General features: G+C 49.9%; 51 protein-coding genes and 2 pseudogenes. 11 read left to right on the top strand and 42 right to left on the bottom strand.

Annotated elements, in window-relative coordinates; genetic code table 11:
* From Q0R17_RS12325 to bioH, 4 genes are all read left to right on the top strand, one after another.
* A partial coding sequence (locus Q0R17_RS12325; RefSeq protein WP_293935597.1) for an HD-GYP domain-containing protein occupies positions 1-1,594 on the top strand: 1,594 nt, incomplete at its 5' end.
* Between the two features lie 41 nt (positions 1,595-1,635).
* Positions 1,636-2,124 carry a molybdopterin-dependent oxidoreductase gene (locus Q0R17_RS12320; protein ID WP_293935596.1) on the top strand — a complete coding sequence of 163 codons (489 nt, stop codon included), beginning with the start codon at positions 1,636-1,638 and terminating at the stop codon, positions 2,122-2,124.
* Between the two features lie 100 nt (positions 2,125-2,224).
* Complete coding sequence (bioF, locus tag Q0R17_RS12315) at positions 2,225-3,370, top strand: 8-amino-7-oxononanoate synthase (protein ID WP_293935595.1); 1,146 nt, start codon at positions 2,225-2,227, stop codon at positions 3,368-3,370.
* 118 nt (positions 3,371-3,488) lie between these two features.
* Positions 3,489-4,262: a pimeloyl-ACP methyl ester esterase BioH gene (gene bioH, locus Q0R17_RS12310; RefSeq protein WP_293935594.1), complete on the top strand. Its 774-nt coding sequence runs from the start codon at positions 3,489-3,491 to the stop codon at positions 4,260-4,262.
* Between the two features lie 115 nt (positions 4,263-4,377).
* Here bioH and Q0R17_RS12305 read toward each other — a convergent pair whose 3' ends face one another.
* A complete protein-coding gene (locus Q0R17_RS12305; protein WP_293935593.1) occupies positions 4,378-6,384 on the bottom strand; it encodes an exotoxin A binding domain-containing protein in 2,007 nt (668 codons plus the stop codon).
* 737 nt (positions 6,385-7,121) lie between these two features.
* Here Q0R17_RS12305 and Q0R17_RS12300 point away from each other — a divergent pair.
* Complete coding sequence (locus Q0R17_RS12300) at positions 7,122-7,358, top strand: hypothetical protein (RefSeq protein WP_293935592.1); 237 nt, start codon at positions 7,122-7,124, stop codon at positions 7,356-7,358.
* Positions 7,359-8,222: 864 nt separating this feature from the next.
* Here the strand turns inward: Q0R17_RS12300 and Q0R17_RS12295 are convergent.
* Positions 8,223-8,915 carry an alpha/beta hydrolase gene (locus Q0R17_RS12295; RefSeq protein ID WP_293935591.1) on the bottom strand — a complete coding sequence of 231 codons (693 nt, stop codon included), beginning with the start codon at positions 8,913-8,915 and terminating at the stop codon, positions 8,223-8,225.
* Complete coding sequence (locus Q0R17_RS12290; protein ID WP_293935590.1) at positions 8,915-9,448, bottom strand: PAAR domain-containing protein; 534 nt, start codon at positions 9,446-9,448, stop codon at positions 8,915-8,917. The genes Q0R17_RS12295 and Q0R17_RS12290 overlap by 1 nt, the downstream gene beginning before the upstream one ends.
* Before the next feature lie 515 nt (positions 9,449-9,963).
* Between Q0R17_RS12290 and Q0R17_RS12285 the strand changes: the two genes are divergently transcribed.
* Complete coding sequence (locus Q0R17_RS12285) at positions 9,964-10,371, top strand: hypothetical protein (protein WP_293935589.1); 408 nt, start codon at positions 9,964-9,966, stop codon at positions 10,369-10,371.
* A gap of 59 nt (positions 10,372-10,430) precedes the next feature.
* Here the strand turns inward: Q0R17_RS12285 and Q0R17_RS12280 are convergent, their stop codons facing one another.
* From Q0R17_RS12280 to Q0R17_RS12250, 7 genes are all read right to left on the bottom strand, one after another.
* Positions 10,431-11,582: a site-specific integrase gene (locus tag Q0R17_RS12280; RefSeq protein ID WP_293935588.1), complete on the bottom strand. Its 1,152-nt coding sequence runs from the start codon at positions 11,580-11,582 to the stop codon at positions 10,431-10,433.
* A 179-nt stretch (positions 11,583-11,761) separates the two neighbouring features.
* The gene (locus Q0R17_RS12275) at positions 11,762-12,001 is read right to left on the bottom strand and encodes a hypothetical protein (protein WP_293935587.1); all 240 of its coding nucleotides are present in this window, start codon (positions 11,999-12,001) and stop codon (positions 11,762-11,764) included.
* 19 nt (positions 12,002-12,020) lie between these two features.
* On the bottom strand, positions 12,021-12,170 hold the full coding sequence (locus tag Q0R17_RS12270; RefSeq protein ID WP_293935586.1) for a hypothetical protein: 150 nt from the start codon (positions 12,168-12,170) through the stop codon (positions 12,021-12,023).
* An 8-nt stretch (positions 12,171-12,178) separates the two neighbouring features.
* Positions 12,179-12,406 (bottom strand): hypothetical protein, encoded by a 228-nt coding sequence (locus Q0R17_RS12265; RefSeq protein ID WP_293935585.1) that lies wholly within the window; start codon positions 12,404-12,406, stop codon positions 12,179-12,181.
* A 19-nt stretch (positions 12,407-12,425) separates the two neighbouring features.
* Complete coding sequence (locus tag Q0R17_RS12260; protein WP_293935584.1) at positions 12,426-14,336, bottom strand: replication endonuclease; 1,911 nt, start codon at positions 14,334-14,336, stop codon at positions 12,426-12,428.
* Complete coding sequence (locus Q0R17_RS12255; RefSeq protein WP_293935583.1) at positions 14,336-14,827, bottom strand: hypothetical protein; 492 nt, start codon at positions 14,825-14,827, stop codon at positions 14,336-14,338. The genes Q0R17_RS12260 and Q0R17_RS12255 overlap by 1 nt, the downstream gene beginning before the upstream one ends.
* A 432-nt stretch (positions 14,828-15,259) precedes the next feature.
* Positions 15,260-15,532 carry a hypothetical protein gene (locus tag Q0R17_RS12250; RefSeq protein WP_293935582.1) on the bottom strand — a complete coding sequence of 91 codons (273 nt, stop codon included), beginning with the start codon at positions 15,530-15,532 and terminating at the stop codon, positions 15,260-15,262.
* Between the two features lie 55 nt (positions 15,533-15,587).
* On the opposite strand from Q0R17_RS12250, the gene Q0R17_RS12245 reads away from it, so the two are divergent.
* Positions 15,588-16,031, top strand: a complete 444-nt coding sequence (locus tag Q0R17_RS12245; protein ID WP_293935581.1) for a helix-turn-helix domain-containing protein — start codon at positions 15,588-15,590, stop codon at positions 16,029-16,031.
* 112 nt (positions 16,032-16,143) lie between these two features.
* On the opposite strand, the gene Q0R17_RS12240 is transcribed toward Q0R17_RS12245, so the two are convergent.
* Entirely contained in the window at positions 16,144-16,296 is a 153-nt protein-coding gene (locus Q0R17_RS12240) for a hypothetical protein (protein WP_293935580.1), read from the bottom strand.
* Positions 16,297-16,344: 48 nt separating this feature from the next.
* Between Q0R17_RS12240 and Q0R17_RS12235 the strand changes: the two genes are divergently transcribed.
* Both Q0R17_RS12235 and Q0R17_RS12230 read left to right on the top strand, forming a co-directional pair.
* The gene (locus Q0R17_RS12235) at positions 16,345-16,716 is read left to right on the top strand and encodes a hypothetical protein (RefSeq protein ID WP_293935579.1); all 372 of its coding nucleotides are present in this window, start codon (positions 16,345-16,347) and stop codon (positions 16,714-16,716) included.
* 119 nt (positions 16,717-16,835) lie between these two features.
* The gene (locus Q0R17_RS12230; protein ID WP_293935578.1) at positions 16,836-17,123 is read left to right on the top strand and encodes a hypothetical protein; all 288 of its coding nucleotides are present in this window, start codon (positions 16,836-16,838) and stop codon (positions 17,121-17,123) included.
* A 43-nt stretch (positions 17,124-17,166) separates the two neighbouring features.
* Here the strand turns inward: Q0R17_RS12230 and Q0R17_RS12225 are convergent, their stop codons facing one another.
* The 28 genes and pseudogenes from Q0R17_RS12225 to Q0R17_RS12100 form a co-directional block, all read right to left on the bottom strand.
* Complete coding sequence (locus Q0R17_RS12225) at positions 17,167-17,436, bottom strand: type II toxin-antitoxin system RelE/ParE family toxin (protein ID WP_046352216.1); 270 nt, start codon at positions 17,434-17,436, stop codon at positions 17,167-17,169.
* Positions 17,420-17,644 (bottom strand): DUF6290 family protein, encoded by a 225-nt coding sequence (locus tag Q0R17_RS12220; protein WP_293935577.1) that lies wholly within the window; start codon positions 17,642-17,644, stop codon positions 17,420-17,422. The genes Q0R17_RS12225 and Q0R17_RS12220 overlap by 17 nt, the downstream gene beginning before the upstream one ends.
* A gap of 67 nt (positions 17,645-17,711) precedes the next feature.
* Positions 17,712-18,773: a phage late control D family protein gene (locus Q0R17_RS12215; protein ID WP_293935576.1), complete on the bottom strand. Its 1,062-nt coding sequence runs from the start codon at positions 18,771-18,773 to the stop codon at positions 17,712-17,714.
* Positions 18,770-19,180, bottom strand: a complete 411-nt coding sequence (locus tag Q0R17_RS12210) for a phage tail protein (RefSeq protein WP_293935575.1) — start codon at positions 19,178-19,180, stop codon at positions 18,770-18,772. Before Q0R17_RS12210 ends, Q0R17_RS12215 begins: the two co-directional genes overlap by 4 nt.
* Positions 19,180-22,209, bottom strand: a complete 3,030-nt coding sequence (locus tag Q0R17_RS12205) for a phage tail tape measure protein (RefSeq protein WP_293935574.1) — start codon at positions 22,207-22,209, stop codon at positions 19,180-19,182. The genes Q0R17_RS12210 and Q0R17_RS12205 overlap by 1 nt, the downstream gene beginning before the upstream one ends.
* The gene (locus Q0R17_RS12200; protein WP_293935573.1) at positions 22,209-22,931 is read right to left on the bottom strand and encodes a site-specific DNA-methyltransferase; all 723 of its coding nucleotides are present in this window, start codon (positions 22,929-22,931) and stop codon (positions 22,209-22,211) included. Before Q0R17_RS12200 ends, Q0R17_RS12205 begins: the two co-directional genes overlap by 1 nt.
* Positions 22,928-23,044 carry a GpE family phage tail protein gene (locus tag Q0R17_RS12195; RefSeq protein WP_293935572.1) on the bottom strand — a complete coding sequence of 39 codons (117 nt, stop codon included), beginning with the start codon at positions 23,042-23,044 and terminating at the stop codon, positions 22,928-22,930. Before Q0R17_RS12195 ends, Q0R17_RS12200 begins: the two co-directional genes overlap by 4 nt.
* Before the next feature lie 8 nt (positions 23,045-23,052).
* Positions 23,053-23,598: a phage tail assembly protein gene (locus tag Q0R17_RS12190; protein WP_293935571.1), complete on the bottom strand. Its 546-nt coding sequence runs from the start codon at positions 23,596-23,598 to the stop codon at positions 23,053-23,055.
* Between the two features lie 16 nt (positions 23,599-23,614).
* A complete protein-coding gene (locus tag Q0R17_RS12185) occupies positions 23,615-24,124 on the bottom strand; it encodes a phage major tail tube protein (RefSeq protein WP_293935570.1) in 510 nt (169 codons plus the stop codon).
* A gap of 12 nt (positions 24,125-24,136) precedes the next feature.
* The gene (locus tag Q0R17_RS12180; RefSeq protein WP_374759872.1) at positions 24,137-25,312 is read right to left on the bottom strand and encodes a phage tail sheath protein; all 1,176 of its coding nucleotides are present in this window, start codon (positions 25,310-25,312) and stop codon (positions 24,137-24,139) included.
* A gap of 91 nt (positions 25,313-25,403) precedes the next feature.
* Positions 25,404-25,964: a hypothetical protein gene (locus Q0R17_RS12175; RefSeq protein ID WP_293935568.1), complete on the bottom strand. Its 561-nt coding sequence runs from the start codon at positions 25,962-25,964 to the stop codon at positions 25,404-25,406.
* A 4-nt stretch (positions 25,965-25,968) separates the two neighbouring features.
* Entirely contained in the window at positions 25,969-27,792 is a 1,824-nt protein-coding gene (locus Q0R17_RS12170; RefSeq protein WP_293935567.1) for a phage tail protein, read from the bottom strand.
* Positions 27,789-28,337, bottom strand: a complete 549-nt coding sequence (locus Q0R17_RS12165; RefSeq protein WP_293935566.1) for a phage tail protein I — start codon at positions 28,335-28,337, stop codon at positions 27,789-27,791. The genes Q0R17_RS12170 and Q0R17_RS12165 overlap by 4 nt, the downstream gene beginning before the upstream one ends.
* Positions 28,330-29,229: a baseplate assembly protein gene (locus tag Q0R17_RS12160; RefSeq protein ID WP_293935565.1), complete on the bottom strand. Its 900-nt coding sequence runs from the start codon at positions 29,227-29,229 to the stop codon at positions 28,330-28,332. Before Q0R17_RS12160 ends, Q0R17_RS12165 begins: the two co-directional genes overlap by 8 nt.
* 3 nt (positions 29,230-29,232) lie before the next feature.
* On the bottom strand, positions 29,233-29,583 hold the full coding sequence (locus Q0R17_RS12155) for a GPW/gp25 family protein (RefSeq protein WP_293935564.1): 351 nt from the start codon (positions 29,581-29,583) through the stop codon (positions 29,233-29,235).
* A complete protein-coding gene (locus Q0R17_RS12150; RefSeq protein ID WP_293935563.1) occupies positions 29,583-30,266 on the bottom strand; it encodes a phage baseplate assembly protein V in 684 nt (227 codons plus the stop codon). Before Q0R17_RS12150 ends, Q0R17_RS12155 begins: the two co-directional genes overlap by 1 nt.
* A 65-nt stretch (positions 30,267-30,331) precedes the next feature.
* Entirely contained in the window at positions 30,332-30,784 is a 453-nt protein-coding gene (locus tag Q0R17_RS12145) for a phage virion morphogenesis protein (RefSeq protein ID WP_293935562.1), read from the bottom strand.
* A complete protein-coding gene (locus tag Q0R17_RS12140) occupies positions 30,781-31,242 on the bottom strand; it encodes a phage tail protein (RefSeq protein ID WP_293935561.1) in 462 nt (153 codons plus the stop codon). The genes Q0R17_RS12145 and Q0R17_RS12140 overlap by 4 nt, the downstream gene beginning before the upstream one ends.
* The gene (lysC, locus tag Q0R17_RS20090) at positions 31,239-31,457 is read right to left on the bottom strand and encodes an Rz1-like lysis system protein LysC (RefSeq protein WP_374759871.1); all 219 of its coding nucleotides are present in this window, start codon (positions 31,455-31,457) and stop codon (positions 31,239-31,241) included. The genes Q0R17_RS12140 and lysC overlap by 4 nt, the downstream gene beginning before the upstream one ends.
* Positions 31,381-31,773: pseudogene (locus Q0R17_RS12135) on the bottom strand (hypothetical protein); the annotation flags it as partial. The pseudogene Q0R17_RS12135 and the gene lysC, both read right to left, overlap by 77 nt.
* Positions 31,770-32,237 (bottom strand): D-Ala-D-Ala carboxypeptidase family metallohydrolase, encoded by a 468-nt coding sequence (locus Q0R17_RS12130; RefSeq protein WP_293935559.1) that lies wholly within the window; start codon positions 32,235-32,237, stop codon positions 31,770-31,772. The pseudogene Q0R17_RS12135 and the gene Q0R17_RS12130, both read right to left, overlap by 4 nt.
* A gap of 70 nt (positions 32,238-32,307) precedes the next feature.
* Positions 32,308-32,544, bottom strand: a pseudogene (locus Q0R17_RS20085) (phage holin family protein); the annotation flags it as partial.
* Positions 32,541-32,909: a putative holin gene (locus tag Q0R17_RS12125; protein ID WP_293935558.1), complete on the bottom strand. Its 369-nt coding sequence runs from the start codon at positions 32,907-32,909 to the stop codon at positions 32,541-32,543. The pseudogene Q0R17_RS20085 and the gene Q0R17_RS12125, both read right to left, overlap by 4 nt.
* 3 nt (positions 32,910-32,912) lie before the next feature.
* Positions 32,913-33,119 (bottom strand): tail protein X, encoded by a 207-nt coding sequence (locus Q0R17_RS12120; RefSeq protein WP_293935557.1) that lies wholly within the window; start codon positions 33,117-33,119, stop codon positions 32,913-32,915.
* Positions 33,119-33,586 (bottom strand): head completion/stabilization protein, encoded by a 468-nt coding sequence (locus Q0R17_RS12115; RefSeq protein ID WP_293935556.1) that lies wholly within the window; start codon positions 33,584-33,586, stop codon positions 33,119-33,121. The genes Q0R17_RS12120 and Q0R17_RS12115 overlap by 1 nt, the downstream gene beginning before the upstream one ends.
* A 90-nt stretch (positions 33,587-33,676) precedes the next feature.
* Positions 33,677-34,336 carry a phage terminase small subunit gene (gene gpM / locus Q0R17_RS12110; RefSeq protein ID WP_293935555.1) on the bottom strand — a complete coding sequence of 220 codons (660 nt, stop codon included), beginning with the start codon at positions 34,334-34,336 and terminating at the stop codon, positions 33,677-33,679.
* Positions 34,333-35,424, bottom strand: a complete 1,092-nt coding sequence (locus Q0R17_RS12105; protein ID WP_293935554.1) for a phage major capsid protein, P2 family — start codon at positions 35,422-35,424, stop codon at positions 34,333-34,335. Before Q0R17_RS12105 ends, gpM begins: the two co-directional genes overlap by 4 nt.
* Before the next feature lie 57 nt (positions 35,425-35,481).
* Positions 35,482-36,270, bottom strand: coding sequence for a GPO family capsid scaffolding protein (locus Q0R17_RS12100; RefSeq protein ID WP_293935553.1), 789 nt, complete (start codon positions 36,268-36,270; stop codon positions 35,482-35,484).
* Positions 36,271-36,426: 156 nt separating this feature from the next.
* On the opposite strand from Q0R17_RS12100, the gene Q0R17_RS12095 reads away from it, so the two are divergent.
* Together Q0R17_RS12095 and Q0R17_RS12090 are read left to right on the top strand one after the other, a co-directional pair.
* Entirely contained in the window at positions 36,427-38,178 is a 1,752-nt protein-coding gene (locus Q0R17_RS12095; RefSeq protein ID WP_293935552.1) for a terminase ATPase subunit family protein, read from the top strand.
* Positions 38,179-39,204 carry a phage portal protein gene (locus Q0R17_RS12090; RefSeq protein ID WP_293935551.1) on the top strand — a complete coding sequence of 342 codons (1,026 nt, stop codon included), beginning with the start codon at positions 38,179-38,181 and terminating at the stop codon, positions 39,202-39,204.
* Positions 39,205-39,469: 265 nt separating this feature from the next.
* On the opposite strand, the gene Q0R17_RS12085 is transcribed toward Q0R17_RS12090, so the two are convergent.
* From Q0R17_RS12085 to Q0R17_RS12075, 3 genes are all read right to left on the bottom strand, one after another.
* Entirely contained in the window at positions 39,470-39,853 is a 384-nt protein-coding gene (locus tag Q0R17_RS12085; protein WP_293935550.1) for a hypothetical protein, read from the bottom strand.
* 1 nt (position 39,854) lies between these two features.
* A complete protein-coding gene (locus Q0R17_RS12080) occupies positions 39,855-40,841 on the bottom strand; it encodes a T6SS immunity protein Tli4 family protein (protein WP_293935549.1) in 987 nt (328 codons plus the stop codon).
* Positions 40,838-42,498: triacylglycerol lipase (locus tag Q0R17_RS12075; RefSeq protein ID WP_293935548.1), on the bottom strand; the 1,661-nt coding region annotated here is incomplete at its 5' end. The genes Q0R17_RS12080 and Q0R17_RS12075, both read right to left, overlap by 4 nt.

Genomic DNA, 42,498 nt, shown 5'->3' with positions numbered 1-42,498 from the left:
CATGCTGGACAATGTCCTTAAGCAGCTGGTGAAGGCAACGCGCTGCCAGGCGGGAGTCGTTTATTTACTGAATCACAGTCATGCCAAAATGGAGCGTGCTGTGGCCGTGGGCCCATTATTGGGCCATACGGATACGGGCTTTGTGTATATCGACCGGCAGCAGGGCCCGCCGGTGATTCATAAAGTGGCAGAAGGAATGCTTGAGATGCAGATTGAGCTGCGTGGCCGCAGCGGGCAGCCAGAAGGCTTGCTTATTTTGCAGTATCAGGACGATATCAGGCATTCCGATAGCTCGTTTATGGAGTTTGTACATAAGCTGTCGGGCATGTTGGCCGTATCAATAGAAACGCGTCAGCTGATTGATGCGCAGAAAAAACTACTGGATGCCGTTATCCGGCTGATGGCGGATGCCATTGATGCCAAAAGCCCCTATACCGGTGGCCATTGCGAGCGTGTTCCAGAGCTGGCCGGCATGCTGGTCGATCAAATGGGCCAAGAAGAAAGCGGGCCTTATACTAGCTTTAAAATGAGCGAAGATCAGCGCTATGAGTTTCACCTAGGTGCGTGGCTACATGATTGCGGCAAGGTGATCAGCCCTGAGCATATTATTGATAAAGCCACCAAGCTTGAAACCATTTACAACCGCATCCATGAAGTACGGATGCGCTTTGAAGTGATGTGGCGTGATGCCGAGTTGGATCACTGGCGGGCGGTGGCTTTTGGTGCAGATGAAAGCACATCAATGGCGGCGCTAAAACAGCGCCAGCAAGCCTTACAAGATGATTTTATTTTTGTTGCCCGCTGTAATGTAGGCGGCGAATTTATGGCCGATGCAGATATAGAGCGCCTAAAGCAAATTGGCGGGCAAACATGGCTGCGCAATTTTGATAAACAACTTGGCTTATCTGCTGACGAAAACCGCAGGCTAGGTGAATATGTTCCTGAAAGGCTGCCTGTGGCGGAGCAGCTGCTGGCAGACCGTGGCGATCATATTGTGCCTTGGGGGGAGCGTAAGCCTGCGGTAGAAAAAAATGATCCAAATAATCATCATGGCTTTGATATGGATTTGCCAAAGCATGCGCAAAATATGGGCGAGCTCTACAACCTATCTATTCGGCGTGGCACATTAACGGAAGAAGACCGCTTTAAAATTAACGACCATATTGTGCAAACACTGATCATGTTGCGCGGCCTGCCATGGCCTGCTCAGCTTGCTAAAGTGCCGGATATCGCAGCAACACATCATGAAAAACTGGACGGCAAAGGTTACCCACGGCGTTTATCTGCCGATAAGTTGAGTACCGCTGATCGAGTTATGGCGTTGGCCGATGTATTTGAAGCACTAACCGCTGCTGATCGCCCATATAAATCGCCCAAAACACTGACCGAATCGCTGCGGATTATGGCGTTTATGGCCAAAGATCAGCATATAGATGCAGAGCTGTTTCGATATTTCTTGCACAGTAAGCTGTGGCTGGTGTTTGCAGAAAAATTTATGCAGCAAGATCAGATCGATGAGGTGGATGTTGCTGCAATCGAAAAACTATTACCCGCCCCTGCCTGCAGTGATTTAGCCGCTGCAGCACTGGTATAGGGCGATTTTAGGTTTAAAACTGGCTAAAAAAAGGCCCATCCATGAATGTATTTCGCTTACTAATGATGATGCTTTTATTTCTACCTGCTGCAGCGCTGGAGCCAGCCAGTGGCAAGATTATTTTGACTATTAATGGCAAAGTCGGCGAAAAAAACACGGCCACGGCGGCGGTGTTTGATCTGGCGATGCTGGAAAAACTGCCGCAGCAAAGTTTCAGTACTAAAACCCCTTGGGATGCGCTACCCATTAAATTTACCGGCCCCTTATTGCGCGATGTATTACGGGCAGCCAAAGCCAGCGGCCAGCAAATTAAAGCCGTTGCGCTGAATGATTATAAAACCGAGATTCCTTTTGACGATGTGAATCAATTTAATATGCTGCTGGCGCATAAAATGAATGGCCAGGCTATTCCCGCACGAACCAAAGGACCACTGTTTATTGTTTACCCTTACGACAGCAAGCCAGAGCTGCAAACTAAACCTTATTACGAGCGATCTGCGTGGCAAGTAAAAACTTTAAGCATCGAGTAGGCCACCTCTTTAACGACATTTATCCCTGCGGCTTAGCCTGAGCCGGTCTTTGCTGCTGGCGCTAATGTTAGAATTGAGGTTTTCCCCTGCTGGACCTCCCATGCCATTTTCCCAGTTTGCCACCAAGCTTGCCGAGCGTGAGCAAGCAGGCTTGCTGCGCTCCCGTCGTCAGATTGATAGCCCACAGGGCGCACATGTGGTGATTGCGGGGCGCGAGCTGATTAATTTTTGCAGCAACGATTATCTAGGCCTTGCCAATCACCCCGAGCTGGTAAACGCCGCTCAACAGGGGGCGGCAGAATGGGGGGTGGGCAGTGGTGCTGCGCATTTATTGGCCGGGCATTTTGGCCCGCACCAAGCGCTTGAAGACAGGCTGGCAGCCTTTGTTGGCATGCCTGCGGCGCTAGGATTTTCTACTGGCTATATGGCTAATTTAGCGGTGATTACCGCAATGGTTGGGCGCGGTGATACGGTATTTGCCGATAAACTGAACCACGCCTCTTTAAACGATGCCGTGGCGCTTTCTAAGGCAGATTTTAAACGCTACCCGCATCAAGATTTAGCCGCTCTAGAGAGCCTGCTGGCCGCCAGCAGCGCCAAGCGTAAGCTAATTGTGGCCGATGCCGTGTTTAGTATGGATGGCGATATTGCGCCGATTAAGGCCTTGCTGGCATTGGCCGAGCAATACGATGCTTGGCTATTTTTGGACGACGCACACGGCTTTGGCGTGCTGGGGCAGGGGCGAGGCAGTTTGGCCGAGTTTGGCGTGGCATCTCCGCGCATTATTTATATGGCCACTTTAGGCAAGGCGGCGGGTGTAGCGGGGGCCTTTGTTGCAGGTGAGCAAGTCTTGTGCGATTGGCTGCTAAACACTGCACATAGTTATGTTTATACCACCGCCATGCCGCCGCTTTTATCTTGCGCCATGCTTAAAAGCTTGGAATTAATCGAGTTGGAAAGCTGGCGGCGTGAGCGCTTGGCCGCGCATATCGCTACTTTCAGAGCCGGTTTAAAAACGCACGGCAATCTGCTTGATTCCTCTACCGCCATCCAGATTGTGCTGCTGCCAGATAACCAAACCGCGCTGCGCATCGCCAAAGCGCTGTTTGAGCGTGGCATTTGGGTTGGCGCAATCCGTCCGCCTACCGTGCCCACCCCCCGTTTACGCATCACCCTTTCGGCCGCGCATTCGGCTGAGGATATCGCAGTGTTGATTAGGCATTTGCAAGAATTGCTGGCAGGGTGAAGGGACTGTAGGTGTGCCCACGCAAAGCAGCGCATGGGCAGTCTGCGCGGGCATGTTGCCGATACGCGTGGGCACAGATGCCCACCCTACAGAATTTTTTAAAAACACCTGGAAATCAATGAATTCTTTACATATTGAATCAATCGGCCGTGGGCCGGATGTGGTTTTGCTGCATGGTTGGGCAATGAATAGCACGGTTTGGCGTAGCGTGGCGGCGGCACTGAGCGATGATTTTTGCCTACATTTGGTCGATTTACCCGGCCACGGCAAAAGCCATAGCGATCAGCTTTTATCGCTGGAGCAGATGGTGGCGGCGCTAGATGCCGCTTTCCCTCGGCCGGTGCAAGTGGTGGGTTGGTCTTTAGGCGGCGCGGTAGCTAGCCGCTGGGCTTTGGCGCAGCCAGATAAAATTCGCTCGCTTAGCTTGATTGCCTCAACGCCATGTTTTATGCAGCGGGATGATTGGCAGCCAGCGATGGCCGCATCCACCATGAGCCAATTTGCCGCCAGCCTAGCCGCAGATTGGCAAGGCACTTTAAAGCGCTTTATTAGTTTACAAGTGCAAGGGGGAGAGGCGGCAAGGGCACTGGCTAAAACATTGAGTCAGGAATTATTCTTACACGGCGAGCCTAGCCTTGCCGCCTTGCAGCAGGGGCTGGCGATTTTGCGCGATACCGATCTGCGCGGTCAAATGGCCACGCTCAGCTGCCCTGTATTACTGCAATTTGGCAACCGTGATACGCTTACCCCGCTGGGCGCGGCTGAGTGGCTGGCGCAAACCCTGCCGCATGCCGAGCTGGTGGTGCACGCGGGGGCAGCGCACGTGCCATTTGCTTCACATTTAGATGATTTTGTTGCGGTGCAGCGCCGGTTTTTGGCGAGCGGCATGTAATAGACATACCCTGTTAAGCCACAGAGCGCACAGCCTTTCACCATGAAAAGCCGTGCGCCGTGGTTTAGTGCTTACTGGTTATTATTTCTTTTGCAGCGTGAGCGAGCCATCCTCGCTATTTTAGCTCAGTCTTGTCATTGGTGACGTAGTTGGGCAGCGTGCTGATATTTTTCTCATAGTCCGGTAGATTGAGTTGTGAGCCGTTATTGCCCCGGATCATGGACGGAATCACTACTGCATGTTCCGCCAGATCCCAACCCAAGATGGTTTCATCCGGATCGCCTGGGTCTTGCGGCCCAGTGATCGATTCATATCCCAAGGTATCTGCAAGCGTAATGTTTCGGCCGAGTAAGCGACCAATTTCCCTGAGCGCTGCGGCCTCGTCGCTCAGTGCTTGGTTGGTGCGGAACAACTGGGAGAGGGCGGTTCTGGGTACATAGACGCGCATCATGGTGCCCGTTGCGCCGCTATCGTTATCTAGGGCGTAGCCGTAGGCGACTTCTGGGTTACCGGCGATGTAGAGGCCGCGCCAGATTGGCTGTAGCTCCTGAGACCGGCGAGTGATGCCGCCGGTTACGATACTTCTGGCGGCAGCGATCGAACCACCGTGATAGCCCGCGAAGACATAGCCCAGATCTAATAATCGCTGATGGGTAGCCAGCAGGCGCTCTTGGTTCCAGTTGTGGGTAGTGCCGTTGGTGAGGAATTCCACTGGCTCGCCCGGTGCAAAATAGTCTGCGCCGGGGTGGTACTCGCGGTTGACGTGCGCGCCGGTGGCATCGGGCACGTTGCAAGGCGCGCTGTCGGCTGGGCAAGTTAAGGACAACACGTCCGCTCTTTGCGCGTCATCGGCGCTGCTGCCCGGATGGTTGGCGCGGTAGGCGTTCAAGCGGGCTTCTGCCTCGGCTAGCCCTTCGCGGGCCAGTTCTGGCGTTTCGCGCACTGCGCTTCCCAATTGCTCCAGTGCCTCTGGGTTTTCAGCACCGCTGACTGGACGGGAGTGGATCAAATCCTCGACTACCAAGCGGAAGCGGTCGAAAGACAGCCGAGTGGCGATATACAGAGCGACGATGTTTTCCACCCGGAAGCCGCAGGCAGATAGCTCTTCCCAGTTCCTAGGTTGACGAGTGCGGGCTAGTGATTCCAGCGGGATGCCGCAAACACGGTGCGCGGATAGCGCGCCGAGCGCGTTTTCCTTGCTGAAGTGCACCCGGTGCTGGATCGGAGCTTTGGCTATCGGTTTGAATTCATTGATCTGAGGCTTGCCGGCTACCACTTTGTACAGCGAGCCCTCCCAAGTGTTCTTCAGTTGGCAGCGGTTTTGGGTGACGTAGTTGTAGATGGCATCCAGCGGGTCCAGCCAGCACAGCACGATGCCGCTATGCCATTCGCTCCAGCGCTTTTGCCGGTTGTGCTGCATCGGCGCGGCGGTATAGCCCACGCCTGGCCAAGACAGGATGATGTCGTTCCTGGCATTGGCAGAGCTGAACGCCAGCGTAGCCTTGGCTGGCCAGCGCGCCAAGTCGGCATCGTTCAAGTCCACGCTGTATAGCGGTGAGTGATCGACAATCTTTTTATTGCTGTCGATGTCCATGATAAATAGCTTGATGCTGGTGGGCGCGTCTTTGCCAATCGGCACGGCCCAATTCAGGGTGAACCATTCGGTGCGGCGTTTATGAGTAAATTTTTTGACCTGGCCATCGGGCGTGGCCAATTCGATGATTAAACTGCCCGGCGCGGAGCCAGTATCGTAACCATTGTTGATCCGAATCTTGGCGAAGTTGTCAATTTTGATGGTGGCGCTATTATTGGCGGCGGAGGCGAAACGGTCTTGCACAAACATCGAATAATATAAAACCCCCTCTTCCGGTGATGGGGTAATTTGCACCGGTAGCGAGGTGCTGATGAACTTGCCGGGTTCCGGAGGGGAGAGCATGCAGCTATCGGTGCATTGCTTGAATATTTCGAAATCGGTTTTGATGATGGAGCTTGCGGCCTGTTTGAAACTAGCTTCAGCCACCGTAGTCACCGCATCAGAAGGGCGGGCCTCCTCGGTTACGCAGCCGGACAATAATGGAATGAGCCCTGCAGCAATGGCAAATCCTTTATAAAATCTCATCATATCGTACTCCTTGTGATTGAAAGAAAATCAAGTGCTTTGGCTGTAAACCTCCATTTGTTTACTAGATTCGAGGCAGCAGGGGGTACATGGTGAGAAGAGAGCGTTCGCTCATCCCCTGCGGCACCAAAGGTTGCTACTGGATGGCTGCTGTTATATGGCTCAGCAGTAAGAATGGGGCGGTCGATATCGCCTTAGATAAAGTCGATCAGCACCGCTTGCCCAATACGCGGAATAAATGACTAGCCCCAGCTTGCGCCAGCCGATGCGTGGGCTAGGCCTTATTGATGCCTTTACTAGCTGTTACGCGTTGCGGTAACTGCTGTTTGCCTCATGCTGTGCCGTCAGCCTAGCTGAAGAGATGTAAGGCGCTGATGCTGATTAAAAGCTGCAGAGAGAATCAGGCGAATAGATCAAATGTCATAAAAACCAATGACTTACAAGACGAAATATATATTACATGAAGCTTCGTATTTCCCGCGATAGGTTTTCAGTGTTTGTATGGTGTAATTATGAACAAAATAAGTATTTGTAAGGTAAGTGCTGTAGGGGGAAGCATTAATACAGCTTTTAGTAGGGAGTGTAGGGAGCCTTTTCAACTCTTAATTAAGGTATTGATTCGCTGTTTTCTTAAAATAAGCAGTGGGTGATTTCAGCAAGAATGAGACAAAAGCGATACTCAATGATTTGCGCTCACCGATTTATAAGGCAGAGAAGGCTCTGGCAATTTCAAAAATCTGATGGTGTATGCGCCTGACGGCAAGAAAGACGGCATGCAGATCTTGCCGATCTGGGAAGTGGCGGCGAAGGATGACTTCTGGAATATCAAAAACGTAACCCGTGACGACCAACTCAGCGCTCATCGCGTACCCGCACAACTGATGGGCATCATTCCCAACAACACCGGCGGCTTGGGTAAAGCCTACACTCAGCCCCCAGCGCGCACCCTCATGACCCCACCCCGCCTGCTCACTTAGGGAGTAACTGAGTCCAGAGCAAATTTAAATCCCGTTATTTGCTCTTACCCCAGTTATTTCTACTTAAGAATGAGCTGGTTTTGTGGGGGGATTACCGCACAGCCTGACGTATTTGCATCACTATATTACATTAAATTTACTTGAAGATTGTGCTTTGTTCGTGGTGTTGGATTAGGTTTGCGATCTGCTGTAGAGGGGGCGGGAACAACGAGGGGAGGCTGTTAAGCTACCTTACTTAATATTCTTTCTGCGGGGGTGCGGTGCGGGGCAGGGTAATCATTTGTTGCGATTTGTGGTGACGGCCTTAAATGTGACTTGATTCTAAGTGCTTGATTGTATTGGCTAGGTTTAAACCCTTTACGCATGGGGTGCAAGACTGGATATGCACACTGGTATTTCGTAGTTTTTTAAAAAAATTATGTATATGTTTGTTTTATTGTTTGTTGTGGTGGTGTTTTTGTGGGATAGATCGGTAAAAGACCTGCCCCCACACATATACTATAATTAATTTAGACGCGCATGGATGAGTAATGCTGTACCGATTGTTCCGACAATGAATAGGGCATGAGCGCTAAGCCATATCTTCCATGTCCTCATGCGTTCCGTTGAGCCTTTGGGGGCGCGTATTCTCACTCCTATAGCCAGTGCTGTAGATAGTGCACTCAGAGAAAAGCCACACACAAAAAAGAGTGCCCCCATTGCGCCTACTGGCCCTGTATAGAATGACCCCTTGTCTATTTTCGCGCCAGTTAAGTAGTAGACGTACCAGCAAACTAACAGCATTAGAAGGATGCTTGATAGGGCGCTAAGCCACGATAAGATAGAGCCTGCACGAAGAGGTGCATTTCTGGGATTATTCATACTTTATCTCAAACCTTCTGCATATAAGCGGTTGGCTAATGCCTCCCACCGTTTTGGACTATCTGCGACGACATGAGCGTAATAAAAATGCCCCTCTGCTTTATTGTTTTTCATTTGATCACCTAATGTTTTAGCACCCATAATAAGTTCTGTCTGAGTAATTCCAGCATAAATTGGGTCGCCATATTGAATTAAATCAATCACGATAATCTTTTTAATATTCTTATTTGCCTTAAGCTCTTTTAGAAAGTCTGCATCAATTGGGCTTCCTAGTAAAACTAGGTGATTAACAATATTGCCATTCTTTGCATAGTAGTTGGCTGTTTGTGCTGCTAATAATGAGCCATAAGAATAACCAATCAAGTTAAATTGCTCTGATGGTTTGTCCATTCCAGCTAATCGCCATTCCCCACTGTTATCAATATATCTAATGTTGATGCCTGCTTGTAGGGCATCTATAAACATTCCGTAATCACCTATTGATTGTGTTGCAGAGTTGGTTTTCCCTACATAACAATGCTGTATTCCTGCTTTCATAAACATATCTAATTGTGGCTTAACATAAGGGCCATCAAGACCCGCGCCGCCCCAATAGAGAGTTCCGCGTGGTTTATTCACTTTTACAGGCACAGGTTTAGTATCAGATTTTAAGGTCAAGGATGCGGCAATAACGACTATAGGAACTAATGGACCCATTATGGATTCTCCGCGAATACTTCAATGGTGATTTCTTCCGGCTTGGTACCATTGATCTTTTGTGTGTGGCCCTGAGCGTCTGTGCGACCTTCAACAATTCCACCGCTCCAATTAATCCGATACATTCGATTTGCTAATGGTTTTCCGGTTAAATCATCGGTGAGAGCAAAGTGTTGGTCGTAATCTGCTGCCGCCACTATAGCCGCCGCAGCTGTCATAGTTTTTTTTGCGCTGTTAGATGCACCAGATGAGGCTGCACCGCTTCCTTCATACGAGCGCCCGACCTCTGGCATGGATGAGATTAGAACCGCTCCACATGAAGTCTTATGACCTTCTAATGCAACGGACTTACCGCCAACATTCCACGAGGGGTCACCTTCAATAATTGGACAAACGCCGTGGCCAGGGATTGGACAACTGACTTTATCCCCAAGGAGAGCAACAGGCTTGCCAAACATATTGCTCGTTGATGCAGCACTTATTACAACTCCGCCGTGGCTGGTTTGGTCGCCTAAGCGTATTACTCTTTTCATGCTTGCTACCTATAAGAGACCAAGATTAGTACACTAATCTTAATCTTTGCTTACTAGGCTCACAATAAGAGGTAGGGTGTATTGGCTAGGTAAGCTGATGTAATTAATACACACAGGACTTGCATTGCTGATGCAATGTTTTTTTGTTGAACTGTGTTTTTTGTAAGGAATGTTGCTATTAATGTTGCTATTGTTGGGCCTAAAAGAGCCTTTTTAGGCATAAAAAAAGCCACTTAGATTTCTCTAAGTGGCTGATTTCATTGCTTTATACTGGTGGAGCCGGCGGGAGTCGAACCCGAATCATGGCATGATAAGTTATTGATTTTATTGGGCATATAAAATATAGCTGTTATTAAGTTGTTATTGCTTATTTATACTGTTTTCTTATTCGTAAGCTTTTTAGTATTCTAATTATTTTAATAACGATGTTTTTTTGTTTTAAATAAAAAAATTTGGAGTGCAAAGTGTTTTTTAAACTTACATATGGGGGATAATCTAACACTAGGCAAAAAAATATGTTTTATATTTGTCGTTTTTACTTACAAAGCGTATATATATTTTTGCTAATCCACAGCTTAGTGGTTGTTGTTTTTTATAAAATTGTGATTAGTTCACCACTATTTAAATATATATATGGATGTGATGAAATGGCATATTTTGAAATAGGTATGGTTTCTTTTGTGTGTGCAGTGGCTCTTCCGTCAGTTTATTTTTGTGGTTATCAGCTCCGCCGTCTTGGAGCGTGGACTAAACGCGGGGACAAGCCGAAAGATCGTGTAGGTTTTTTTCTTGTGACTGCTGCTATTGTTGGTTTTATTATAGGTAGTTTTATCCAGCCATCTTGGAATAAAGCTGCTGAGTGTAGAGCGGCTGCAGGCCAAACAGGGCAATCTGTTATGGTATGTACGTTTCTCCAAAAGTAATTTGTTTGAATGATAAACAAAAAGGGCTCGCTGTCGTGCGGCCCTTTTTTATGCAAGTCTTATTTCCCGAATAAAGATACCGCTTTATTACCTGCCTCTCTATTAGCTTCTGGCATCCATTTTCCATAAATTCGAGCAATCATTGTCCAGTCACTATGGCCCATTTGTTGGGCTACCCACATCGGATGCTCTCCTGCTGACAGCATCATCGAGGCGTAGGTGTGGCGGGTTTGATAGGGGCGGCGGTATCGGACTTTTGCCCGCTTTATAGTAGGAATCCAAAGCGTTTTTCTAATAGCTTGATCTCCTTGCCATGGTTCACCTGAACGAGGGTTTAGCCAAATTCTGCCGGATTCATGAGTTAATGAATGGGCTTTTTGCTCATTAATAGCAGCTAGGGCAGGGGCTAGTAATTTGATGCTGCGTATTCCTGATTTTGTTTTGGTGGTCTCGGCTTCATCGCTATGCTGAGTAATTGCCTTATTGATGCGTACAGTTCCGCGTTTCCAATCAATATCACCCCATTCCAGCGCCACCAGTTCTGATGGTCGGATGCCTGTCCAGAAAGAGAATTGTACTTGATTGTAGGACGTCCCCTTTAGTACACCTAAGATGCTGGCTTGTTCTGAGGTGGTGAATGGGTCAACATCATCTACAGGTTTTGGGGCATCTTTACGGCGATAGTTCCAGCCGTAAAGCGGGTTGTTTTCAATCATTTCATCATGGGTTGCATCTTGCAGCGCTACACGTAGCGGGCTGAGAATATTTGCAATTCGTTTATTTCCTACCTTGGTCATTGAGTCGCACCATTCACGCAGATGATTGCGCTTTAAGTCTGCTAGCTTCAGTTGGCCAAATTGAGGAATGATGGTGTTGTTAATGATTCGCTGATAATCCACAAATGTGCTGGTTTTTAAGCTTGTTTTTTGTCGTTCGAGCCAGCGTGTTAGGTAGGACTCTAGAATCTCTGTTTTGCCTGGTGTTTTGGAAAACCGTTCAGCAAGCTTTGATTGTGGAAAGGTGACTAGGTAATCAAAGGTGCCATTGTCTATCGCTTGTAAAATGGCGTCTCTGTGCCGTTGGGCTGCGGCTAAGTTAGCGGTCGTGGGCTTGAGCTGGACACGTTCACGGCATTGCATACCTTGATAGCTGAAGCTGATTTGAATTGATGTTGCACTGGCTGCTTTAACTCCTTCGCCATCTCTACCCATCTTTCGTATTCCTCTAAATCAATAAGTGTTTTCATACCGCTGAGTGTTAAAACTTCTCTGCCTTTGAGCCAGTAGCCGTTTTTTATTCGAGACCAAACAGCCTGCGGTGTATCACCGGTGATCTCGCAATATTTATCAATGACTACATAGCGTGTTGAGTGCTGCATATATTCCCTTCATTAGTAGCCTTGGATGCGCTGGATTTTTATTTTCCGAGTGTTTTGTTCTTGCCAGTCTTGGGCGCACTCTTCGCAGCAAAATACTGTGTCGTTTACGGCTATTGCCTCACACCAGCGGCACTCTCCGTTAGGCGTTGGGGTTTTGTCCTTGCTAAGCTTGGCCGTCTCAAAATGATGGCTAATGGCGTTAATGCGTTGCATTTCTGCAAGCTCACATGCACGGTCGATGGAATCACTCACCGGTTTACTCCTTAGTTAATTACTCAACACCATCAGCGGCTAGTGCATCAAGAAAACCCTCAATGTGGCTTTGTAGGTCTTCCAGATTTTCTTTTGTTTTTTCGGGACTAACGCTGGTGTCACTAAAAACGGTTTCAACTGCTTGCATTGCTATATCTACGTTATTCATTAGTTTTCCTATTCTTCTTGGAACATAAATGCGGCATCGAGTAGCGTATCAACCGCGTGATCTTTTCCTGACAAGGCTTCAGATAGGTGGATCAGTGCTGTAATGCGATTACCTGAATCAAGATAGCCAGAGGCATCTTTAATAATGGCGATCGCTTTTATTACTGCTTTTACTTGTTCTGATGCGCCACAACCGGCCAATCGCTTAGCCATGCTTTCCATTGTTTCAACTTCCATTTTTTATTCCATTAACGTATTAAAAAAGGTTTGTTCGATCGGTTGTGGCGCCACAATCAGCGCCCCAATCTTCATCAAATATGGGAGGAAGCCATGCTGTTTTGCCTTCGGCATTGATTCCCCAGCTACCGGCTGCAATCAAAGCGGGAAACTCTGTTTTAAAGTCCGCATCTTCGGCGCGGAAAACCTCAGTAAGCCTCTGAAATTCGGCTTTATGTTCAGGGGTCGAACAGTTATTTACACAAGTCCAAGTGCTCGCGGCTTCGCCGCTGCGCTGAGAATCAACGGCCAAATCAAAACCAAGGGCTGACTTTTCTATGACTTTGCTGAGTGTGTCGTCTCGGCCCCAGCTCACGTCCCATTCGTGCAACTTGGTTTTGATGCGTTCAACAATCACGCCATTCGGCGCACGCACGACCACGGCAGAGACAATCGAGCGCACTTCGCCGTATTTATTGACTGGGTCGATGAGTTCGCCGGTACTTTCATCTGGCACCAAGGCATTTTCATAACCAATTTTGTAACCGTGCTGCACACGCTTAAATGCTTTGGCGAACTTGGCCCAGTCGCCCACGTCAGCAGCGCGGTGTAAATCGCTTAAGATAATGAGGTTTTCTTGCTCGAATAAATCGGCTTTGCGCAGCTCGCGCCACATCGTGACCGGTGGCTGGCCAATAGTCTGAAATTGGCGAATACGGTTTACACTTGCCCAGGCACGTACCAGCTCTGCACCCATTGGGGCTGAGTAACCCGATTCAAAATCTAAATCCATATGTGCGCCATCGATGTTCTTGCACAGATACTTGGCGATATAACCCACAGCCGAACCCTTGCTAGGGTCGATGTTTTCAATGGTAAAGCGATGCTCATCAGCACCTGCCTCGTCGCCATCTTCTTCTAGCGCTTTGGCTTCAAACAGCGCCAGCATTAAATCGGCGCGGTCTGCTTCACACCACAGCAGCAAATGCCAATGCGGCGTGCCGTCGGCGTGTGGCTCGACAACACGAATACCAAACGGGGATAAATCGCGGTGCTTCCATAGGGCGCGTAAATTGGCCCACAATTTGCACAAATACTGATGGGTATCGCGTGGGGATGGCTCGCCAAAAGCTTTATATTTCTTGCTGCAAGCGTGGTATTTAGAGGGCGCGGTTAATGTGACAAAGAAGCCAGGCATACCCAGCTCGGTTGCTAGTTCTTCCATCCCGCGTACACGCACCATCAACTCAGTGCGGCGAATAGCAGGATTAGAAACACCACGGCGGCTTAGCTCTTCAAGCGTGGCGGTAAAGCCTTGTTCGTTGGTGGCTTCGGCCTTTTGCAGTGCTTTTTTATTGTTTTCATTACGAATGCGGATGCGTAACGCGGTGGCCGCTGTGACATAAGCATCTTGATGCTTACCCACATCGCCTAGCCTGATATGGGCATGTTCAACGGCAAATGTCACCGCACGTTTTAACCGGCCACGCCACCACGTTGGATCGCATAAGCGTTTTGTCATGGCCTCAAACTGCTCTGGCTCCATGCCGCTTAAATCTAGCTCTAGCCCATGATCGGCAGCGATGTTTACCGCCTCAAGCATAAAGTAGGGGCGTAGCAAGCTATCGTCTTTACGGCCTGCTTTCGCTTTACTCACCACGTCGCCGCATTGTTCTGCCGCCTTGCGGGCAATATCGCCCAGCTCGATGTCGTCGCACTCAATCGGCAGCAGGGTGGCCCGTAATTTATTAGCAAACTTGCGGACAAAGTCGTTGGCGTTAGGCACAGCAGCGAGACCCGCAGCTTTGCTTAATTTGCGCCACTTGCTACGCAAGCTGTGCTTGAGCTGATCGGGCATGCCAATAATCAGCTTTTCAACATTGGCGGCTTCTTGACGCGCTTGCTGCGCGTAAATCTGCTGATGCCAGCGGCTTTGTGCGGCGGCGCTCATTACGCGTCCATTGCCAGTGGTGCTCGGCGGTCTTCGCCGCGAGTGAGTGGGGAGGCGCGTAACGCCTTCATGCGTGCAGCGGTGTCTATCTCGAAACGCTGATTAATTTCAGCCAGTCCACCACCACAAGCATTCAGTAAATGGGTAAGTGGCAGCATATTTAAGCTATCAATATTTCTGAATGTAGCGCCCTGAATCAGTGGGCGTAGCTGCGCATTAAACTCGATGACTAAATTCTGTATTTGAGCGAGTAAAACGCGGTTGTCTGAGCTAAGCGGTAAGTCGGCTTGCTTCTCTGCGGTAGGAATATTTTCTGGCGGGATAGCTACCCACGCGGCCACCGGCTGGCAGTTTAGAAGCGTTTGCATTTTTGCCAGCTCAAGGCTACGCACATCAAGATTGATCTTCTTTGCATTGCAGCGCTTAGGCTCCAATGTATTAATGACTCTTGGCGTAAAGGGTTGGGCTAATTGCTCTGCGGTGGCGGCCATCGTTTTATCCAGACGTAACAAAGCCCTGATGGCTGTTTAACAGGCATCAGGAGACTTATTGAATGTGGGGTTTTACTACTGAGGTTTAGAGCGCGAGGGGTAGCTGGTCTTTATGAAACTTTGGATCGTTGGCGGGCCTAAACTCTGTCCATTTAAAGACTTCTAGATCTTCTACAAAATTTGGAATATGTGAGCGGCTAAACTGAATAGTGACCTCAAACCTAGCTGAGCACTCTCGGCATCTTACGGCCGCCGCTACTGAGGTTGGGGATGTGCGGTGGCTGTCTCGTGTATTGGTTTTAGAATTACAGTATGGGCAAAAAATTTCTACGGCCATGATGATTACTCCAAAGCTAACAAAAATTACAAAACCCAAAGGCAGAGCCACAAACGACTACCATTCGTCGGGTAAGTGGCTTATATTTCCCAGCGTTACTTAGCGTCACCCTGAGGAATTTTTGCTTGTTTTACTTCTATTGCACATTCAGCCTCAATACTTTCAGGTGCTAGGTCGATAATTTCGATCCCAAGAGAGTTGATCCCTTTCTGTACCAATATTCTGACCATTGCAGCCACAGATCGACACTCTGCTTTTGCCATTGGATTGATGATTAGGAGTTCAGCAGAGCTAAATCTTGCTTTAACGGCTTGTTGATCCAAGACGCCGCGTGGCTGCCGTGGGGTGACATGACCGGATTCATTCATTTTTCTGCTACCATTAAGAGGTCTTAGAGTGTCTTTATGTGCTGTTACAAAGCTTATGAACCAATTATCGGCAGATTTCGTTATGTTGTCAAACGTTGAAGAACGATATCTTCTTATTTCTAAGCGCTTGCGAGAAGAAAGGAAAAGACTTGGCTTGTCTCAAGTAGACCTCGCAAACTCTTTGAATATCTCAGTTCGGGCATATGGTGGCTATGAAAAGTCCCAAGTCGTTGCCCCTGTTTCGGTACTAATCCCACTTGCTGATTTAGGTGCAGATATCTTGTATATCGTCACAGGTGAACGAACAGCCGCATTATTATCCCCACAAGAACAGCAAATGATCAGCGCTTTACGTGCTGCTACGCCTTCTGTTCAAGCCGCGCTTTTGTCAATGTTGAAGGCTGGCGTTGAAACACAGACAGTTATTAATCAAAAGTACGCTGGAGGCGTAGGGCAGGTCATTGAGGGCAATCTGAAAATGAAGAAGTTTCAGTTTTAAAACTCAGGAACTAACTGGCTAGCGGCTATGTGGCATCAATAGCAAATGTATCAAACCAAATAGCACTCCTCGCCCTAAGTGGGCGTCCCCCATTTTTTACATTAGTACATGGTTATATTCTTATGAAAATGTCATTTGCTGCCATTGCTTTGCCTTTAGTTTTACTTTCTTTGTTTAGCCATGCCGCTAATACACCCTGCTCAGGTAAAAAAGGAGGAATAGACCATTGTTCTAATGGTAAGTTTATTTGCAAAGATGGCAGCATGAGTAAATCAAAGAAGGTCTGTAGTTAAATCAACTAAAAGGGTTATAAATGAAATTAGTATCTAAAGGATTTTATGCAATTCCACTAATTACGCTTTCTATCTTGTTCTCATCTTCCGCAATGGCTGCCCCAGTAAGTGAGAAACAAATAGAAAAAGAAACGCGTGCAATCTTGAAGGAGGGGCGAGCAATGAGGCGCAATGATCTTTATGCATGTGGAGATCAAATGAGACGGCTTATTCCTAGGGCAGATAAAAATAGTGCACAGGAAGATGCTTTTTTTAAAGGCAAGATGACGAATAAAAGCTTATTGCTTGGTGAGGCAACAATACGAGCACGGCAGTGTGTTACCTGTTCTCCTTCTGCGGTTGAATACTGTGATTTAGGCGATTCAGCGCTGAAAGAGTATCGAAGTAATTAATAAATAAGCATAAATAAAGATAAAATATAATTAAGTGAATTATTTAGTATGATTTTTGTTATATTTAATTAAGCCAGCCCGCATTATGCGGGCTATTTTATTTTATGGCTCATTGAATTATGAAAAATAAACCGTTTATAAAAATAGGTATTGTAGCCAATCATGATGTGAAAATAAAAGATGCTCACTTTCATAATGAAATATTTCAACTACGTATCTTGCGAATTTTAATGGTAATGAGCGTGATGATTATTGTACTTTCGTTAGCTCTTGGGTTTGTTGTTGGAAAAGAATACTTTTTACCGCGTGCATATGAAGAAATAATGAGGCATGAAGAAGCGCTACTTCCAGCATCATCTAAATCATTCGTTCTTAAGCATGTGGCTAGTGCTACAGCGGCAACATAAATAAAAAGCCCCTTTATGAAAAGGGGCTTTGTTTGATTTAAAGCTATTTGTACACTTCACGTCGATTACCTATTTTCACAACCAAGATGCGCAAGGCTCCATCTTCTATGCTGCTGATAAGTCGGTAATCCCCTACGCGGTACTTCCAGAATTCACCGAGCTTAGAGCCTTTTAAGGCTTCGCCTATGCTGCGTGGATCTTCTAGCGTTGCTACCCGCTCCCGTAAAAAAGCCGTAATTCGTCGTGCTACTTGTTTATCTAGTTTGGCTAGATCTTTCTGAGCTTCTTCATCCAGTTTAATCAGCCAAGCCAAGGTTGCGCTCCACTTCTTCTAAGCTATATGTTTTGCTTTGCCCAGAGCGGATAGCCATTAAGCGCTGTTCGGCCAGATAGAGGTCTTCTAAATCATCCAGATGCTGAAGAATGGCCTCTTTGGCGTAAAATGTTTTAGTCCTGCCGGTACTCTTCGCTAAAAAATCTAAGCGGCTTTCTATCTCGGCAGGTAGTCTGATTGCTAACATCGCTTTCGTCCTTTAGAGTTTGCTATACACATATAGCACATGTTCGGCTTATGTTCCAGCTTGGTTTTTACCCGTCCACCTCACTAGCCTTCACTTCCAGCTCTAAAGCCGTGGTATAGCCGCTATCGGTTAGGCTGTGCACGGCGCGGCTGATGATCCAGTCTTGCTTATCGATAATGGGCTTAAAGCCTGAAACGCTGGCGGGGAGTTCGGGGAAGAGTTCGGGGCGGCCATAGGCGAGGGTGATTGAGAACTGAGCCACGCCGCGCTGCAGTTTTTCCCATTCGGCTTTTGCGGCCCGTTCGGCGTTGGTTTTGCTGGCGTAAACGTGTCTTAGGGTTTTGACATTATCGTCTGCGCCCTGGATCACTTCGCCTTGTCCTGGGCCTGCTGCTTTCTTCTTTCTGGGTTTGCGTTTTACGGTGGTGGTTTCTTTCTTGGCCGTTTTGGTGTTTTGCCATGCGGCTTTTACGCCGCTATATGCGCCTCGATCCGCAATGCCGAACCGGTGACTATCCCCTGATTGGCGCGTAATCAGCACTTTACCCAAGGGCTTGCCGCTGGCCGTGGTGGCTTGGCCTGCTTTCATAAACAGCAGGCTGTTATCTTTGACTGTGGCAATGGCGTCAAACATTTTAGCCAAGCGGCTTAAAAAGCTGGCGTCGCTTTCGCTGGTTTGATCGATGTGGCGGATGGCTTGCCCGGCTAAGTCTGGCCCGATCCGGTGCAGGATTTTGTTTTGCTTGGCGATGGTTTCAACAATCGCGCCCACGGTGGTTTGGTGCCAGGAGCGCTCTTTTTTAACGGATAAGCCAGCGCGTAAATCAGCACTGCGAGCGCGGATGGTGAGCTGATCCGGTGCGCCGCTATGCTCGACTTCATCGACGGTATATTGGCCCTTATCGACTAAGCCACTATCAGACCAGCCCAGCGACACACTGACGATGGCACCGCGTGGCGGAATATCCAGCAGGCCGTCGCTATCGTCCAGCGTAATATCGAGCTGATCCGCTTCAAAGCCGCGATTGTCGGTCAGGCCAACCGATACCAGCCTATCGTTGACCAGCTTAGAAATATCCTTGCTACCCACTAGGATTTTAAACCGCGGGGATTGATGGCCTTCGTTCATTGCAATAGGCCCATGATGGTTTCGAGTGGGTCGGACGTGATCCGCTTAAGGGCTAAGTTAAATTCAATCTTGCGGGCTGAGCCGTTTTTGTAAAACAAGGTGCGGGTGGTCTTGATGGATTCGATGACGTACTCGCCATAAATCCAGCCGGTGCCTTCAATTAAAAAATATTTCTCCCCTGTGTCGGCCATATCGTCCAGCGCGAGCAAAGAAACCTCGCCTGCGTTCAGTTCTTCATACAACACGCCGCTCAGTGCGATTGTTTCCGTATCTGGCCCTAAAAACTGATTAGCAGGGCCGATGCCGATCCGTGTTTGGCTGGCGTGCCGCCATGATTTGGACTGCTCCAATGTTTGGTAAGGTGCGCTGGATAGCTCAAAAACAAACATGCCTAAGACCATCATCATTAGTCGCTATCTCCTAAGCGTGAACGGCTACGCACCTGCTTCTGGCGTTCGGCCTTGGCGATTTCTTGTGCGACCAGTTTTGCCAGTGCCTGCTCGTTCATGCCTGGCGCGGCGTTGATCGTGATTTGGAATATAGGGGCTGAAGCTGCATTGTTTGCGGGGGCGGTGCTGGCAATGGGCGGGCGTGTATCGATGGTGACACCGGCCATTGCGCCAAGGCTGGCCCCGCCAATCATCAGGCCGCTGGCCGCGTTAATAATTTGGTTGGTGATGTTCTTTATGGTGGCCAGTGGCGCATCTTTGCCATCCGTTAAGCCTTGATCCAAACCCGCGACGGTATGCCGCCCAATCTGGGCAAAGACGCGGGAAGGGGAGTGGATATCAAGCGCCTTTTGTACCGGCTCGGGCAGCATCTTGGCCAGCTCGTAGAACTTGCCTTTTAGCCAGTCCCATTTACTGGCAATGCCTTGCCATAAGCCTTCAACAATTTGCACCCCAATAGAGATAATTTTAATGGGCAAGCTAACAAAAGCGGCCAGCACTTCTGCGACAATCACAACAAGATGGGCGAGGAATTGACCAAAGCCGCTACCGCTCTGAGTCGCACCCTCTAAACTTTCCTTAGTGGATTGAATCGGGGCAAAGAGTTTACTTACCCATTCCCAGGCTATTTTAAAAGCGCCGACGATCCAATCCCATACCGGCATAAGTGGCTGTAATGCGGCCATTAATGGCGTAAAAGTTTGCACAAAGATGGCTTTTAATGGGGCGATTCCTTCTGTAAATCCTTGCCATAGGCCGGTAAAGAAGGCTTTGATGGGTTCCCAATATTTGTAAATGAGCAGCGCTGCTAAGGCAATGCCTGTCAGGACTAAGCCGATAGGGTTGGTGAGTGCCAAGCGGCCTACAAAAGCCAATGTCCGACCAAATTGCATGACGGCTTTAATGGGGAGTTTGATTAGACCTATCCCCCCATTAAGTAAGCCTTTTCCCCCTTTCACGGCAAGGTTAGCCCCACCCTTTGCCGCGTCCTTCGTCATTCCACCTAGACCGGCAGTCCGTGCGTATTGCATGGCCCCTGTGGCCTTACTGGCCGCCATGGCACCTTGTGCGCGGATGGCCCGCCAAATGGAGGCGGTATATCCTTTTACTGCGTTATTGGCTCGGCCCATCGATCCGGTCATAGACTGGAATATGGCCTTGGGGCTGGTCTGATTCAGTGCTTTTAAGGTGGCACTTAATTTTCCATAGCTTAGGGTGGCGGCTTTGACTAATTTTGTGCCTAATCCCATTTTGATATTCAGTAAGCTAAGCCCATAGCGCATCATCACCATCGGCCCCAACGCGGCAGCCATAGCTAAGGTGAAGCCGCCCATAATGAGTAATGCTGCCGAAATAATGGCAAACAGCCTGACTAGCTTCTCGGTTAACGCTGGGTTTTCTTGCGTCCATTTTTTAACCTTGCCAATCACCTCGGTAATGCTTTGGATGACGCCACGCAAAGGGCCGTCGTTTGTTTCATAAAGCTGAATATTCAGGTCTTCCCATGCCGAACTTAATTTCTTTACATCGCCATGGGCATTGTCTGCCATGATTTCGGCGACCTTCGCCGCTGTGCCCTTCGCGTTTTCTAAAACTTTGATGTAGTCGTCAAGCGCACCGATGCCTTGATTCTCGATAAGTTCGGATACGCCTGTGGCCGCTTCGGCCCCAAAGACCTCTTTTAAAATGGATAGCTGGTCAGCCGTCCCCATTTTTTTGGTGGCTTCTGCAACCTCTTTTAAAAGGCGTGGAATAGGCCGTACATTGCCCTTTGCATCTTTGTACTGCACATTCAGCGCTTTCATCGTTTCAGCCGCTTTACGGGTTGGCGCTGAAATTCTAAGCAACATGGCACGCAGTGTGGTTCCTGCTTGGCTGGCTTTAATCCCCACATTACCCAAAAGCCCCGCCATAGCCGCCGTTTCTTCCAGCCCCATACCGGCCTTTGTGGCGACCGGCCCTACGTACTTCATGGTTTCACCCAGCATCTCCAAGTTGGTGTTTGAAGTCGTGAAGGTCAGGGTTAAGACGTCGGCTACCCGCTGCATCTCTGAGGACTTGATTTTAAAGCCGCTCATAATGTCGGAGGCAATATCCGAGGTGCGGCCTAGATCCGTTCCGCCTGCCAGTGCCATATCTAAAACACTGGGCATGGCGGCTTGAATGTCTTTTGCTTTAAAACCCGCCATCGCTAAATAGCCTTGGCCTTGTGCCGCTTCTGTCGCCGTAAACTGAGTGTCTGCACCTAATTGGCGTGCTTGCTGGCGCAAGGCTTTTTGCTCTGGTGAATTCTTATCTTGCCGTGTCAGTGCCTGCACGCGTGACATTTGGGCGTCAAAATCCATACCGACACCTAATACCTTACTCATGCCATATAAAGCACCGCCACCCGCTGCGGCCATACCGGCACCGGCCCCCGCCATTTGATTACGTACATTCATGCCTTTTTCGTAGGATGCTTTGGCGGCATGCATACGCTGAGATTGCTTGCCTAAGCGTTCAAGCTGTAGCTGTTCTCTTTGTAGGGCCGCTGTTGTGCTGACTGCATCTCGTCTTAGTTCACGCTGATGTTGTGAAAGGCGCTCCATCGGCACCCCTGCGACACGTAACGCGGTGCCAAGCTGTTGCTGCTTGGTAATCAGCTGAGTGTGTTTTTCGGCTAATTGGGCGGCTTCTTTTTTTGCCCGCTCAAATTCGGCCCGCATTTTTTTAGTGGGTTTTTCCGTTGCGGCGAGACTGGCCCCCAGCAGGGTGGCGCGTTCTTGCGCGGCCTTCATCTTGCCGGAGGCCTGTGTCATATCTGTGGATAATTGTCTGAAAGATTTAATGCTGGATTGGGTTTTATCTAGCTCTTTCATTTTGTTTTTTAGTGCGCTGACTTGCTTTGATACCGCCTTGCTTTGATTCAGTACCCCTTTAAACGGCGCGGTGAATTTATCAATCGCTTTTAAAACCACTTCTAGTCGTAAATTTCGCGCCGCGCTCATTAGTGCTCCTTCAGTTGTGCTAAGCGTTCCAAGGCAATATTTTTGTATTCCTCGCTTAACTCACAGCCCAGCCAGTCGTAGCCTTCCAATTGCGCCGCAAGCAGGGTGGAGCCTGATCCGGCAAAAGGATCAAGAATGACCCCACCTGGCGCGCAGATCTTAATCAGACCGCGCATTAAGTCGGTGGGCTTGCCGGTGATATGGAACTTGTCTTTTTGCTTGACGACTTCCTTATAAACACCGCGCAAAACCCCCACATCGCGGGCCAGCGGCATATCGCCTTTGCTACCCCAGACGATGTATTCGGCTTGATTGCGATATCGGCCCATCACTGGCCGCACGCCTTCGCCTTTGTCCCAAACCGCAATGCCACGCCAAGTGAAGCCCGCCACCTGTAGCGCATCGGTAGTCAGCGGCAATTGTCGCCAGTCGGTAAATAAGCAAATGGGCGCGCCGTCTTTCATGACGCGCAGGCATTCAGTCAGCCAAAGCGTCATCCAGCGCAGGTGGGCGCGTTGGTCGCGGTGATCGCCGGTGAAGTCGGGGTACTTTCGCTTGCTGGTGCTGTTTTGGTATTTCTCGCTTGTGCTGCGGTTTTTAGAGCCGATATGTAGGCCGCCTGAGGCGTAAGGCGGGTCGGTCATCAGTGCGTCAATGGATAAGGCAGGCAAGCCCTCTAGGAAGGGCAGGCAGTCTCCGGCGTGTAATTTATTTTTAATCATGAATCTGGGCTTTGTCTTTTTCTTGCGGCTTCACGCCATTCTATTAATTCCGATACCTCCATGCTGTCCATCGCCGAAGGCGGCCAGTGGAACACCATAGCGATATCGGCCATTGCATCATTTACGCAAGCGGGTAATCCGGTTTGTTGGCCTTCTGCAATAAAAAACCAGCGGCTACCCCAGCCAGTTGCAAGAGGTCGGCGGGGTCTAGGTTGTTGACGTCTTGCGTGGTCAGAATAGGGGAACTAATGCGCGGTAATACCTTGGCCAGTGTTTCTACATCCATCTGCAATAGCTCGCCCAGCTTCACGCCGCGCAACTCACCGGCCTTGGGTTTGCGTAAAGTAATGGCGCTGATGGTTTGGTTGCCACGCGTAATGGGGGTGTCTAGCTCGACGGTGTTTTCTGGGGCTTCGATGATTTTGTTTTCTGGGGTTTTCATAGTTTTAATCCTGTTGATTAGGGTGTTGATTTTTGATTGCAAGCCGCTAAATAGCCGCTTTGCTGTTTTGCTGAGTTGATCCGTTAAGTAAGCGCTTAGCGTGGAGAAGCGATAAGTTACAAGATCTGTTTTTGATAAAACGAGCCAGCATGTGCTTCCTCTAAAAAAGACAATCAGCACGCTTTCTTTTGCCCCCGCTTTATTGAGTGGGTCACTTGCTTTCATAGCCTCTTTCCTAGGTTTACAGGCCAATAGCGGCGCGGAATTTGGCGAGACGATCCGTGCTGCCGATGTTTTCAATCATGTTGACCACATCAATTTCAATCAGCGTTTCGCCATTCATTTCGAATTTGTAATAGCTGAGTGAGCTGGAGACTTTGAACTCGGTATCGTCGCCAGGCTTTGCGCCGCCCATATCAATTTCTTTGTGACGACCGCGCACGGTGACTTCCACCGCGTCCACTTCTTCCGACTCTTCCCGCTGGTAAGCACCGGCAAAGCGCAGCAGCTCGGCGTCGTGGGTGGCCGCGCCAAAGCTGAGCAGAATCTCGCGCATCATGCCGCCGCAAGTGAACTCCATTTCGAGTTTTTCCATACCCAGATCAATATCGACCGTGCCGTTCATGCCGCCGCCTCGGTACTCTTCCATCTTGCGGCTGAGCTTGGGCAGGGTGACTTCGGTTACTTGCCCAACAAAGTTTTCGCCATTGAGAAATAAATTAAACAGTTTTAACTTACGTGGTAATGCCATGCTGTTCTCCCTTTAGCGGCCTACGTTGGCGGCAAAGTCCATAAGGTATTTGTCGGTAATGCGCTGGATAAAGGTGAGGTCTTCCAGCGGTGGCATCGGGGTGTAGTCGTAATCAATCGTCAACTTGCCCGCCTTAAGTGCTTCCTTATCGTTGGCGTCACTATCTAGCCAGGCATTGAAGCCCATCAAATAACCGCCAGACACTAAGGCGCGGCCTTTGGCGTTGAGTCCTGCCAAAATATCCTTAGCAAGGCTAGGCGTCATCGGCTTATCAACCGCCCACATATGCGCCTCGGCCATCGTGTCGGCCAGCACTTGCGCGGTGCGGGTGTAGCTTTCAAACTTGAACAGTGGGTCGGCGCTGAGGGTGTGGCTTCCCCAAAAAATAAAGCCTTTGGAGCGAACCAGCGTGGTGACGTCGGCAGCGTTCAGTAAGCCTGCATCGGTATCAGGGTCTTGCAAGTCCCAGAACACGTCTTGGCTTAAGCCGGTTACGCCGTTAATCACCACATTAGAAAGGGTTTTGTGCCAGCCGGTTTCTTTGTCGATCTTGGCGCGTAAGCCCATCGCGTAGGCCACCGCCAGATCTAAGCCTTGATCGCCTTTGCCGTCAAAGTTGGGATTGCTAAAGTCTGGCCAGATCAGCATCAACTCGCGCTGGCCAAAGTTTTCTCGATACTCAAGGGCGGTTGCTAGGCTATTGCAGCCTCGGGCGCTGATATAGGCGAAGGCGCGTAGCTTCTGGCAGATCGTTGCCAGCTCGTTGGCCACCAGCAAAGTGTCGTAGCCTGGTACGCCTAAGATGCGCGGCTTAACGTGGACCGTGCTGTTAGCTGATAGCAACGCTTGCAAGCCAGTGAAGCGGCCCTGTTCGTCGGTGCCGCCGATGATGTTTTTCTCGGTTTCTTTTTCGTCTACGCCTTCTTCTACCCGTACCATCACAATAATCGGGCTGGTTTGTTTAGAGATGGCGCGTAAGGTGCGTAGCAGTGTGCCTTTGGTTCCGGCTTTACCAATGGCTTTTTGTACGTTGGTAATCAGTACTGCTTGATTGAGCGGGAAGAAGTCTTTGTCTGCATCGGATGCCGTGCAGACCGCACCAATAACAGCGGTGCTAATGGTTTGAATGGTGCGCGTGCCTTCGTTAACTTCGATGACGCGCACACCATGATTGAATTTATCGCCCATGATTTCCTCGGTTTGAATTGACCGAACCATGATGGGCGATTCTGTTTTATTTGGCTTTCACTGGGGATTGTGAAGCCTTGAACGACAAAGCTTAGGCGGGTGTTTCATTTAAAACCTGCGCCAATAAGCTTTCAAGTCGTTCGACTTTCTCATTTAAGGCGAGTAATTGATCGTCAGCGATGGCCGCCGGTGGGTCTAAAACCAGCGGGATGGGCTGAATAGCTGGCAGCCATTTTTTACCGTTCCAGACTGCGCCTTCAAAATACGGCAGCAGGGTAAAGCCTTCGGGTATCGATCCTAATGTATCAATCAAACGCGCCGCGCCGTCGTTGGTTTGGTAAGCAATCATCTTACGGTAGTCTTCAATCTGCGCCCAGCACTGATCGGCCTTATTCCGAATCACGGTTTTATTTTTAGCGGGCCTGAGTTTAGGCCCATCTAGCACTGCACCGGCAGGCAAGCCGCAATCTTTAGACACCCACATTTCAGCCTTGCCGATATATTCGAGCGTGTGGGTATCGTGGCAAAAGCAAGCCACGATGCCGTCATGACTGGCAAAGCCGTCTTGATCAAATGAAACGGGCTTCGCGGGAAGTGTTTCTGGCTGCTGCTCTGGGCGGGTGTTGTCTGGTTTGATTGTATTTTTAAGCATTGGATTATCCCCACCGAACGATGTAATTGAAGGCAATATTGTCTGGGTGTGTTCTGCCCTGTGGGCCATCGACCGTGGCCCTCGCTCTCGCTATCACATAATTAACACCTGGTTGCCCCCCACCGCCTGAGTAAGACAACCAGCCGCCATCATCAAAGGGCACGGTGTGTTGGTGCTCGCCGACATTGGCGGCTTGATAGCTCAATACGGTTCGCCCTGGATCAATGCCGCGCCCTGCATCCCAGCCTGAGATATACATGCCGCGTAGGTCGGGAAGAGTTGCACCATATAGCGAAGCCAGAACAGGGGCTTCCGCAGGGTTAATGCCTTGGCCCTGTAAAAAGATCCAGCCAGGGGGCGGGGTATTGCTGGGCCATGGGACGGGGACGCCAACGGGTAAACCGAAAGAGCCATCGACCAGCTTATCGGCAACACGGGAGGAGTCCACCCGCATGCCGAAAGTATTTACGCCATTCCAGCCCATAAGAACAGGTTGTGCGTTGACCCATGGCATTTCTGCATCTCGGTTATTTACAGGCGAGCCGGTGGGGGATTGACTGGAACTTGCATCAAAGATAACGTGCCCACCGCCGTAATTTTTCCAACGTAGCAGCGTGGATACACCGTTAAAGTCCCAGTCAACGATATTGATTGATTGCTGTGCATCGACTACTTTGTAATATCGAGAACGAAGTGCCCCATCCTGAGAAAAGTCCCAAGTCGTCACTGCCCCCGAATCACTTGAAATACTGATACACGCAGCAGGGAATTGATTGCCTGAATAGCGAAGTGATCCAAATGAAACCAGCCCCGCCCACCCTGCATCACCGACGGTGTACTGTTTTACAATTGGCGCATATTGATTACCTACAACCATCCCTGCATCAACAAACAAGGGGGCCGATGATGTTAATTGGCTGGCAAATGCCCCCACGCCAATTTGAGAATTGGCCCTGAATGCGGTCAGACGCCCCCCAGCAATAAAATCACGCATACGCTCAAAAGTGTTGTACTGAGGATGTGGATCTTCAGCTGATTGGTGTGAGCGCATTACATCGTTTACTACCTCGTTTGTTTGCTCCTTCAGGTAATAGTGCTCACTGTGCGGGTTAGGTGCGTTGACGTGCTCTTGAATCAGCCCCCTTGTTTCGCCTTCGGTGGTGTATTGCGAGTGCGGGTCTGCGGCCTGGCTGTGTGCGGTGTCTGCTTCGTCAGCATGGTGGATGGCTTCATCGCGGGCACGGTTGGCTTCGCGCTGGGCGGTGTCGCTGAGGTCTTGCCTTAGGGCGGCGTTGGTTTTATCGGTGATTTTTTTATTGTAATAATCTTTTGAATGCGGGTCGTCATCGGCAATATGCTGCTTCATGGTTTCTTCGACCAACTCAATGCTAGCGATACCAATATCTTGGCTGACGCTGATTGTGACGGCGGCGGTGTTGCTGACCACAAACACCATGCGCAAAGTTTGCACCTTGCCCGAGCCTTCTTCTAATTGTGGCTTGTAGCTGGCTGGGCAATTGGCGACGGCGATCAGGCCGCCTTTATCGTCATAGATCCCCATTTCTCGAATCCACCAGCCGCCGACGTTCTCTTTAATGATGAGTTCGGCAATCAATGTATTCTTGTCCGCTTCGGATTTGAGCGAGTTTAAAGGGCTGCGGTAGTTCTCTTTGATCAGCTGAGTTTGGTTTTCATCGGGGGAGGTGTCTTGGCCGCCGCCATCACCTACGGCCATTGTTTCAATATGAATGGTCTTTTTTTGGGAGGTGGCTTCGGCGATTTGGGCCTCGCCGTATTGGGTGAGGATGGCAAAATATTTTTGGGTCATGGTGTGTCTTTGGCCTTTGGGTAGATGTTGATGACTTCGCCCTGGTATTGGCCGACGCCGATATACATAAAGCCGCGCGGCTCGACGCTGATATTCATTTCGATCAGATGGCGTGATAGCGGCTTGGCTTCGTCTATTAAGTAATTCAGCTCGATCTGGGTTTCTTCAGTAATGCCGTGGTCTATGGTTTTGACTTCCAGTTTGAAAGTGCCACGCGGGCCGACGGGGTTTTCTTCCCACCATTCGGTGATCTCTAAGCGATAGCCCAGCGGCTCGACGATGCGCTTAAGTGCGCCGATGGTGCCCTTGTGCTGATGCACAAAGAACGATTGCCGGATCACTTCCCGCTGTACCGGCTCGCTCCAGTTCTCGTCCCATCGATCCACTGAGAACGCCCAGGCTAAATAGGGCAAGGCGGCTTTGGGGCAGGTGTCGGCATTCCAAAGCGCAGCCAGCAGAATTGGCAATTCTTGGCCTGATTGGCAACTGCTCGCTATGGCGCGTTCTAATTTGCTTGAGCCGGTGGGCAGCAGTGATCTAGTCATCGATGCCGCCGACGGTGATATCCACAGCGGTGCAGTGCGCGGCCTGTGTTTCATCAAGCACCACGTCGCTGGCCGGTGATATGAGTTCGACTCGCTGCACGCCTTCTACATGCAGCGCGGCAAAGATGGCCGATTGGCGAATATCGCGGCCCATGCGGCGCTGGGTGCTGATGTACTTTTTAAGCTGGGCGCTAGCTGCTTCTAAAATTGGGCCTTTTTCTGGGCCTTGGTAAAGATATAAAACGGCGGTGATAGCGTAATTAACAATCTTGGCCGACTGTACGGTGAGCCGGTCGCCAACGGGCCTAACGTCTTCACCTGACAGCACTAGCTTTACCTTGCTAAGCAAATCAGCGGGGGCTGTGCCGTCGCCATCATTCGCCAGCACACTGACGACCACTTCGCAGGGCTGGGGGCTGATGGCGCTGGCATCGGCCACGCGGGCGTCAGCTGATAAAGCATGAAAGATATAAGCGGATCTTGGCCCCGCCACGCTTAAGCCTTCAAAAGCCCGCTGGCCACGTGCGCGTAATGAATCATCGGATTCTAAAACTGCATCGGTGGGCGGTACCGCGTTTGGATTGGCGGGTGTAATCATAAAGCGCTGCACATTAAAATTAGCCACCAGATGATCTAAATCATTCCCCTGGCTAAACGCCAACATGCAGGCCGCGCCACGCTCGTTAATCCGTTGCCGCTGGATCAATTCACGGTAAGCGTTTTCTTGTAACAGCTTGGTGAGTGGTTCAGATTCCAGATTAAGCACGGCGGCCGCATCGGGGTAGAGCGCAATCAGCGCCGCTTTGCGCTCCTTAAAGATCGTTTCAAAATCCAGCGCCTCAATGAGGTTGGGCGGGGGCAGGCGGGAGAGGTCTACTTCTTGGCTTTTCATGGCTTAGGCTCGCAGAGGAATAGAAAGCGCCACCGGCTGCTGGCCGCGCGGGCCATCGATGCGCTCGGCTTCTAGCGTGACGCTGAGTGCGCCGTGTTGCTGGCCCAGCTCTAAAGTGACGCGCTGGGCGCGGATACGGGGTTCCCACTTTTTAAGTGCGGTTGCGGTGGCGGCCATCACGCGTAAGCGGGTGGCCCCGTTTAAAGGCTGATCGATCAGCGCGGGAATTTCAGAGCCATAGTCGCGGCGCATTAGGCGGCTGCCCAGCGGGGTAGTGAGCACATCAGCCACCGATTGCTGGATATGGGCCAGATCATCAATTGCATGGCCACTGTGTTTGTTTAGGCCCGCCATTAGATTGGCCCGCCGGTGCTGTCATTGCCTCGTTGCACGAGGTTGTGAGTGTGGTCATCGACAATCACGTCATTACTCATAAGTGAACCGCCACTGTGCGTAATATTTCCGGTGATCGTCGTCGCGCCGCCACCCTCGCCACCGGTACCACTCATGCCTGCGGCGTAGCTAAACGCGCCCATGACGGCGGCTTTGCCTTCAAAGTCACTGTCGCCTTTAACGCTCAGATTCCCGCCGACGGTGAGGTTGCCGGTGGTTTCGGTTTCTGGACAATCAACGGTGACATGATCCGAGGCTTTAATCAGTGCGGTTTTGATACCGGTGGCACTCAGTGCGCCGCTGCTGTGGTTGTAGCTGACGAGCGCCCCATCGGGAAAAGCAATGCAAGTGACGTTGGGGTCATGACTGGGCGTCGGAAAGGCGTCTGAAAACAGCCCAGGCAACACAACGCCCGCGCCCACTTCACCGGACTGGCTCAATAACATGACCTGCTCGCCAATACTGGGTGGACTCCAGATCGATACCTTGCCCGCTCGGGGGGTGACCCATGGCAGCCAGTCGGTCAGTAGTTCACCACTTTGTACTCGGCAGAGTGGCTCAAGGGGAGTGCAATCCACTTCGGCCACGGTGCCGATGCGGATCAGGCTTTCTAAAATTCGGGAATGTTCGGCTGTTTGATTCATTGCGCCATAGTGCCGCGCCGGTGCGCGATGTTCACGCACGGGTGGGTGTGAGGCGGGCTTTTACATTACTTGCTGATTTGGCTGAGAATGGTGTCGGCGATCAGTTCATCATCGCTTTGACTAAACCCCAGCAATTCACGCGCCGCGTATTTGTGCCGGATACCGCGCTTAGCATTGACGAGGCCAACTAAACCAAACTGGTGAACGCGAGCAAGGCGGTTGGCGCTGGGGCTAAAATGCACGGTGGCCCCGTCGCTATTGCTTTGGGTTTTAAGATGGCGAGCGGTGCGTAGCTTGGCAAACATCTTGCGCTTGATGCGTCCGCCTTTTTTACGCAACTGCGGCAAGCGGGGTGCGTAGGGTGTGCCGTCGGGGTTTTGATTGGCGGCGATGTGGGCTTGCTGGCGCTTGCGTAGCTCGGTAGCGAGGCTCTTATTCATGCCGCGTAATGCTTTGGCGTCCAGATTGCCAAGTAAGCCAGAAGCCCAGCCTTCCAGCTCCTTAAAATTCTCGCTCATGCTGTTGGCCACGGCTGATCGCGCAAGAATAAAGCCCAATCTTGGCCCGTGTATTCATCCAGCGGCGGCTCGCCGTAATGAGTAATGACGGGCTTGCCGTCTACCTCGCGCATCACCACACGTTCGGTCAAATTGATCTTGATTGAAAGATCGATGGTGTCGTGGTTCAGTATATCCGCTTCAAAGCTAATGCCATTCTGGCGCTTGTCTACATGACTAAAAAGCTCGGGCTGATTGCTGCTTACCCAAGCCAGCACCGGCACCATGATCGTGTCGGGGTGGTCGGCGTAGTCTTGAATGATGGCGTTCAGCGTGTATTGATACTCAAAAGAGAGCGACTTGCCCGCTGTGGCAATGAGATTGCCTTCATCAATAAAAATAGACAGCTTGTCGGGATTGTGGGCAAGGTGGCGCACCGTTTTAGAGAGGTATTCGCGCAGGCTGGCGGGCTTAATCATGGGGCGGCCTTAGCGGTTTGCTGGCATTTAAGCACCATATCGACTTGCGCTGCGCAGCTATGCCACGCGGCTTCTAGATCATCAATCGCCAGATTCAGCTCGCCGTTGGTTTGGGCTTGGATCGCTGGCAGGCGGCAGGCTATCACGGAGGGACAACCAATCTTGATAAGCTGCACCGCTGGCGATTTCGGAGCGCTGGCGCAGGCGGATAACATCAGCAGGCAAGCGAGTATCAGCCCAATCCCTGACTTCTTTGCTTTCATTTTTAAGTTGCTCCATAGCGCGTTTGTTTTTAAGTAGCGCAGTGTTGACGCTTTCAATGCTGCTGCGTAAATCGGCTTGAGCCATATCGTTGGCTTGATTAACCTTGTGCATATTTTGTAAGAGGGCCGAATTGATTGCAGCCTCTTGCTTGCTGGCTTCCAGCTCCATACTTAGCGCGGTCACTTGGTAGCGATGGGACGCGTTATTTGCAATCACACCAATCAGTATGATTAATAAGGCGATGAACGGTATTTTAGAAAAACTCATGATTTCAATCCCACGTAATAGGTTTTATCCCCGGCAAACTTGGTCAGCACTTGCCGCCGGTTGGCCCCTTTACGAAAGCCAATATGTACCCATGCGCTTGGCGTGTTGGGAGACTCTAAAATCAGCTGGTCAAAGTCGATCTGTGCGGCGACAAGGGCTTCGGCAATCTGCCTTGCTGTGCCAAATTGCGGACAGTGGATATCTACCGCGCGGGCCTTGGCGTGATCGCTGCCCGCACTGCCACCAACCTTAGAATTAAGGATCGGGCAACGCCAGCCGCTACTAATAAAAATGGGCTTGTTGTCGAGCTGCTTTCGGATTTTTTCGAGTTGCTCGCAGGTGTACGCCGCGTTTTCGAGCATGTTTACGGGCAGGCTGTTGTCGATGTTGTACTGCGCTGCGGTTTGGCTGGCGGTGAATTCGCGCAGGCTGAAGTGTGGGGATAGCTGGGGTGAGGTGTTCAATGTGAGGTTCCTTTTTGAGGCTTAAAAATTTCTGAACGGGCCATGCCAAAGCGGCCCATAAATCGCTGACGTTGCCGCGCTTAAAGCAGAAATAAACACCGCTAAACAGTAGTAAAAAGCTGTGTGTTGGACTGGTGGCCGTGATGCCCATCAATAGGCGAATAGCAGTCAGGCCGTAATAGACGGTTAAGCCATAAGCAAAAATACAAATACTTAGGCTATGGGCTTTGCTGTTTCGATTGAATAGGGCAATGCTGAGCGCGGCAAAGAGGCTGGCCAGCACGCTGATGAGTAAATAGAGGTTCATTTCTTGCCCCTGATGTTGAGTAAGTCCTCGGGGTGTTCGGCCCGTACAATCAGCCATTGCAAAAGCTTCATACTGATGGCCCCAGCGATTAATGCGCCGATGCCTTCGCTCACCACAATTGAAGCGGGCAGGGGGATAGCGATCAGATCCGCCACCAGTTTTGCGGCAACACAACCGGCCACAAATGCGGTTAAAAAGAAAACGATCTTCTGTAAAACGCTGAGCTTTTGCGCGGTCATGATAAACACCACCGCCCCCGCAAAACTGCCCATGAGTACGTCGGCGTGAATCCCTGAGAACAGGCCCGCAATGGCGAGTAAAAACACGGTAAAAGAGGCGGAGAAGGTCGTAATTGGTTCAGTCATTACTTAGTCCCAAAGTTGAATAATGGTTTTTTTAGATTCGGGCGGGATGGCATCGGGCAGCTCGATCAAGGTTCCCATCGGAATCATCGGCCCCAGATCCGCCAGCCGGTGATTGGCGGCCAGCGCCGCTTCGGTCACGCCTGCGGTTTTGCCGTAAATACGCCAGCAAATGTCATCCAGCGTGTCGCCTTGCTTGGCTACAACCTGCATCAGATCAGCTCGACACTGGTGCGGTTTGATCCGAGTAAGTCCCGAATCGCCCAACGTGCGTCGCGGCGTAGGTCTTCGATAGGGTCAAGCAATTGATCCGCCTTATTGTGGCCGTCGCCGGTGCTATCAAAATCACGGTAGCGCTCGGTTAGGTTGGCCTTGGCTAAGCAGTACACGGCGCGGATGTAATGGCTGACTAATACGCTCTGGCAATCCAGTGTTTCGCTTTCAACCTCGGCCAAGTTCTGGATGCCATCGGCCAGATGCTTGGCTTTAAATTTGCGTAGGTCTTGATTCGCGCTGGCCATCGCCGCAATCAGCGCCATTCTTAGTCTTGGCTCGGTGACTGTGCCATCGACGCGTAATGCTAAGTGCGCGTCGGCCATATCGATATCGGGCCAGAAACCACTGTTTTTAATCAGCGGTTCTAAGCTTTCGCCGCTTTTTTGTGCTGCAATAAATCCCATGATCTGTCCTTAAGAGGTGGAGGGGGATTTGAAAGAACCTTAAAAGGCTTCGCCTCCCCCTGCCTCTCGCTGCGGGGTTCGCTCGGTCGGCTACTTTTCAGCGGCCATGTTCTTCATTTCCCGCTTTAGCCGTTCCAGATCCTTAATCACGCCGCACTTGGGGTGCAGCGCTAAGGCTTGCCTGAAATGATCGGCAGCAGCGGGTTTGTTGTGCTCGGATAAGCCATAAGCGATGGCCTTAAATAACTTGGCCTTCACTTGGTCTGGCATATCTTCGGCTTGGGTGATTTCAGCAACGCCTTGCAGCCCTTCCACATCAATGGCCTCGCCCAATACCCGACCATTGATGGCGGTGTCGGCCATTTCCTCGACAACCAAACACGCCAAGGTGCGCTGGTACTGATCCGGTGGCGCTAATCGATGTTTGATCGCATAGCGCACAATCGGCAGCGCGTCGGTGAAGTTGCTGGTGTCGATCATCCACACCATCACCGTCATCAGTACTTCATCCTGCGCACCACCCTGGGCGGATAAAGCCCCGCTGATCCAAGGCGCGTAATCGGGCAGCATCTCGCGCTTGGCGTCGATCTTGCGAGAAAGGGATTGGATTTGTTTAAGCCGCCGCTTGTCGCCCGCCAGCTTATGCAACATCAGCGCGTATCCGCTGGCATTCACATGGGCACCAGAACCGCTCTCTTTTGAGAGCTGAGCCGCTGTCATGCGCAACAAGTGGGCTTTTGCGGGACTCACTTTCCTGCCTCTGCGGGTTTTTCTTCCGTGCGCTCTTCGGGCAGCAGCTCGATGTTTTCAATCAAGCAGCCCGCTTCATACGCTTCAATCACATAAGCGTCGTTTGAGCTGGTGTAGTCGGCAATCTGGTCATAGTCCGGCTCCTCACGCACATGACGGCGGCGGCCTCCCTCTTGCCAGTACAGCGACAAATTAGCCAGCGGCTGAATCATTATTTTGTCTTTTGGAAAGAAAGGCACCGTGACGGCGGTTCTGCCACCAATGCGTTTTTGGCTAATCAGCATATCCAGCGCCATTTCTTCGGTGGGCGCGTGCTCGCTATTGATCTTGGGGAAGTATTTATCTGCCAGTAATTCGCTGGATACGATCACCACTAAATTGGGGTTTTCGCGGTATTCAGGGTGAATCAGGGTATTCACCGCATCAAACACCAGCGCGTCTAGGTTGCTGTACTCGCCTTTTTCAGTCTTCCATGTGACGTCGTCTTCACCCTTGACCTGGGTTTTACCAACGATGATTTTGTCAGGGTGCTTTTCTGTGCCTGTCATCACATTGGTCGGCGCGTTGTCGCGGTACTGCTGGAGCCAGCCTTTGTTCACGTCTTGCAAGAGCGGGAATTTCTCGCGGTCGGTATCTTCAGCCGCCGATACGCCGTTAAAGCCAATCATGATTCGATCAAGCGCTTGTTGCTTGACGATGACGTCGCGGATTTTGGTCTGGAAGTCTGGAAACTTGGCCCACATATCTAGCTTTGCATAGCTGATGCCGGTATCAAAGTTGGTTTGTACACAGCGATAGCGGCCAGAACTCAAACCTGTCACATCACGCGTTTTACGCGGATTCTTTTTAGTATTGGTGCGGCCTGCAATCGTGCTGGTCACGCCTAGCCCCAGTTTTTCGCCTTCCATATCCGTGACGGCGGGCATATTGATCTTGCCAAGGAAGCTGCTTGATAGCTGCACACGGGTTTCCAGCTTTTGCTGAATGGATGGATCAACCGTAAAGGTTTTACTTGCGACGGGAACCTTATTTAATTCAGCAATCTTTTTTTCAAAAGCGCTATAGGCAATTCGTGTTTCATTGCGCATGGTGTTTCCTTATTCTAGTTTTGAATTATTTTTATTGAATGGTGGGATATGGATGAATCAGCAGTCTGTTTCTAAAGACGCTGTGCCGCCGGTCGCTTTGTCACGGCCTCCGGAAAAATGCGCTGGTTCGTTTTCAATCTTCGATTTGAATTCGCGCAATTCGGCCATTTCTCTTTTCAATTCATCGATGCGGCTTTCCATCGAACGAAAGCCATCATTGTTTTCTGCGGTTTGCTCGGCAATGGCTTCCAATGCCTGCTGGATATCCGCAAATTGCAGGTTTTCTTTTTCTTCTTTTTTAGAAAAAATCTTTACTACGGATTCCAGCATCGACACGGCGTGCGTTCCTTCTTCTTCGAGTGCAAACTCGATGGCATTGGTGAATAAACAGTTTTTATTTGTTTTACGGGCCATCAGCGGGCTGGCACCACCGACGGAAGCTGAGAATTGCAGCATTGATGTACCCAAGCTGGCTGGGTTATCGGTGACGGCTAAGCCAGTTAAATAGGCTTCCCCTGTGTCTGCAAAGTCGGGGTCGCACTCGATGGAGGTGTAGACCTTCTGGCGGTTCTGATTCATCGCCACCAGTTCGGGCGTGGGGTCAATCGTGGCAAACAGGGCCATCTTGCCGTCGATCTCTTTGGCTTCCAGTGCCACCACATCGCCGTAAGATTTAAAGGCGCTGTCTGGATAAATGCCTCGAATGTGTTCCATATTCACCCGCGCCCCGTAGGTCGCTGGGTTGTAATTCTTTGCCATCTGGCTAAGCCAGGCGCGGGTAATGGTGCGGCCATCGGTGGTTGCGCCTTCGGTCGCTACCCGAAACGATTTAAATTTTTTGTCCATAGACCCTTCTGCGGTTTTATTGAATAGCGGGGTTAATTCCTGAAGGCACCCACTATCGCCACAAAAGAAAGGGCTATCAATGAACGCCTTTTGTGAATAGCCATTCCACAAAAGCCAACAAAATACTTCTGCTTTTGATTGCCTTAGCCTTTGGCTATGGAAAATATAAACATCAAAGACCCGCGTATTGAGGCTCGCCGCCTGTATTGGTCGGGCTGGCGTATTTCACGGATTGCAGAATCATTAGGCGAGAAGCCCGCCACGGTGCATAGCTGGAAACGGCGCGATGAATGGGACAAAAAGAAGTTAATCGAGCGCGTCGAAGAGTCCCTCGAATCACGCTATATCCTGCTTTTAAATAAGGATAAAAAAGAAGGCATCGACTTTAAAGAAATTGATTTGCTCTCGCGGCAAATGGAAAGAGTCGCGCGGATCAATAAATACAATGGCGGCGGTAATGAAGCCGACCTCAATCCGAACATTGCCAGCCGCAACAAAGCAGAGCGCAAGAAGGCCACGAAGAACGATTTTAATGATGAGCACGTCGATTTAATCAAAGACGCCTTTATGGATTCTTTGTTTGCCTATCAGCAAGGCTGGTTTGAGGCAGGCAAGAAACACAGCTTCCGCAATGTCTTAAAGTCCCGCCAAATTGGCGCAACCTGGTACTTCGCCCGCGAGGCGCTATTCGATGCGATGACTACGGGCCGCAATCAGATCTTTTTAAGTGCCAGCAAGGCGCAGGCGCATGTATTCAAGCAATACATTATCGCCTTTGCCAAAGAGGCCGCCGATTTAGAGTTAAAAGGCGATCCCATCGTCTTACCGAACGGCGCAACGCTGCACTTCCTTGGCACCAACGCACGCACCGCGCAAAGCTACACCGGCAATCTATACGTGGATGAGTATTTCTGGATTCCACGCTTTCAGGAGCTTCAGAAGGTCGCTTCAGGTATGGCCCTGCATTCGCATTGGCGGCAAACCTATTTCTCCACGCCTTCCAGCCTAAACCACGATGCGTACCCGTTCTGGTCGGGTGATGCCTTCAATAAAGGCCGCGCTAAAGCTGATCGTATTCAGCTTGATGTTAAGCCCGCTAACCTGGCAAAAGGTCGCCTCTGTGAGGACGATCAGTGGCGGCAAGTGGTCACGATTGAAGACGCGATTGAAGGCGGTTGTAATCTGTTTGATCTGGAAAAGATCAAAAAACGATACAACCCCAACGATTATCAAAACTTGCTGATGTGTGAGTTTATCGACGATAGCGCCAGCATTTTCCCGCTGGCTGAATTGCAAAAGTGCATGGTCGATAGTTGGGAAAAGTGGGAAGACTTCAAAGCCATTGCCCCGCGTCCCTTTGCCTACTGGCCTGTGTGGATTGGCTACGATCCCGCTTTATCAGGCGATAGCGCGGGCCTGATCGTACTGGCCCCGCCGCTGGTGCCTGGCGGTAAGTTCCGAGTGTTAGAAAAACGCCAATGGAAAGGCATGGATTTTGCCGCGCAGGCCCAAGGGATTAAGGATATCTGCAGCCAATACAACGTGGCCTATATCGGCATCGACACCACCGGCATCGGGCAGGGCGTTTATCAGCTGGTTAAACAATTCTACCCAGCGGCTAAGGCCATCAATTACAGCGTAGAGATGAAAGGGCGCTTAGTCATGAAGGCGCAAGACGTGATCCGCAAAGGGCGCTTGGAGTTTGACGCGGGCTGGACGGATCTTGCGGCCGCATTTATGGCGATTCAAAAAACCATGACAGCCAGTGGGCGGCAAGTCACTTACTCGGCCAGCCGCTCCGAAGAAGTCAGCCACGCCGACTTAGCCTGGGCATGTATGCACGCGCTACTTAATGAGCCGCTAGAAGGCTCGACTTCCACTAATTCCAGCTTTATGGAAATTTGCTAAATGAAAAAGAAACCGTACTTCCCTAAACCAACCATGCTGGCCAGCACACCCAATCCATCGGCCAGCGGCTCGGTGGCCTTCACCTTTGGCGAGCCTTCCGCTGTGCTTGATCGCCGTGAATTACTGGATTTACTCGAGTGCAACAACAACGGCAAATGGTACGAGCCGCCGATGTCATTTGATGGTTTAGCAAAGACCTACCGCGCCACCGTTCACCATTCCAGCCCCATTCAAGTTAAGCGCAACATCCTACTTAAAACCTTTATCCCGCACCCACTATTAAGTCGCACTGAGTTTGCTAAGTTCGCGCTGGATTACCTTATCTTTGGTAATGCCTATTTAGAGAAGAACATGGGCCGCACTGGTAAGGTGCTCAAGCTCACGCACGCGCTGGCCAAGTACATGCGCGTTGGGCTAAAAGAGGGCGGTTTTTATCAAGTGTTGGATTATGCCAAAGAGTATGAGTTCCAACAGGGCGCCGTGTTTCACCTGCTCGAGCCAGATATCAATCAAGAGATTTACGGCTTGCCTGAATACCTATCGGCGCTTAATTCAACCTGGCTCAATGAATCGGCCACGCTGTTTCGCCGCCGCTACTTTGAAAACGGCAGCCATGCCGGTTTTATTCTGTACATGACGGACGCCGCTCAGAACGAAAGCTATATCGACAATTTGCGCGAAGCCCTGCAAAAAAGCAAAGGCCCTGGTAATTTCAAAAATCTGATGGTGTACGCACCAGGCGGCAAGAAAGACGGCATGCAGATCTTGCCTATCTCAGAAGTGGCGGCCAAGGATGACTTCTGGAACATCAAAAACGTAACCCGCGACGATCAGCTGAGCGCCCACCGTGTACCGGCACAACTGATGGGCATTATCCCCAACAACACCGGCGGCTTGGGTGATGTAGAGAAGGCGGCCACCGTGTTTGCGTATAACGAGATTGAACCCTTGCAGGAACGCATGAAGGAGCTGAATGACTGGCTTGGGGTGGAGGTGATCCGGTTCAAACCTTACGCAGTGTCGTAATAAAAGCAAGCAAACAGCAAGCCCGCACAGCAGCGGGCTTTTTTGTATGCATTTTGAGAAGAATCTGCACTCAGCCCCCAGCGCGCGCCCTCGTGACCCCGCCACGCCTGCGCACTTAACCCACTATTTTTTATGCAGCTGCATGACTATGCCCTAAGCCTTGCCTGATATGGCCCTGAGTAGTAAAAACTGCCTATCATAAAGCTTGCAATTTTCCCTCTCATTTATGCACTAGCTTGCTGCATGAGCATTACAGGTTTTTTGCTTAGTTGCATGGCAACCATAGACGTTTAAAGTGAACAACACCTGTATTAGGGGCGTTATCCTGGCTAAAAGTGAGCTTAAAGTGGCTAAACATCAATTGCCCATCTTCTGCTAGCGAAGGGTACTCTATCCAATGTTCTAAAAAGCCTTGTATTACATGCCAAACCTGCTTTAGCTCTTGCTGATCCTCGTTAATTTCCCACTGAGATTGCAAGCTAAGATGGATATTGGGAAGAAAGGACTGGCAAGTAACTGCTTGGCCGCTTAAGTTTGTTGAAGCAAAAGCCATAACGGCAAATAGACCATAGAGTGTAATACTATGGTCAAAAGGAAAAACGATAGTCATTCCCTCTTGTAGTGAAATAGTTTGAAAGTCTTTAGGCATTTTATTGCGTAGGGCGAATTCGAATGGATTTTACGATGGTTTCGTAAAGGGCCATGGTTTCTTGCTGGGTGAGGGTTGATGGAAATGTACCGCTGCCGCCAGAATCGCCCGTTTTAATTTCTAAATTTATAGAGGGCAATAATGGATTACCTATTTCGCCCAATGTTTCCCAAGTAAAAACATGCGCAATCCCTGTTTCATCATCAGATGGAAAGGTCGTAAGTGCTTCTTCGCCATTTAGGCCATTAATTGTACGTTTTCCTTGCTTATTGTATTTTACTTTACTTAGGAATTTTTTCATAACCCCAGATGAATCAATTCTTTCTAATAAAGTTTGTTCTTGTTTGAAATAAACATGGCTAAAAATTCGTATTTTAACGTATGGATTATTTTTTAAAACAAAATATAGATTAGCCCCTTCTGCTTGGCTAGCTTTCCCCTTGTTTGTGACAAACCCATTACTAATACAAAATCCAGGTTCATTTGGTATTTCTTTCGGCTGACGATATCTGATGTTTTTTAAATAATTTTCATAGTCAGCTAGAATGCTTTGATAATGTTTGGCCCCTAATGATCGAACAGATGTTGTTGCCGCATACCCCATGCCAAGTATTTTAAAAGTATCAATACCATAGGCAGTACTGCCGAAACGAGTTGCGGAAGAAACTATTATTTTTTCATTATTTCCATCTAAAGATCTAGAGTCGATAAACCTATATTCCTCAGTGTCTTTTTGCTCTTTTAATTCTTTTTCCCTAGATGAAATATTTTTATTAAAATCAACAGAAAGTATTTTTTTTATAGATATTTCTTTTTCTGTAATAAAATGATTGCCCTCGTTTTTTAATTCAGCAGCAACAGGAACGTCAACCAAATAACGGCCAAAGCAATAGGTTTTTGTGTTTTCAAACATTGTTGGCTCCACAGCATAGGTATAGGTATTGAAACCCAAGATGGCGACAAAAAGGGGAAATTTAATCATTTTCATGGTTTAGCTGGCTCTGCAAGTTGGATAAGTTTTGCAATGCTGTAAATTGTTGATTGCAAGGCATATTTATTTGCATAACTCATTTGATGATCGAAGCCGCTCAATTTAAATACATTCAGTGGCGTGGGGCTAAGCTTTTCTAATACTGCACCGGAATGGAGTGGCACCGTGCCATCGCCCGCCAAATCTTTGTCATTAGCCAGTTTAAAACTAGCCACTTGATTATCCCCGAATGATACTTTTGACTTGCCGGTGGTATTGCGCCATTGATCTTTAGATGAGATTAAAGTGGCTCCAAATCCAGCTGGGATTTTGTCACTGGTTTGCCAGCAAATACTGCCAAAAGTAAAATATTTATGATCATCAATACCGTAATAGCCATATGTTTTAGGGTGAGCATAGAGGCCGACATTAGCGTGAAATTTTTTAGCAATTTTAAGCGCATCTTTATAAGATTCCAATGGCTCTGATTGCGTATATTTTTTCATAGGATCAATTAAACTAGGATCAACCATGCCCCACCAGCAATCGTCTGTAGTTTTTCCATAAATTTCTTCGTAAGGGTCTGATTTTGGCAATGGCTCGAGCAATTGTTTTTCTTCCCCTGCCGATGTTTGTACAAATTTCAGCCAACCCGCTGGGTAGTGCTTAGTCGGGAGCAGCTCTAATGGCCCAGGTGCGCAAGAGAGGGCGGGGGTGATATCGGCGGCGCTCCAGCCAATGACCGCTGCGGCTCCCGCCCCTGCTAAATCATAAAAACTATCGACTTCGGTTCCCGCCCTAAAGCGTCGGTACACCACCGGCGCACCGGCCACCGGCTGCACGCCGTGCACAATGCCAAGGATGTTAGCGTCTGACATTTGGGCGGCGCGGCGGGTGACGAAACCACCGAGAGAATGGCTGACTAAGATGACCTTGCCATCGCAATGAAAATAAGGGCTTTTTTTGTAATACGCGAGCACTTCGTCAATCTTGCTTAGTAAGCTCTTGGCCGATTCTTCGCAGCTTTGCAGCCAGTTATAACCATGTGCCCAAACTGGGTAGTAATAATGGTCTAGCTTGTCTATTTCGGCCTTATTAAGCGGCGCAGGGGTTTGCCCCCATGCCTTACAAGCTTTGGCCGCAGCTTTTGAGTAATCGGGTTTGCCATGCTTGGCATCCGTTTCGGCGCTGCCCAAATGCATCAGCATGCCAATTTCAGCCAGCATGTGATTACCATCATCCTCACTTCTGCCGGGCTTGCTGTATTGCTCATTTAGAATAATTTCTAGCTGTTGCAAGGTGCCGTGGTAGCTATCGGCATGCAAGGCTCCCCAGCCGCGCTTTTTAGCTTCACTTTCTGTGAGCATATAAAAATTGCTGGGGATGGAGCAGGCCCCATCGGGGTTGACTTCGGTAGCGTCGGGATTAAATTGCACCTGCCGGCTTGCGCCGCTTTGCCTCGCTCTTGATACCGCTTCCCCCATGCCTGCTAACAGGCCGTTGGGGGGGGACCATGCTTCATCCTTACTTTCCTTCATCCGCAAATTTGTCCCCATAATCCCAGGCACAAAAATCACTGGAATCACGGTATGGGGCGGGCAAATGGCTAAGGCGTGTGGCGTAAATGATTCTGGGCTTTTGCACGAGGAAAACGTGGGGCAGCCCTCTTTATCAA

The sequence above is a fragment of the Iodobacter sp. genome (genome assembly GCF_025352645.1).
Classification (GTDB): domain Bacteria; phylum Pseudomonadota; class Gammaproteobacteria; order Burkholderiales; family Chitinibacteraceae; genus Iodobacter.
The sequence above is the reverse complement of the archived record's forward strand: the minus strand, read 5'-3'. Positions and strand labels throughout refer to the sequence as shown.

Coding starts and splice junctions, on each gene's coding strand:
- Q0R17_RS12185 (WP_293935570.1), bottom strand. CDS start 24,124: ATGGCATTACCACGTAAGTTAAAACTGTTTAATTTATTTCTCAATGGC.
- Q0R17_RS12240 (WP_293935580.1), bottom strand. CDS start 16,296: ATGCTGCCATCTTTGCAAATAAACTTACCATTAGAACAATGGTCTATT.
- Q0R17_RS12270 (WP_293935586.1), bottom strand. CDS start 12,170: ATGAATAACGTAGATATAGCAATGCAAGCAGTTGAAACCGTTTTTAGT.
- Q0R17_RS12090 (WP_293935551.1), top strand. CDS start 38,179: ATGAAAAAGAAACCGTACTTCCCTAAACCAACCATGCTGGCCAGCACA.
- bioH (WP_293935594.1), top strand. CDS start 3,489: ATGAATTCTTTACATATTGAATCAATCGGCCGTGGGCCGGATGTGGTT.
- Q0R17_RS12150 (WP_293935563.1), bottom strand. CDS start 30,266: ATGAATCAAACAGCCGAACATTCCCGAATTTTAGAAAGCCTGATCCGC.
- Q0R17_RS12085 (WP_293935550.1), bottom strand. CDS start 39,853: ATGCCTAAAGACTTTCAAACTATTTCACTACAAGAGGGAATGACTATC.
- Q0R17_RS12285 (WP_293935589.1), top strand. CDS start 9,964: ATGTTTTATATTTGTCGTTTTTACTTACAAAGCGTATATATATTTTTG.
- Q0R17_RS12170 (WP_293935567.1), bottom strand. CDS start 27,792: ATGACCCAAAAATATTTTGCCATCCTCACCCAATACGGCGAGGCCCAA.
- Q0R17_RS12155 (WP_293935564.1), bottom strand. CDS start 29,583: ATGGCGGGCCTAAACAAACACAGTGGCCATGCAATTGATGATCTGGCC.
- Q0R17_RS12160 (WP_293935565.1), bottom strand. CDS start 29,229: ATGAAAAGCCAAGAAGTAGACCTCTCCCGCCTGCCCCCGCCCAACCTC.
- Q0R17_RS12190 (WP_293935571.1), bottom strand. CDS start 23,598: ATGAAAGCAAGTGACCCACTCAATAAAGCGGGGGCAAAAGAAAGCGTG.
- Q0R17_RS12140 (WP_293935561.1), bottom strand. CDS start 31,242: ATGATTAAGCCCGCCAGCCTGCGCGAATACCTCTCTAAAACGGTGCGC.
- Q0R17_RS12165 (WP_293935566.1), bottom strand. CDS start 28,337: ATGACTAGATCACTGCTGCCCACCGGCTCAAGCAAATTAGAACGCGCC.
- Q0R17_RS12195 (WP_293935572.1), bottom strand. CDS start 23,044: ATGGCCGATATCGCTATGGTGTTCCACTGGCCGCCTTCGGCGATGGAC.
- Q0R17_RS12295 (WP_293935591.1), bottom strand. CDS start 8,915: ATGGGTCCATTAGTTCCTATAGTCGTTATTGCCGCATCCTTGACCTTA.
- Q0R17_RS12125 (WP_293935558.1), bottom strand. CDS start 32,909: ATGACTGAACCAATTACGACCTTCTCCGCCTCTTTTACCGTGTTTTTA.
- Q0R17_RS12095 (WP_293935552.1), top strand. CDS start 36,427: ATGGAAAATATAAACATCAAAGACCCGCGTATTGAGGCTCGCCGCCTG.
- Q0R17_RS12280 (WP_293935588.1), bottom strand. CDS start 11,582: ATGGGTAGAGATGGCGAAGGAGTTAAAGCAGCCAGTGCAACATCAATT.
- Q0R17_RS12145 (WP_293935562.1), bottom strand. CDS start 30,784: ATGAGCGAGAATTTTAAGGAGCTGGAAGGCTGGGCTTCTGGCTTACTT.
- Q0R17_RS12230 (WP_293935578.1), top strand. CDS start 16,836: ATGAAAAATAAACCGTTTATAAAAATAGGTATTGTAGCCAATCATGAT.
- Q0R17_RS12245 (WP_293935581.1), top strand. CDS start 15,588: ATGAACCAATTATCGGCAGATTTCGTTATGTTGTCAAACGTTGAAGAA.
- Q0R17_RS12115 (WP_293935556.1), bottom strand. CDS start 33,586: ATGGGATTTATTGCAGCACAAAAAAGCGGCGAAAGCTTAGAACCGCTG.
- Q0R17_RS12260 (WP_293935584.1), bottom strand. CDS start 14,336: ATGAGCGCCGCCGCACAAAGCCGCTGGCATCAGCAGATTTACGCGCAG.
- Q0R17_RS12215 (WP_293935576.1), bottom strand. CDS start 18,773: ATGAACGAAGGCCATCAATCCCCGCGGTTTAAAATCCTAGTGGGTAGC.
- Q0R17_RS12265 (WP_293935585.1), bottom strand. CDS start 12,406: ATGGAAGTTGAAACAATGGAAAGCATGGCTAAGCGATTGGCCGGTTGT.
- Q0R17_RS12180 (WP_374759872.1), bottom strand. CDS start 25,312: ATGGGCGATAAATTCAATCATGGTGTGCGCGTCATCGAAGTTAACGAA.
- Q0R17_RS12305 (WP_293935593.1), bottom strand. CDS start 6,384: ATGATGAGATTTTATAAAGGATTTGCCATTGCTGCAGGGCTCATTCCA.
- lysC (WP_374759871.1), bottom strand. CDS start 31,457: ATGTTATCCGCCTGCGCCAGCGCTCCGAAATCGCCAGCGGTGCAGCTT.
- Q0R17_RS12220 (WP_293935577.1), bottom strand. CDS start 17,644: ATGTTAGCAATCAGACTACCTGCCGAGATAGAAAGCCGCTTAGATTTT.
- Q0R17_RS12175 (WP_293935568.1), bottom strand. CDS start 25,964: ATGCTTAAAAATACAATCAAACCAGACAACACCCGCCCAGAGCAGCAG.
- Q0R17_RS12320 (WP_293935596.1), top strand. CDS start 1,636: ATGAATGTATTTCGCTTACTAATGATGATGCTTTTATTTCTACCTGCT.
- bioF (WP_293935595.1), top strand. CDS start 2,225: ATGCCATTTTCCCAGTTTGCCACCAAGCTTGCCGAGCGTGAGCAAGCA.
- Q0R17_RS12255 (WP_293935583.1), bottom strand. CDS start 14,827: ATGGCCGCCACCGCAGAGCAATTAGCCCAACCCTTTACGCCAAGAGTC.
- Q0R17_RS12205 (WP_293935574.1), bottom strand. CDS start 22,209: ATGAGCGCGGCGCGAAATTTACGACTAGAAGTGGTTTTAAAAGCGATT.
- Q0R17_RS12200 (WP_293935573.1), bottom strand. CDS start 22,931: ATGATTAAAAATAAATTACACGCCGGAGACTGCCTGCCCTTCCTAGAG.
- Q0R17_RS12120 (WP_293935557.1), bottom strand. CDS start 33,119: ATGCAGGTTGTAGCCAAGCAAGGCGACACGCTGGATGACATTTGCTGG.
- Q0R17_RS12290 (WP_293935590.1), bottom strand. CDS start 9,448: ATGAAAAGAGTAATACGCTTAGGCGACCAAACCAGCCACGGCGGAGTT.
- Q0R17_RS12210 (WP_293935575.1), bottom strand. CDS start 19,180: ATGATGATGGTCTTAGGCATGTTTGTTTTTGAGCTATCCAGCGCACCT.
- Q0R17_RS12105 (WP_293935554.1), bottom strand. CDS start 35,424: ATGCGCAATGAAACACGAATTGCCTATAGCGCTTTTGAAAAAAAGATT.
- Q0R17_RS12080 (WP_293935549.1), bottom strand. CDS start 40,841: ATGAAAATGATTAAATTTCCCCTTTTTGTCGCCATCTTGGGTTTCAAT.
- Q0R17_RS12100 (WP_293935553.1), bottom strand. CDS start 36,270: ATGGACAAAAAATTTAAATCGTTTCGGGTAGCGACCGAAGGCGCAACC.
- Q0R17_RS12250 (WP_293935582.1), bottom strand. CDS start 15,532: ATGAATGAATCCGGTCATGTCACCCCACGGCAGCCACGCGGCGTCTTG.
- Q0R17_RS12235 (WP_293935579.1), top strand. CDS start 16,345: ATGAAATTAGTATCTAAAGGATTTTATGCAATTCCACTAATTACGCTT.
- Q0R17_RS12300 (WP_293935592.1), top strand. CDS start 7,122: ATGGTGTATGCGCCTGACGGCAAGAAAGACGGCATGCAGATCTTGCCG.